At 64.1% G+C, this 56196-nt stretch carries 42 protein-coding genes and 1 pseudogene (1 of these 43 only partly in view); 28 read left to right on the forward strand and 15 right to left on the reverse strand.

Annotated features, from left to right (window positions below):
* From AC3A4T_RS15855 to AC3A4T_RS15885, 7 genes are all read left to right on the forward strand, one after another.
* On the forward strand, positions 1-806 hold the 3' portion of the coding sequence (locus AC3A4T_RS15855) for an ABC transporter ATP-binding protein (protein WP_487676231.1). It extends 31 nt beyond the left edge of the window; the window shows 806 of its 837 coding nt (coding positions 32-837); its start codon lies off the left edge, out of view; the stop codon is at positions 804-806.
* Positions 787-1563, forward strand: a complete 777-nt coding sequence (locus AC3A4T_RS15860; protein WP_487676232.1) for an ABC transporter permease — start codon at positions 787-789, stop codon at positions 1561-1563. The genes AC3A4T_RS15855 and AC3A4T_RS15860 overlap by 20 nt, the downstream gene beginning before the upstream one ends.
* Positions 1564-1696: 133 nt before the next feature.
* The gene (locus AC3A4T_RS15865) at positions 1697-3130 is read left to right on the forward strand and encodes an OprO/OprP family phosphate-selective porin (RefSeq protein WP_487676233.1); all 1434 of its coding nucleotides are present in this window, start codon (positions 1697-1699) and stop codon (positions 3128-3130) included.
* Between the two features lie 101 nt (positions 3131-3231).
* The gene (locus AC3A4T_RS15870) at positions 3232-3456 is read left to right on the forward strand and encodes an AbrB/MazE/SpoVT family DNA-binding domain-containing protein (protein WP_487676234.1); all 225 of its coding nucleotides are present in this window, start codon (positions 3232-3234) and stop codon (positions 3454-3456) included.
* A gap of 4 nt (positions 3457-3460) precedes the next feature.
* Positions 3461-3859, forward strand: coding sequence for a type II toxin-antitoxin system VapC family toxin (locus AC3A4T_RS15875; protein WP_215498712.1), 399 nt, complete (start codon positions 3461-3463; stop codon positions 3857-3859).
* A gap of 158 nt (positions 3860-4017) precedes the next feature.
* Entirely contained in the window at positions 4018-6618 is a 2601-nt protein-coding gene (acnB, locus tag AC3A4T_RS15880; RefSeq protein ID WP_487676235.1) for a bifunctional aconitate hydratase 2/2-methylisocitrate dehydratase, read from the forward strand.
* Between the two features lie 306 nt (positions 6619-6924).
* Positions 6925-7479, forward strand: coding sequence for a hypothetical protein (locus tag AC3A4T_RS15885; protein ID WP_487676236.1), 555 nt, complete (start codon positions 6925-6927; stop codon positions 7477-7479).
* Positions 7480-8044: 565 nt separating this feature from the next.
* On the opposite strand, the gene hflD is transcribed toward AC3A4T_RS15885, so the two are convergent.
* From hflD to AC3A4T_RS15905, 4 genes are read right to left on the reverse strand one after another with little or no spacing between them, the layout of a single operon-like run.
* Positions 8045-8653, reverse strand: a complete 609-nt coding sequence (gene hflD / locus AC3A4T_RS15890; protein WP_056114782.1) for a high frequency lysogenization protein HflD — start codon at positions 8651-8653, stop codon at positions 8045-8047.
* Positions 8653-9795 carry a tRNA 2-thiouridine(34) synthase MnmA gene (mnmA, locus tag AC3A4T_RS15895; RefSeq protein WP_487676237.1) on the reverse strand — a complete coding sequence of 381 codons (1143 nt, stop codon included), beginning with the start codon at positions 9793-9795 and terminating at the stop codon, positions 8653-8655. The genes hflD and mnmA overlap by 1 nt, the downstream gene beginning before the upstream one ends.
* A 5-nt stretch (positions 9796-9800) precedes the next feature.
* On the reverse strand, positions 9801-10295 hold the full coding sequence (locus tag AC3A4T_RS15900; RefSeq protein ID WP_487676238.1) for an NUDIX hydrolase: 495 nt from the start codon (positions 10293-10295) through the stop codon (positions 9801-9803).
* Position 10296: 1 nt separating this feature from the next.
* Entirely contained in the window at positions 10297-10899 is a 603-nt protein-coding gene (locus AC3A4T_RS15905; RefSeq protein ID WP_487676239.1) for a YbjN domain-containing protein, read from the reverse strand.
* A 179-nt stretch (positions 10900-11078) separates the two neighbouring features.
* Between AC3A4T_RS15905 and clpS the strand changes: the two genes are divergently transcribed.
* The 4 genes from clpS to AC3A4T_RS15925 all read left to right on the forward strand — a co-directional run bounded on the left by clpS (position 11079) and on the right by AC3A4T_RS15925 (position 14649).
* Positions 11079-11399, forward strand: a complete 321-nt coding sequence (gene clpS / locus AC3A4T_RS15910; RefSeq protein ID WP_036102919.1) for an ATP-dependent Clp protease adapter ClpS — start codon at positions 11079-11081, stop codon at positions 11397-11399.
* Between the two features lie 89 nt (positions 11400-11488).
* Positions 11489-13768, forward strand: coding sequence for an ATP-dependent Clp protease ATP-binding subunit ClpA (gene clpA, locus AC3A4T_RS15915; RefSeq protein ID WP_487676240.1), 2280 nt, complete (start codon positions 11489-11491; stop codon positions 13766-13768).
* Positions 13769-14185: 417 nt separating this feature from the next.
* Complete coding sequence (locus tag AC3A4T_RS15920) at positions 14186-14380, forward strand: hypothetical protein (RefSeq protein WP_487676241.1); 195 nt, start codon at positions 14186-14188, stop codon at positions 14378-14380.
* A 59-nt stretch (positions 14381-14439) separates the two neighbouring features.
* A complete protein-coding gene (locus AC3A4T_RS15925) occupies positions 14440-14649 on the forward strand; it encodes a hypothetical protein (RefSeq protein ID WP_487676242.1) in 210 nt (69 codons plus the stop codon).
* Positions 14650-14816: 167 nt separating this feature from the next.
* Here the strand turns inward: AC3A4T_RS15925 and AC3A4T_RS15930 are convergent, their stop codons facing one another.
* Together AC3A4T_RS15930 and AC3A4T_RS15935 are read right to left on the reverse strand one after the other, a co-directional pair.
* A complete protein-coding gene (locus AC3A4T_RS15930; RefSeq protein WP_036102916.1) occupies positions 14817-15167 on the reverse strand; it encodes a hypothetical protein in 351 nt (116 codons plus the stop codon).
* A gap of 99 nt (positions 15168-15266) precedes the next feature.
* The gene (locus AC3A4T_RS15935) at positions 15267-15884 is read right to left on the reverse strand and encodes a hypothetical protein (RefSeq protein WP_487676243.1); all 618 of its coding nucleotides are present in this window, start codon (positions 15882-15884) and stop codon (positions 15267-15269) included.
* Positions 15885-15959: 75 nt separating this feature from the next.
* Here AC3A4T_RS15935 and AC3A4T_RS15940 point away from each other — a divergent pair, with 75 nt between their 5' ends.
* Positions 15960-16169 (forward strand): hypothetical protein, encoded by a 210-nt coding sequence (locus AC3A4T_RS15940; RefSeq protein WP_046656529.1) that lies wholly within the window; start codon positions 15960-15962, stop codon positions 16167-16169.
* Positions 16170-16632: 463 nt separating this feature from the next.
* Here the strand turns inward: AC3A4T_RS15940 and infA are convergent, their stop codons facing one another.
* The 5 genes from infA to trxB all read right to left on the reverse strand — a co-directional run bounded on the left by infA (position 16633) and on the right by trxB (position 20493).
* Entirely contained in the window at positions 16633-16851 is a 219-nt protein-coding gene (gene infA, locus AC3A4T_RS15945; protein ID WP_031372296.1) for a translation initiation factor IF-1, read from the reverse strand.
* Between the two features lie 167 nt (positions 16852-17018).
* Positions 17019-17789 (reverse strand): leucyl/phenylalanyl-tRNA--protein transferase, encoded by a 771-nt coding sequence (gene aat, locus AC3A4T_RS15950; protein WP_487676244.1) that lies wholly within the window; start codon positions 17787-17789, stop codon positions 17019-17021.
* A 114-nt stretch (positions 17790-17903) separates the two neighbouring features.
* Positions 17904-19079, reverse strand: coding sequence for a GNAT family N-acetyltransferase (locus AC3A4T_RS15955; protein WP_487676245.1), 1176 nt, complete (start codon positions 19077-19079; stop codon positions 17904-17906).
* Positions 19076-19540, reverse strand: a complete 465-nt coding sequence (locus tag AC3A4T_RS15960) for a GNAT family N-acetyltransferase (RefSeq protein ID WP_487676246.1) — start codon at positions 19538-19540, stop codon at positions 19076-19078. Before AC3A4T_RS15960 ends, AC3A4T_RS15955 begins: the two co-directional genes overlap by 4 nt.
* Positions 19540-20493, reverse strand: coding sequence for a thioredoxin-disulfide reductase (gene trxB / locus AC3A4T_RS15965; protein ID WP_056114741.1), 954 nt, complete (start codon positions 20491-20493; stop codon positions 19540-19542). Before trxB ends, AC3A4T_RS15960 begins: the two co-directional genes overlap by 1 nt.
* 474 nt (positions 20494-20967) lie before the next feature.
* Here trxB and AC3A4T_RS15970 point away from each other — a divergent pair, with 474 nt between their 5' ends.
* The 3 genes from AC3A4T_RS15970 (at position 20968) to lolA (ending at position 25502) form a co-directional block, all read left to right on the forward strand.
* Positions 20968-22038: an alanine dehydrogenase gene (locus AC3A4T_RS15970; RefSeq protein ID WP_056114740.1), complete on the forward strand. Its 1071-nt coding sequence runs from the start codon at positions 20968-20970 to the stop codon at positions 22036-22038.
* 309 nt (positions 22039-22347) lie between these two features.
* Positions 22348-24660 (forward strand): DNA translocase FtsK, encoded by a 2313-nt coding sequence (locus AC3A4T_RS15975; protein WP_487676285.1) that lies wholly within the window; start codon positions 22348-22350, stop codon positions 24658-24660.
* 206 nt (positions 24661-24866) lie between these two features.
* On the forward strand, positions 24867-25502 hold the full coding sequence (lolA, locus tag AC3A4T_RS15980) for an outer membrane lipoprotein periplasmic chaperone LolA (protein WP_487676247.1): 636 nt from the start codon (positions 24867-24869) through the stop codon (positions 25500-25502).
* 110 nt (positions 25503-25612) lie between these two features.
* On the opposite strand, the gene AC3A4T_RS15985 is transcribed toward lolA, so the two are convergent.
* A complete protein-coding gene (locus AC3A4T_RS15985) occupies positions 25613-26089 on the reverse strand; it encodes an N-acetyltransferase family protein (RefSeq protein WP_487676248.1) in 477 nt (158 codons plus the stop codon).
* A 278-nt stretch (positions 26090-26367) separates the two neighbouring features.
* Between AC3A4T_RS15985 and AC3A4T_RS15990 the strand changes: the two genes are divergently transcribed.
* From AC3A4T_RS15990 to AC3A4T_RS16030, 9 genes are all read left to right on the forward strand, one after another.
* On the forward strand, positions 26368-40746 hold the full coding sequence (locus tag AC3A4T_RS15990) for a hypothetical protein (protein ID WP_487676249.1): 14379 nt from the start codon (positions 26368-26370) through the stop codon (positions 40744-40746).
* Complete coding sequence (locus AC3A4T_RS15995; RefSeq protein ID WP_487676250.1) at positions 40743-41141, forward strand: DUF6960 family protein; 399 nt, start codon at positions 40743-40745, stop codon at positions 41139-41141. The genes AC3A4T_RS15990 and AC3A4T_RS15995 overlap by 4 nt, the downstream gene beginning before the upstream one ends.
* A gap of 18 nt (positions 41142-41159) precedes the next feature.
* Positions 41160-43823: a cysteine peptidase family C39 domain-containing protein gene (locus tag AC3A4T_RS16000; protein WP_487676251.1), complete on the forward strand. Its 2664-nt coding sequence runs from the start codon at positions 41160-41162 to the stop codon at positions 43821-43823.
* Between the two features lie 349 nt (positions 43824-44172).
* Complete coding sequence (locus tag AC3A4T_RS16005; RefSeq protein ID WP_487676252.1) at positions 44173-44688, forward strand: hypothetical protein; 516 nt, start codon at positions 44173-44175, stop codon at positions 44686-44688.
* 408 nt (positions 44689-45096) lie between these two features.
* Entirely contained in the window at positions 45097-45555 is a 459-nt protein-coding gene (locus AC3A4T_RS16010) for an Imm30 family immunity protein (RefSeq protein WP_487676253.1), read from the forward strand.
* 165 nt (positions 45556-45720) lie between these two features.
* Positions 45721-47721: a hypothetical protein gene (locus AC3A4T_RS16015; RefSeq protein WP_487676254.1), complete on the forward strand. Its 2001-nt coding sequence runs from the start codon at positions 45721-45723 to the stop codon at positions 47719-47721.
* Between the two features lie 20 nt (positions 47722-47741).
* Positions 47742-48179 carry a hypothetical protein gene (locus tag AC3A4T_RS16020; RefSeq protein ID WP_487676255.1) on the forward strand — a complete coding sequence of 146 codons (438 nt, stop codon included), beginning with the start codon at positions 47742-47744 and terminating at the stop codon, positions 48177-48179.
* 238 nt (positions 48180-48417) lie between these two features.
* Complete coding sequence (locus tag AC3A4T_RS16025; protein WP_487676256.1) at positions 48418-48720, forward strand: hypothetical protein; 303 nt, start codon at positions 48418-48420, stop codon at positions 48718-48720.
* Positions 48721-48950: 230 nt separating this feature from the next.
* Positions 48951-49538 (forward strand): hypothetical protein, encoded by a 588-nt coding sequence (locus AC3A4T_RS16030; RefSeq protein ID WP_487676257.1) that lies wholly within the window; start codon positions 48951-48953, stop codon positions 49536-49538.
* Between the two features lie 7 nt (positions 49539-49545).
* Here the strand turns inward: AC3A4T_RS16030 and AC3A4T_RS16035 are convergent, their stop codons facing one another.
* Entirely contained in the window at positions 49546-50514 is a 969-nt protein-coding gene (locus AC3A4T_RS16035) for a LysR family transcriptional regulator (protein WP_487676258.1), read from the reverse strand.
* A gap of 155 nt (positions 50515-50669) precedes the next feature.
* Between AC3A4T_RS16035 and pcaD the strand changes: the two genes are divergently transcribed.
* On the forward strand, positions 50670-51467 hold the full coding sequence (gene pcaD, locus AC3A4T_RS16040; RefSeq protein ID WP_487676259.1) for a 3-oxoadipate enol-lactonase: 798 nt from the start codon (positions 50670-50672) through the stop codon (positions 51465-51467).
* A gap of 273 nt (positions 51468-51740) precedes the next feature.
* Here pcaD and AC3A4T_RS16045 read toward each other — a convergent pair.
* Positions 51741-52253 (reverse strand): annotated as a pseudogene (locus AC3A4T_RS16045) (glycoside hydrolase family 108 protein); the annotation flags it as partial.
* Between the two features lie 375 nt (positions 52254-52628).
* Between AC3A4T_RS16045 and AC3A4T_RS16050 the strand changes: the two are divergent.
* Positions 52629-53996 carry a replication-associated recombination protein A gene (locus AC3A4T_RS16050; protein WP_487676260.1) on the forward strand — a complete coding sequence of 456 codons (1368 nt, stop codon included), beginning with the start codon at positions 52629-52631 and terminating at the stop codon, positions 53994-53996.
* 244 nt (positions 53997-54240) lie between these two features.
* The gene (locus AC3A4T_RS16055; protein WP_487676261.1) at positions 54241-54639 is read left to right on the forward strand and encodes a fluoride efflux transporter FluC; all 399 of its coding nucleotides are present in this window, start codon (positions 54241-54243) and stop codon (positions 54637-54639) included.
* 11 nt (positions 54640-54650) lie between these two features.
* Here the strand turns inward: AC3A4T_RS16055 and AC3A4T_RS16060 are convergent, their stop codons facing one another.
* Entirely contained in the window at positions 54651-54863 is a 213-nt protein-coding gene (locus AC3A4T_RS16060; protein ID WP_487676262.1) for a hypothetical protein, read from the reverse strand.
* A gap of 372 nt (positions 54864-55235) precedes the next feature.
* Here AC3A4T_RS16060 and AC3A4T_RS16065 point away from each other — a divergent pair, with 372 nt between their 5' ends.
* Positions 55236-56000 (forward strand): SapC family protein, encoded by a 765-nt coding sequence (locus tag AC3A4T_RS16065; protein WP_487676263.1) that lies wholly within the window; start codon positions 55236-55238, stop codon positions 55998-56000.
* The last annotated feature ends 196 nt before the right edge of the window (positions 56001-56196 follow it).

A 56196-nucleotide genomic window follows, 5' to 3' on the forward strand; every position in this document is an offset into this window, starting at 1 on the left:
ACCAAGACCCGGCCGGCGCGAACGCCGCCACCCTGGTCGCGATCGAAGGCATCACCATGTCGTTCGGCGACTTCACCGCGGTGCGCGACGTCGACATCGGCGTCGCCGACGGCGAATTCCTCGCGATCGTCGGCCCGACCGGCTGCGGCAAGAGCACCATCCTCAACGCCGTGGCTGGGCTGCTGACGCCGGCCCAGGGCCGCATCGCGATCGACGGCAAGCCGGTGAAGGGCGTGCAGGAAAGCGTGGGCTACCTGTTCCAGCAGGACGCGTTGCTGCCGTGGAAGACCGCGTTGCAGAACGTCGAACTCGGCCTGCGCTTTCGCGGCGTGGCGGCGGCCGAGCGCGAGGCGAGGGCGCGCGCATGGCTGGCGAAGGTGGGGCTCACCGGGTTCGAGGCGCGCTATCCGCACCAACTGTCGGGCGGCCAGCGCAAACGCGTGCAGATGGCGCAAGCCCTGATCGTGGAGCCCAAGGTGATCTTGATGGACGAGCCGTTCTCGGCCCTGGACATCCACACCCGGCACTTGATGCAGAACGAACTGCTGCGCTTGTGGCAGGAACAGCGCCGCTCGGTGATGTTGATCACCCACGACCTGGAAGAGGCGATCGCCCTGGGCGACCGGGTGGTGGTGCTGTCGGCCGGCCCGTCCAGCCGCGTGGTCGAGAGTTTCCACGTTCCGCTCGACCGTCCGCGCGACGTCGCGGAAATCAAGCTCGACCCGCGTTTCATCGACCTGTACCGCGACATCTGGGCCTGCCTGCGTGGCGAAGTGGAGAAGACCTATGCGCAACAACGTGACTGACCGCATCGTGCAACTGCTGCTGGTCGTGGTGCTGTTCGGCGGCTGGCAGGCCGGCGTATCGGCGCAGATGATCGACCCGTTCTTCTTCCCGGCGCCGATAGCGATCGCGCAGCAGGCCTGGGAGTGGCTGTCGGACCCGGGGTTCTACCAGCATGTCGGGATCACCCTGGCCGAGACCGGGCTGGGCTATGTGATCGGCACGACCCTGGGCGTCGCCGGCGGCGTATGGCTGGGCCTGAGCCGGCGTTCGGCGCGGATTCTCGATCCCTTCATCAAGGGCTTCAACGCGATTCCGCGCGTCGTGCTGGCGCCGATCTTCGTGCTGTGGCTGGGCCTGGGCCTGTGGTCGAAGGTGGCGCTGGCGGTGACGCTGGTGTTCTTCACCACCTTCTTCAATGCGATGCAGGGCGTACGCGAGGTCAATCCGACGGTGCTGGCCAACGCGCGCATTCTCGGCGCCGGCCGCAGCGATCTGCTGCGCCACGTGTATTTCCCGGCCGCGGCGAGCTGGATCCTGTCCTCGCTGCGCACCTCGGTCGGCTTCGCCGTGGTCGGCGCGATCATCGGCGAATACCTCGGCGCATCGGCGGGACTGGGCTATCTGATCGCCCAGGCCGAGGGCAACTTCAACGCCGTCGGCGTCTTCGCCGGCATCGCGATCCTGGCCGTGTTCGTGCTGATCATCGACGCCTTCCTCGATATCGCCGAGAACCGCCTGATCGCATGGCGTCCGAACGCGGCGCGCGAAAGCGCCTGAGCCCGGCCCGCGCGCCGGCCCCGTCGCGGCGTCGCGCCGCGGCGGACATTTACATCCCTTAGCCGCGGATCTGTGTTGCGACACGAATCCTGGCGCGCAGCGCCAGCGGCGCCTTGTTGCCTGGAGAAAGCTCGTGACGAATCGTTTTGGCTTGCATCCGATCGCGTTGGCGCTGTGCGTCGCTGCCGCGAGCGGCAGCGGCGAAGTCGCCGCGCAGACCCGCGGGGAGACGCCCGACGCCGCCGAACTGCTGCAACTGGTGCAGGCGCAGGCGGCCCGGATCGAACGGCTGGAGCGGCGTCTGGCCGCGGTCGAAGGCGTGGCCGCCGCGACCGATGCGCCGGCACCCGCGTCGGCACCCGAAGCCGCCGCCCAGGCCGCGCGCCTGGACAAGCTCGAACAGGCCCAAGGCAAGCAGCCGACCGTGAGTTGGGCCAAAGGCGCTCCGCAATTCGCCAGCGCCGACGGCCGCACCGTGTTCCGGCCGCGCGGCCGCATGTTCCTGGATGCCTCCAGCACCGGCGGCTCCGGTTTTGCCGACCGCAACCTCAGCGGCACCGAAGTGCGTTCGCTGCGCCTGGGCGCCGAGGGCGCGTACGGCGGCATCGGCTGGGTCCTGGAAGGCGACTTCGCCGACAACGGCGTGAGCTGGAAGTCCGCCTACGCGACCTTCGCCCACCGCGTGTTCGGCCATAAGGCGGAATTGAGCGTCGGCAATCGGCTCAACGATCGCGGCATCGACGGTTCCAGCAGCACGTCCAACACGCCGTTCCAGGAGCGCAACGTGGTCGGGGCGCTGGTGCTGCCGCAGCGCGGCCTGTTCGGCGTCGGGCTGACCGAACGCGTCTTCGGCCGCGGCTGGCACGCCAGCGTGTCGGTGGCGGGCAACGATCTGGACAACGCCGGCGACGGCAACGACAGCCTGACCTGGGCGGCGCGCGCGCACTGGAATCCGCTCAAGCGCGAGCGCGCGGTCGTGCACCTGGGGGCCTGGGCGTTTCACGAGGACATCGCCGCGGGATCGGCCGGCGTGGTGCGCGCCGCGGCGATCGGCGGCCACTTCAACGACGAGGTCAAGATCGCGCCGGGCAGCGTGGCGGGCGCCGAGCGCGGACGCGGCCACGGCCTGGAACTGGCGACGGTGGCCGGCCCGTTCTGGAGTTCGGGCGAATGGGGCCGGCGCCGGATCGAAGGACTGGACCGCCGTGGTGCCTACACGGCCGGCTACGACGCTTACGCCGTCTCGGCCGGCTGGTTTGTGAGCGGTGGCGCGCCGGCCTACGTGGCCGAGAGCGGCACCTGGGGCCGGGTCAAGGTCGAACGCCCGGTCACGGCCGGCGGACACGGCGCCTGGGAGCTGAAGGCGCGTTACGAAAACGCGGATTTCCGCGACCTGCCCGGCGGCGGCGCCGGCCGTGCCTGGACCATCGGCGCCAACTGGTACCTGAACGACTACAGCCGGCTGATGCTGGATCTGGTGCGCTGGCAGACCGACAACCGCAGCGGCAAGTATCTCGTCGCCGATGAGGGATACACGCTAAATACCCGTCTGCAATTGGTTTTTTGACGGCCGGGGCCGCCGCTCGCAAGCCCGCGGAACGGCTGGGGCAGCCGCCGGTATGCCGGCTCAGGTATGTATAATGCGTACATACCTGCTGGAGCCTGCCCATGGAAGCGACCGTCGCCGAACGAGGCCAGATCACCCTTCCCAAATCGGTGCGCGATGCCCTCGGCCTGACCAAGGGCACGCTGCTGAAGGTCGAGCTGGACGGCAGTCGCATCATCCTGCGCAAGAGCGTGGACGACGCGATCTCCAAGGCGCGCGGCAAGTTCGCCCTGGACGGCTTCGACTCCAGCGAAGGCGCCGCGCGCGCGGTGCGCGAGGAGGAGTGAGCCGGTGATCGCGGTCGACTCGCCGGTCCTGATCGAATTGCTGAGCGACGGCCCGCAGGCGGACGCGGTCGAGTCCTGCCTGCGCCAGAGCCTGGTCGGCGGCCGCGTGGTGGTGTGCGACATCAGCCTGGCGCAGATCTGCGCGGCGCTGCGCGGCGGCGCCGAAGTGCAGGAGGCGCTGGAAGAAATGGGCATCCATTTCAGCGCGCTGGAGGCCAAGTCGGCGTTGCGCGCGGGCGAGATGCATCGCCGTCACCGCCAACGCGGCGGCGGACCGCGCGGCCTCGGCGATTTCCTGACCGGCGCCCACGCCTTGCTGCAGTGCGACGGCCTGATCACTTGGAACGACACGTTTTACCGCGACTACTTCAAGGGCCTGAAGCTGATCGTGCCGCAAGCCTGAGCCATGTGACACCGGTCGATTCAATCGCTTCTGCTCCGACCAAGCCTGTGACCCAACCCGTTGCGCTCCACCCGTCTACCGAACCCGTTTACCGAACCCGTTTCATCCAGCTCGTTTACTCAGATTTTTTCCACCCAGATTCACGCGGAGATTTGTTCATGTTGGAAGCCTATCGCCACCACATCGCCGAGCGCGCCGCGCTGGGCATTCCGCCGCTGCCCCTGACCGCCCAGCAGACTGCCGATGTCATCGAGCTGCTGAAGGCGCCGCCGGCCGGCGAGGAACAGTTCCTGCTCGACCTGATCACCTACCGCGTTCCGGCCGGCGTCGACGACGCGGCCAAGGTCAAGGCCTCGTACCTGGCCGCGCTCGCGCTGGGCAGCGAAAAGAACGCGCTGATCAGCCGCGAACGCGCGACCGAGCTGCTCGGCACCATGCTCGGCGGTTACAACATCCTGCCGCTGGTCGATCTGCTCGACGATGCGCAGGTCGCGCCGATCGCCGCCGAAGCCTTGAAGAAGACCCTGCTGGTGTTCGACGCCTTCCACGACGTGCAGGAAAAGGCCGAGAACGGCAACGCCCACGCCAAGAGCGTGCTGCAAAGCTGGGCCGACGCGGAATGGTTCACCAGCCGCCCGCAAGTGCCCGAAAGCCTGACCGTCACCGTGTTCAAGGTGACCGGCGAGACCAATACCGACGACCTGTCGCCGGCGCCTGACGCGACCACCCGTCCGGACATCCCGCTGCACGCGCTGGCGATGCTCAAGAACAAGCGCGACGGCATCGAGCCGGAAGAAGACGGCAAGCGCGGCCCGATCGCCTTCATCGAATCGCTCAAGGACAAGGGCCACCTCGTGGCTTACGTCGGCGACGTGGTCGGCACCGGTTCCAGCCGCAAGTCGGCGACCAACTCGGTGCTGTGGTTCACCGGCGAAGACATCCCCTTCATCCCGAACAAGCGCTTCGGCGGCGTATGCCTGGGTTCGAAGATCGCGCCGATCTTCTACAACACCATGGAAGACGCCGGCGCGCTGCCGATCGAACTCGACGTGTCGCAGATGAACATGGGCGACGTGATCGAACTGCGTCCCTACGACGGCAAGGCGTTCAAGAACGGCGAAGTGATCGCGCAGTTCGCGCTGAAGTCCGACGTGCTGCTGGACGAAGTCCGCGCCGGCGGCCGCATCCCGCTGATCGTCGGCCGCGGCCTGACCGCGAAGGCGCGCGAAGCGCTCGGCCTGCCGACCTCGACCCTGTTTCGCCTGCCGACCAACCCGGCCGACACCGGCAAGGGTTACTCGCTGGCGCAGAAGATGGTCGGCCGCGCCTGCGGCGTGCCGGAAGTCGACGGCAAGCAGCCGGGCATCCGTCCGGGCACCTACTGCGAGCCGAAGATGACCTCGGTGGGTTCGCAGGACACCACCGGTCCGATGACCCGCGACGAGTTGAAGGACTTGGCTTGCCTGGGCTTCTCGGCCGACCTCGTCATGCAGTCGTTCTGCCACACCGCGGCCTACCCGAAGCCGGTCGACGTCAAGACCCATCACGATCTGCCGGCCTTCATCAGCAACCGCGGCGGCATCTCGCTGCGTCCGGGCGACGGCGTGATCCACTCGTGGCTCAACCGCATGCTGATGCCCGACACCGTCGGCACCGGCGGCGATTCGCACACGCGTTTCCCGGTCGGCATCTCGTTCCCGGCCGGCTCCGGCCTGGTTGCGTTCGCCGCGGCCACCGGCGTGATGCCGCTGGACATGCCCGAGTCGGTGCTGGTGCGTTTCTCCGGCGAAATGCAGCCCGGCGTGACCCTGCGCGACCTGGTCAACGCGATCCCGCTGGCCGCGATCAACAGCGGTCTGCTGACCGTCGCCAAGCAGGGCAAGAAGAACATCTTCTCCGGCCGCATCCTGGAGATCGAAGGTCTGCCGCAGCTCAAGGTCGAGCAGGCGTTCGAACTGTCCGACGCCTCGGCCGAACGTTCCGCCGCAGGCTGCACCGTGAAGCTGGATAAGGAACCGATCATCGAGTACCTGACCAGCAACATCACCCTGCTCAAGTGGATGATCGCCGAGGGCTACGCCGACCCGCGTTCGCTGGCGCGCCGGATCAAGGCGATGGAAGGCTGGCTGGCCAACCCGCAGTTGCTGGAAGGCGACGCCGATGCCGAGTACGCCGCGGTCATCGACATCGACCTCAACCAGATCGTCGAGCCGATCGTCGCCTGCCCGAACGATCCCGACGACGTGAAGACCCTGTCGGCGGTGTCCGGCGCGGTCATCGACGAAGTGTTCATCGGTTCGTGCATGACCAACATCGGCCACTTCCGCGCCGCGGCGAAGTTGCTGGAAGGCAAGCGCGATATCCCGACCCGCCTGTGGGTCGCGCCGCCGACCAAGATGGACGCGTCCGAACTCACGAAGGAAGGCCACTACGGGACCTTCGGCACGGCTGGCGCGCGCATGGAAATGCCGGGCTGCTCGCTGTGCATGGGCAACCAGGCGCAGGCGCGCGAGGGCGCGACCGTGTTTTCCACCAGCACCCGCAACTTCCCGAACCGTCTGGGCCGCAACACCAACGTGTATCTGGGTTCGGCCGAACTGGCCGCGATCTGCTCGCGTCTGGGCCGCATCCCGACCCGCGAGGAGTACATGGCGGACGTCGGCGTGCTCAAGGCCGACGGCGACAAGATCTACCGCTACATGAACTTCGATCAGATCGAAGACTACAAGTCGGTTGCCGACACCGTCGCCGCGGCCTGAGTTGGCTATAGGCTGGCGACGCGGCGTGCGCGAACAAACCCCGGCCAAGGCCGGGGTTTTTGTTTGCCGATACGATGCGCCGACGGCTTCGCCGTTGTTTGAATGCAGGCGACAGCGGCTTCGCTCGTCACTCCCGCGAAAGCGGGCTCGGCTTTACTTCGGCGTAGCCGAATATCCAGGGCTTCATCCCGTCATGAGGTTGAAGTGTCCGGACATGTCGGCCTGAATCGCGCCGATCAAGGCGGGCGAGTGGGGGATTTCGCCCCATCCGCTCGTCATCAACCTACCCCCGATAAGGATTTCGCAATGAACCGATGCTCGCTCCGTTTCGTATCCGCCGCCGCGTTGGCGACGGTCTTCGCCCTGCCTCTGGCGGCGACCGCCGAAGACGAAAACTACCGCGACGCCGCCGAAGTGCAGGCCGCACTGGTCAAAGTGCTGACCTGCCAGGCCGATCGCGCCGAATACGAACGACTGGGCAGCGCGCTGACGCCGATTTATTACGAAAAGCCGGCGCAACCGGCGCTGGCGGGTTGGAGCCTGGTCAAGGACGAAAATTCCTTCGTCGCGGTGATGAACCTGCCCAAGCCGGTGACCGTCCACGGCCACGCGACCAAGCAAGTGATGATGGCGGGGCAGGGGCTGCTGGCGGTGCTGGACGGCGATCACGTCGATGCCCTGTCGACCGAGTTGAAACTCAGCCCGAGTACTGAACCGCTGGCCCAACACATCCGCACGCGCACCGTGAAGGTGCAGCCGATCGGCGACGGCATCGAGGCGACGATCGTGCAAACCGTGAGCACGATCACCACCCACCCCGGCAAGACCATGGTGGGCTGCGAATACCGGATGAATTACTGACCCGGCCAACGCGTCGCTCGTCCCGGTCGTGACGCACCCCGACAGCCCCTGTAGGAGCGGCGCAAGCCGCGACAGCGAACCACGCCATCCGGCGTCAGTTCCATGGAGTTTGTTCCGGCCTCAAGCGGCGACCATGTCGCCACGACAAGCCAGCGCAATCAGCGAAGTGTCGCGGTCGCGGCTTATGCCGCTCCTACAGTCGCTCCACCCAATCGCGGCGTGGCTGGACAGCTCCCTGTAGGAGCTGCGTAAGCTGCGACCGCGAATCACGCCACCCGGCGACAGCTGCATGGAGTTTGTTCCGGTAGCGATGCGCGACCACGTCGCCACGACAAGCCAGCGCAATCAGCGAAGTGTCGCGGTCGCGGCTCGCGCCGCTCCTACAGTCGCTCCGTCCAAATCGCGATGCGGTCGGACAGCGCCCTGTAGGAGCTGCGTAAGCTGCGACCGCGAATCACGCCATACGGCGTCAGCTACACGGAGGTTGTTCTGCTCGCACGCTGCGACTCAAGGTCACGCTGCCAAGCGTCAACCCGGACGCCAGCATCGCCGCCACCCCAAGCCCTCAACCCAACCGCTCCTCGATCGAATCCACCATCGCCCGCCGCCGCAGCAAAATGTCCCAATAGCTGCCGCCCAACTGCCGCCACAGCACCGCCGAGCGCACCGACGCCAGCAGCACGGCGCGCACTTCGGCGACCACGCCGGGCTGGCCGAGGTAATGCGGGTTGCCCTGCACCAGCACGCGCGGGCGCAGGTGGCTCAGGGTGTCGGCGTAGAGCGTGCCGAGGGCGGCGATAACGTCGGGATGGCTGCTGCCGAGGCGATGCGCGGCGGTGGCCTGGTCGTGGATGCTGCGCAGGACCTTGTCGGTCATCGCCTGATCGCGCACGAAGCGGCGCTCCAGTTGCAGCACCGCCATCGCCAGGCGCGGCAGGTGTTCGTCGCTGACCCGGTTGACCAGATAGTCCTGCAGCAAGGTCAGCCCCGGGCGCAGGTTGGCGGCGCCGCCGTAGACCGCGGCGGTCGAGGACGCATCGATACGGAACACCGAGTCCAGGCAGGTGCCGAGCACGGCCGCGTTGGCCTGGCCGGTATCGGCGATGCGCCGCACCTGGGCCAGGGCCTGGGCGAGGCCGGCGAGGGCGAGAACGCGTTCGGAAAGATCGGCCATTACGAGCTCGCGGTAAGAATAGAGGGGGATGAAAGCGGACGGTCGCAGGCCGGCGCGTCGGTCGTGGCGATCACCGCGCCGCCGAGGCAGACCTCGCCGGCGTACAGCACCAGCGACTGGCCCGGAGTAACCGCGCGCTGCGGTTCGCGGAACACGACGTCCACGCTGCCGTCGTCGAGTACCGTGACCTCGCAGTCCTGATCGGCCTGGCGATAGCGGGTCTGCGCGGTGCAGGCGAAACGCGCCGCGGGCGGGGCGCCGGCGATCCAGTGCGCGGTTTCCGAGCGCAGCCGCTGCGAATGCAGCCACGGGCTGTCGCTGCCCTGGTCGACGTAGAGCACGTTGCTGGCCACGTTCTTGCCGATCACGTACCACGGCGCCGGTTCGAACCCGCGCACGCCGCCGATGTTGAGGCCTTCGCGCTGGCCAAGAGTGAAGTAGAACACGCCAGCATGCGTACCGACCACGCGCCCGTCCGGGGTGCGGATCTCGCCTTGCTTCGCCGGCAGATAGCGCGACAGGAACTCGCGGAAATCGCGTTCGCCGATGAAGCAGATGCCGGTGGAATCCTTCTTCGCCGCGGTCGGCAATGCGGCCATGCGCGCCATCTCGCGCACGTCGCGCTTGAGCAGTTCGCCGAGCGGGAACTTGGTCGCCGACAGCTGCGTCTGGCCCAGCTGGTGCAGGAAATAACTCTGGTCCTTGCTACGGTCGAGCGCGCGCAGCAGGCGGAAGCGGCCGTCGGGCCCCTGATCGACCCGCGCGTAATGACCGGTCGCGATGTAGCGCGCGCCCAGTTGCTGCGCGGCGTCGAGGAAATACTTGAACTTGATTTCGCGGTTGCACAGCACGTCCGGGTTCGGCGTGCGGCCGGCGGCGTATTCGGCGACGAAATGCTCGAACACCCCGGCCCAGTATTCGCCGGAGAAATCGCGGAAGTGGATCGGCAGGCCGAGTCGGCCGGATACCGCGACCGCGTCGCGGCGGTCGTCCTCGGCGCGGCAATCGCCCGACCCGTCGTCGGCCCAGTTCTGCATGAACAATCCCGACAGCGCCTCGCCGCTGTCGCGCAGCAACAGCGCGGCGACCGAGGAATCGACCCCGCCCGACATGCCCACGATGGTGTCCGCCGACCCTGCCATGACGGTCACAGCGGTTCGGGCGAGACCATGTGCTGCACCAGGTCCAGCGAATGGCGGCGTCCGCCCAGGTAATCGGCCACGACCTGCCACACCAGCGGGCCGCGGTGCTGCGGCGCGCGCGCCTGCAGTTCGGCCGGGGTCATCCACAGCGCCTGCACGATGCCTTCGTCGAGCGCGCGCTCGGCGTGGTGCCGGACCGGTTCGGCGGCGAAGGCGAAGCGCAGGTAATGACGGCCACCGGAGCCGTCGGGCTGCAACGGTGCTTTCCACTGATAGGCGCCGATGAAGGCGGTCAGGCGCACGTCCCAGCCGGTTTCCTCCAGGGTCTCGCGCCGCGCCGCGTCGAGCAGGCTCTCGTCGGGTTCCAGGTGCCCGGCAGGCTGGTTGATCACCAATTGCCCGCCGACGGTCTCTTCGACCATCAACAGGCGGCCGCCCTCGACCACGATCGTGGCGACGGTGACGTCGGGTTGCCAGAAACGGCCTTCGCGGTAGCTCACGTCAGAATTCGTCCTTGCCCGGCGTGAGCAGGGCTTCCATCTGGTCGGCGGCGCGGACCACGTAGTCGATGGCGTCGTCCAGATCGTCCTGGGCCGCGCCGGCATCGAGCTTGACCACGAACACCGCGACCCCGTCCTGCTTGACCCAGCCGCCCATCTTGCTCAGATGGCTGTCCTCGAGCAGGCGGTTGGCGACATCGGCCGGGAAGTCCTGGTCGGCGGCGCGATACCCCGGCGACCACACCTCGCGCACCTGCAACTTGCCGTAGCTCTGGGTGCTCGACAGCACATAGGCCATCTGGCTGCGGTCGCCGTCCAGGCCGAAGGTCAGGACGAAATCGCCGTCCTCGTCGACCTGGTACTTGTAGCCCAGGGCGTCGAGCTGCTGGCGGATGCGCGCATCGCCGGCCTTGGAGGCATTGGCGTCGGGCTCGGCCCGGGCCGCGTCGCCGCGATCGGTCCTGGCTTCTACCTGTTTGCCCTCTACCTGCTTGGCCTGCGTTTGCTTGGGCGCCGTCTTGGCGGCCGGCTCGGCGGCGGCGAATGCGGCCACCGGCGACAGCGCGAGCAGGGCGACGGGCAGCAGACAACGGGGCAGGCGCATGAGGGTCCTTGAATTCAACGGCGGCGGCGCAAATAAGTCCGACGGCTCCGACACAGATGGCGGCGCTGCGGCATTTTGCAATGCGGCCGTGCGGTGCGTCCATGTCGTCACGCGGCCGCCACGCGTCCGCGCCATCTCCACCCCACGCCCGGATCGGGGCAGCGGTCTATAATCTTCCGATGGCAAAACAGACCGAACACGAACACAGTCACGGCGTGCTGGTGGAAACCGGCAAGCCCGAAGTCGCCCGTCCGCCGCTGTATTCCGTACTGCTGCTTAACGACGATTACACCCCGATGGACTTCGTTGTCGAGGTCCTGACCCGCTTTTTCCCGATGAATGTCGAAAAAGCGACCCAGATCATGCTCCATGTGCATACCCGCGGCCGCGGCGTATGCGGGGTTTTCACCCGCGAAGTGGCCGAGTCCAAGGTCGCCCAGGTGAACGAATTTTCAAGACTGCATCAGCACCCCTTGCTGTGCACGATGGAAAGGGCCTAAAAGGGAGCTGTCGCACCCGTTGGGGCGGGGCATGGAAAAGCCGGCGAGCGCCCCCACGTAGCGTGCATACGTTCTGGAGGCTACGCCCCATGTTCAGCAAGGATCTCGAATACAGCATCGGCCAGTGCTACAAGCGCGCCCGCGAAGCGCGCCATGAGTACATGACGGTCGAACACCTGCTGCTCGCACTACTCGACAACCCCTCGGCCGAAGCCGTGCTCAAGGCGACCGGAGCCGACTTCCTGCGCCTGCGCAGCGATCTCGAGCAGGCCATCGCGACCTCGGTCCAGGTCCTGCCCGACGATGTCGACCGCGACACCCAGCCCACGCTCGGGTTCCAGCGGGTGCTGCAGCGCGCGGTCTACCACGTCCAGTCCTCGGGCAAGAAGGAGGTCACCGGCGCCAACGTGCTGGTAGCGATCTTCGGCGAGAAGGATTCGCACGCGGTCTACTTCCTCAACCAGCAGGACGTGGCCCGGCTCGACGTGGTCAATTACCTGTCGCACGGCATCGTCAAGCACAGCGCCGAAGACGGGCAGGGCCACCACGAGGAAGAGGCCAAGCCGCCGGAAGGGCCGGACAGCGAAGGCAAGTCCGACGCCCTGGCCGAGTTCGCCAGCAACCTCAACCAGCTCGCCCGCGAGGGCAAGATCGACCCGCTGGTCGGACGCGGCGATGAAGTCGAGCGCACCATCCAGGTGCTGTGCCGCCGGCGGAAGAACAACCCGCTCTACGTCGGCGAAGCCGGCGTGGGCAAGACCGCGATCGCCGAGGGCCTGGCCAAGCGCATCGTCGACGGCGAAGTGCCCGAGGTGCTGCGCAACGCGACCATCTTCGCCCTCGACCTGGGCGCGCTGGTCGCCGGCACCAAGTACCGCGGCGATTTCGAAAAGCGCCTCAAGGCCGTGCTCGCGCAGCTCAAGAAGCAGCCCGAGGCGATCTTGTTCGTCGATGAGATCCACACCATCATCGGCGCCGGCTCCGCCAGCGGCGGCACCATGGACGCGAGCAACCTGATCAAGCCGGCGCTGTCCTCGGGCGAGCTGCGCTGCATCGGTTCGACCACGTTCCAGGAATACCGCGGCATCTTCGAAAAAGACCGCGCGCTGGCGCGGCGCTTCCAGAAGATCGACATCGTCGAGCCGACCGTGGGCGAAACCTACGAAATCCTGCAGGGCCTCAAGCCCAAGTACGAATCGCACCACGGCGTGACCTACGCCGACGAGGCGTTGCAGGCCGCGGTCGACCTGTCGGTCAAGCACATCGGCGACCGGTTGCTGCCGGACAAGGCGATCGACGTGATCGACGAGGCCGGCGCGCGTCAGCGTCTGCTGCCCGAGTCGGCGCGCAAGGCGGTGATCGACATCGAGGAAGTCGAGATGATCGTGGCCAAGATGGCGCGCATCCCGACCAAGCAGGTCTCGGCCAACGACAAGGACGTGCTGCGCAATCTCGAGCGCAACCTCAAGATGGTGATCTTCGGCCAGGATCCGGCGATCGAGACGCTCGCTTCGGCGATCAAGCTCGCGCGCTCGGGCCTGGGCAATCCGGACAAGCCGATCGGCAACTTCCTGTTCTCCGGCCCGACCGGCGTGGGCAAGACCGAGGTGACCAAGCAGCTCGCGCTGCAACTGGGCATCGAACTGGTCCGCTTCGACATGTCCGAGTACATGGAGCCGCATTCGGTCAGCCGTCTGATCGGCGCGCCTCCGGGCTATGTCGGTTTCGACCAGGGCGGCCTGCTGACCGAGAAGATCGTCAAGACCCCGCACTGCGTGCTGCTGCTCGACGAGGTCGAGAAGGCGCATCCGGACATCTTCAACATCCTGTTGCAGGTCATGGACCGCGGCACCTTGACCGACACCAACGGTCGCGAAGCCAACTTCAAGAACGTGATCGTGGTGATGACGACCAATGCCGGCGCGGCCCAGGCCTCGCGGCGTTCGATCGGCTTCACCAAGCAGGACCATTCCACCGACGCGATGGAAACGATCCGCAAGGCCTTCACCCCGGAATTCCGCAACCGCCTCGACGCGGTGGTGCAGTTCCAAGCGCTGGGCTTCGAGCACATCCTGCGGGTGGTCGACAAGTTCCTGATCGAGCTGGAAAGCCAGTTGCACGACAAGAACGTGACCCTGACCGCCACGCCGACCGCGCGCGACTGGCTGGCTCAGCACGGCTTTGATCCGCTCATGGGCGCGCGTCCGATGGCTCGCGTGATCCAGGACAAGATCAAGCGTCCGCTGGCCGACGAACTGCTGTTCGGCAAGCTGATCGACGGCGGCCGGGTCACCATCGACGTCGCCAACGACGAACTGGTGGTCGAGGCGCATGCCGAGCCGGAGAAGCTGTTGCCGGCCACGGTGTGATCGGATGGCCGCTGCTTGCGGCGGCATGAGAGAGAGGCGGCCTTCGGGCCGCTTTTTTCGTTTGCGGGGGTGCTCGCGTGGTCTTGCTTGGTGCGGTGCGCGGTTAGCGCGGGTTTCGCACCGCAGTTGGCGCGACGGTTTCGACGAGGTTCGTTACCGCGCGACACTCGGCATTCACTGCGCGCCGGATCGCATCGAACCGTTATCGCCGCGTGCTGCACCGCGCCACATCGCAACGCGATCGAACGCGCGAAACGCGTTACGCGTCGCAACTGCGGCGTCCATCCGCGCATGCGACCTGTCGGTTCTGCCAGGGCTAGTCAGCGCGAGGCGATGCCGGTGCTAGCGTCCAGTCGCCCGCGGAGTGCGGGCGGCGGCTCGGTTGGCCGCTTTCACTGGAAACAGGAGTCCGATTCGATGAACAAGCGCTCTCTCGCGGCCTTGGCCGCGTTCGTGTTCGGCTGCACGGTGGTCACCACCGCGATGGCCGCCGACGCCTGCGATACCTGCTGGGTGCGTTACAACAAGTGCGTCAACTCCGGCGTGGAGAACTGCGAGTACCAACTCTCGCAGTGCCTGAGCCGCTACGGCTGCCCGAATCCGCCGTGGTGAACCGCGGCTTTGGATAACGCGCGTACGTATCGCTCAGGATGCATGGATAAGGAGGTTGCATGAAGTCGCGCAAGACCCTGTTCGCGGCATTGGCCGCATTCGCGTTCTCCGCTTCGGTGGTCGCGGCGGTTCCGCCGCCGTTGAACCCCTGCAAGCAATGCCGCACGCAGTATCAGCTTTGCATGAACAACGGCGGCCTCGACGGCAGCCTCGATTGCGAAACACCTTTCAGCCAGTGCCTGATCTCGGCGGGTTGCCCGCTGGAGTAAGGGTCGCGCGGGTCCGGCACGGGCCCGCGCGTTTCGCGCCGCCTCGCCATTGGCCGGCGGCGGCAGCCGCTTATCTCGACGGCGGATACGAAAAAGGCGACCTTTCGGCCGCCTTTTCCGCGAACACCGGCCGCGCGCGGCGCATGCGGAACGCGCGTGGCGCAGGCTCAGCGCTGACGACGGTAACGGTCGTAGGCGGCCTCGTCGATCTTGTCGACCTTGCCGACATCGCAGGTGGCGCGCGCGGTCTTGACCACGCTGCCGTTCGGGCACAGGCGGTTGGCCTGCTGCTCGCTGGAGATTTCCATCTTGTTGGTGGTGGTCAGATCCGAACAGGTCTGACGGAAGCCGACGCGATAGAACTCGCTGTCGTGCTTGACCACGATGAACTGCGCGCCGGCGCGCGAGATCTGCGAGCTGTCGCCCAGATCGACGCAGGAATCGAGCGTGGCCGCGGACGCTGCGGTCGCGGACAAGCTCAGCAGACAGGTAAGGGTGACGGTACGTAGCAGCGACATTGGGGGCGTCCTTGATGGGGCTGGCTCGGATTGAGCTTGCCGCGAAATCTAGACGCATCGCGCGCGGATGGAATCTGAAAGAAGTCGCTATGACCTTCGTCACTGTATGCGATCGGCTGTAAACCATCGGCCCGTTGCATGCATCGTGCATTGTTGCGAGCAAGATGCGAGTGGCCGGATTTTCGCATCGATGAATGCGCGGAGTTTGCCGAAACGGTCGAGTCGCGCCGCGTTCGCGTGGATTGCGTCGTCGTCGCGGTTGCGTGGTGCGACGGCGGACGACAACGCCTCGTGATCGAGTCGTCGGTTCGATGCGCGCGCTCGCGTTTTTTTCTCGCGCCGGACATCGTCGCGACGATCGAGCGCATCGGCATGCCGCAGTGCAACTCGATTCGCCTGCCGCGGCGGTGTTAGCGTGCGACCGGCCCGCAAGGCGCGGGCGGCCGTCCTGAGCGATGGCCGGAACGATCCGGAGACGATCATCATGAACTGTCCAAGTCCGCGCTGGCGGCGCTCGCCGCCTTCGTGTTCGGTTGCAGCGCGTTCACCGCCGCGAGTTCGGCGGTCAGTCCGTGTCAGATCTGTTACGACCTGTACAACCGATGCATGCAGCTGGGTCAGCTCGATTGCGACTACCAGCGCGACGACTGCCTGCGCCGTAAGAACTGCCCCCTGCAGTAACCGTCCCGTTCGCTCGCACGCATCGGGATTCGCCACTGCGACCGCGTTCGCGGCGCAGTCACCCTGGCCGGGGCCGCGGTCCCGCGCCGATCCATGGAAAAGGAGCACCACATGAACTTGCGCAAGCTCACCCTGACCGCCGTCGCCGCCTTCGTCTTCGCTGGCTCGGCCGTCGCCGCCCATCCGCCGCTCAATCCCTGTCGCGAATGCCGTATCGCCTACAACGTGTGCATGAGCGAAAGCGGCGGCCCGGAGGACGATATGGTGTGCGAAGGCGACTTCAGCACCTGCCTGATCTCGGCCGGCTGTCCGCTGGAGTAGCGCCTTGATCGGCCGGTGAGGCCGAACCGGGACCGTGTGCGGTCCGCTGGGGGTTGACCAAGCGGGCGCCGGATCACGGGTCCGCCGGATGATCCGGCCTGGGCTCGCCGGTCCGCGGACGATCGTTACGCACCGGCGGCCGCCGCACGCTCGCCGTGGCAATCAAGCGGCAGGGAGGTTCAGCCTGATCTTGAGCATCTGTCGCTGAGCGCATTGGCCGGGTTCGTGTTCGCCCGTTCGCTGACCGCCGGCATGGGCGCCGCGCCAGTCGATGCCTGTACGGCCTGCGGGCAGGCCGGCGATCGGCGCGACCTGACGACCGCGAGCGATTGCGAGACCAGACCGCTCGCCTGCCAGCGTCGCGGCCACAGCCCCTGCAAAGGCGGCCGCCGCGCCCGGCCCAGGCCATGGCGCAGGCATGAAAAAGGCGGCCAATGGCCGCCTTTTTCGATAGTTACCGCGATTACTTCATGCGGTAGGTGATGCGGCCCTTGGTGAGGTCGTAGGGCGTCATCTCCACCTTGACCTTGTCGCCGGTCAGGATGCGGATGTAGTTCTTGCGCATGCGACCCGAGATGTGGGCGATGATTTCGTGCCCGTTTTCGAGACGCACACGGAACATGGTGTTCGGAAGAGTTTCCGCCACCGTGCCCTCGAATTCGATCACGTCGTCTTTTGCCATGTGGTTCTCAAGGAGGAGTCGCGATGTCGCGAGGATGGGCGTCGCGCGCCCGCGAAGCCGCACATTCTGCCACGGCAGTGGCCCAGGCGCAAAAAAACCGTTAACCGGCCCCGAAGCCCGCCGGTCGCCGACTGCGTGGTGGGGCGCAACGGCAGGCTGCGCGGTGCTCAGGCGTCTGCGCGCGGCTCGTCGTCGACCGCCGGATCGGCCAGCGCGCGGGCGGGGTAGTCGCCGAACTGCGCGGTCCACGGCCCCGGCGCGAACCCCGGCAGGGCGGTCAAGCGTTGGACTTCGGCCAGGAACTGCGTCCGCGGCATCGACACCGCGCCCAGGCTCAGCAGGTGCGGATTCTCGACCTGGCCGTCGAGCAACGGCCAGCCCAAGGCATGCAGATGCCGCGCCAGCGCCGCGATCGCCACCTTGGAGCCGCCCGGGCGGGCGCTGAACATGCTCTCGCCGAAGAACATCCGGCCGATCGCGATGCCGTACAGGCCGCCGGCCAGCTGCGCGCCGTCGTAGACCTCGACCGAATGCGCATGCCCGAGCCGGTGCATGGCGACATAGGCCTCGCGCAGCTCGTCGTTGATCCAGGTGCCGTCCTGGCCCGGCCGCGGCGCCTGCGCGCACGCGGCGATGACCTGTTCGAACGCGGTATCGGCGCGCACCACCCAGTCGCTGCGGCGCAGCGCGCGGCGGAACTTCGACGCCAGCCGCAGCGCGTCGGTGCGGAACACGGTGCGCGGGTCGGGGCACCACCACAGCAGCGGATAGCCGTCCGACGGCCACGGGAAGATGCCGTGGCGATAAGCGTTGAGCAGGCGCTCGGGGCGGAAATCGCCGCCGACCGCGAGCAACCCGTCGGGCTCGCGCAGCGCCTGTTCGCCCGGCGGGAACGGCGCGGCGGGGTCGGGGGGCAGCAGGAAGGGGAGGCGGCGCATGGGGGCGGGGATTGGGGATTTGGGATTCGGGATTGGTAAAAGCGCGATCGGCGAGGAAGAGGCAGGCGTAGCAGAAGGTAGTGCGTTTCTCGCCGAATCCCCAATCTCGAATCCCTAATCCCCTCGCTTGAACGGCGAATGCGCCCCCAACGTCTGCGCATAGCGCCGGACCGAGGCCGCCTCGTCGCGGCACCACGGCCGCAGGGCGTCGCGGAAGCCGGGGTGGGCGATCCAGTGGCGGCTGTGCACGAAGTTCGGCAGGAAGCCGCGCGCGAGTTTGTGCTCGCCCTGGGCGCCGGGTTCGAAGCGGGCGAGGCCTTCGCGCAGGCAATAGTCGATGCCCTGGTAGTAGCAGGTCTCGAAGTGCAGTCCGGGCAGGGTGACCTCGCTGCCCCAGTAGCGGCCATACAAAGTGTCGCCGCCGCGCAGGCACAGGGCGCCGGCGATCGCTTCGCCGTCGCGCTCGGCCAGGAAGATCACCAGCGACCGCGGCATCTCGCGCGCGAGGTGCTGGAGGAAATCCAGGGTCAGCGCGGCGTGGTTGCCGTACTCGGCGAAGGTGGTCAGGTAGAAGCGGTGCATCGTCGCCAGATCGTCGGCGCTCGCATCGCGGCCCTCGACGACGCGGAACGTCACCCCGGCGCGCGCGACCTTGGCCCGTTCCTGGCGGATGTTCTTGCGGTGCTTGTGATCGAACGCGGCCAGGAACTGCTCGAAGTCGTTCCAGCGCAGACCCTGCGCGTCGCGCGGGTTCTGCCAGTGGTATTGCACGTCGATGCGTGGCAGCCAGTCGCCGTCGGCGCGGCCGTCGTCGAACAACAAATCCTCATCGCTCGTATGAAAGTTCACATGCGCCGACGACAGCTTCTGCCGCGCGCACAACTGCGCCATCGCCGCGATCAGCACCCGCCGGTGTTCGGCGCTGCGCGCCAGCAGGCGCGGGCCGGTGACGGGCGAGTAGGGCACCGCCGCGAGCCATTTGGGGAAATAGTCCAGGCCATGCTGCGCATAGGCGTGGGCCCAGGCGTGATCGAACACGAATTCGCCGTGCGAATTCTGCTTCAGATACGCCGGCATCGCCGCGATCAGCGAATCGCCGTCCCATACGGTCAGATGATGCGGCGCCCAGCCCCAGTCTTCGCGCAGGCAGCCGTGAATTTCCATGCCGTGCAGGAAGGCGTGGGCGACGAAGGGGTTGCTGCCGTCGTGCAGGGCGTCCCATTGCGTCGCGTCGATTTCGTCGAGCGAACCGATCAGGCGGATCGATAAAGCGTCGTCGCGCTTGCTCACGGCGATGAGTCGAGCTGCACGAGTCCGCGGCGGTAGACCTCAGGATCGTGCCGCTGCATATGCTGGTCGGGTTGGCTCAATGAGCTGAAACCGAGCCCGGCATACAAACCCTGCATATCGCGGGTGACCAAGTGCCAGCGCCGCAAACCCTGCAGACGCGGATCGGCCATGAGCGCGGCGACGAGCGCGCGCGCATGGCCATGGCCGCGATGCGCCGGCAGCACGAACACGTCGGCCAGATAGGCGAACGTCGCCTGATCGGTGGCCGCGCGCGCGAACGCGACCATCTGCCCGTGCAGATGGCCGCTGTAGCAAATCGAGTTATCCAGCGCGCGTCGCAGGGTCGGCGCCGGGATGCCCGCGGCCCAGTAGGACTCGCGGGCGAGGAAGTCGTGGATCACGGCGAAATCGAGATCGCCGGGCTCGCCGCTGATGCGCAGCGATTCACGACCGTCGGCCATCAGGCGTCCTTGTCGAGAAACTTCTCGGCGTCCAGCGCGGCCATGCAGCCGAACCCGGCCGAGGTGATGGCCTGGCGGTAGACCTGATCGGCGACGTCGCCGGCGGCGAACACGCCTTCGACCGAGGTTCGGGTGGCGTTGCCGTCCAGGCCGGTCTCGATGGTCAGGTAGCCGTTCTTCATCGCCAGTTGGCCTTCGAACAGGCTTGTGTTCGGGGTGTGGCCGATGGCGACGAACAGGCCGTGCACGGCGAGGTCGCGGCTGGAACCGTCCTGCACCGACTTGACCCGCACGCCGGTCACGCCGGCGTCGTTGCCGAGCACTTCGTCGACGGTGTGATGCCACACCGGCTCGATCTTGCCGGCCTGGATCTTGGCCTGCAGCTTGTCCTGCATGATCTTCTCCGCGCGCAGGGTGTCGCGGCGATGGATCAGGTAGACCTTGCGGGCGATGTTCGACAGGTACAGCGCTTCCTCGACCGCGGTGTTGCCGCCGCCGATCACCGCCACGTCCTGGTCCTTGTAGAAGAAGCCGTCGCAGGTGGCGCAGGCGGACACGCCGCGGCCCTTGAACTCTTCTTCCGACGGCAGCCCGAGGTACTTGGCGGTGGCGCCGGTGGCGATGATCAGCGCATCGGCGGTGTAGTCGCCGCTGTCGCCCTTGAGCCGGAACGGGCGCTTGGACAGATCGGCGGTGTGGATGTGGTCGAACACGACTTCGGTATCGAAGCGTTCAGCATGCGCCTGCATGCGGGTCATCAGATCCGGACCCATCAGGCCGTGCGCGTCGCCGGGCCAGTTGTCGACTTCGGTGGTGGTCATCAGCTGGCCGCCTTGCTGCAGGCCCGTGATCACCAGCGGCTTGAGGTTGGCGCGAGCGGCGTAGACGGCGGCAGTCCAGCCGGCCGGGCCGGAACCGAGGATGACGACACGGGAGTGCTTCGAAGGGGTCATGTATATAATCGCGGGCAGTTGGGAATGCGCTGAGCGCAGAAAGAATCCTCAGCTTCGGCCATACGCCGGCGTGTAGAAGATTCCGGAACAGGGCATAGCTTGGAGGCGCGGTCCCGGCAACACAAGGCGTATCGCGCGGATGCAACGGTGCGTGCCACGGCACGAGGCCGGCGTTATCGGCGAACCGCCAAAGCGCACGCTGGCGTATTGCCGGGCGATGGTCGTACAAAGGCCGCCGAGTCGGCCCGCACTTCGAGGCACCGATTCGACAAACGGCGTTCGCTGCGACGACTCGCCGGTCACACGCTTCCGACGCGACTTCCATCAGACACAGCGGCCAAGCTCAGCGATTCCAAGTCAGATTCGAATCCAGACCCAAAGTCAGACGCGACACTTCCCCCACACGACACTCAAGACAACATGGCCAGGGGCGCCGCGCATGCGGCGTTTTTGCAGGCCGCACCGGAGATTGCAATGCGTATCGGCGTACCGAAGGAAACCAAGACTCTCGAAGGGCGCGTCGCGCTCGTTCCGGCCGCGGCCGGCGATCTGGTCAATCGTGGCCACGAGGTCTGGCTGGAGCAGGACGCGGGCATCAAGAGCGGCTTCAAGGACGCCGAATACACCCGCCTGGGCGTGAAGATCGCGCCCGACGCGGCGGCGCTGTACGAAAAGGGCGAGTTGATCGTCAAGGTCAAGGAGCCGATCGCCGGCGACCTGCAGCACCTGCGCAAGGATCACCTGCTGTTCTGCTACCTGCACCTGGCGGCCGAGCCGACCCTGACCAAGCAGTTGCTCGACATCGGCCTGACCGGCGTCGCCTTCGAGACCGTCGAGCTGCCCAACGGCGACCTGCCGCTGCTGGCGCCGATGTCGATCATCGCCGGCAAGATCGGCGTGCAGGTCGGCACCCACCTGCTGCACCAGCCCATGAGCGGCAAGGGCAAGCTGCTGGGCGGCCTGCCGTCGACCGAGCGCGGCAAGGTGGTGGTGTTCGGCGCGGGCCAGGCCGGCGGCGCGTCGGCGGCGCTGGCCGCGGCCGGCGGCTCCAATGTGACCGTGTTCGAAATGCGCCAGGACCGCATGGAGCAGATGATGCGCCTGGGCAACAACGTCACCACGCTGTTCCCGTACGTCGACGTGGTCGCGCGCGAAGTGGCCTCGGCCGACCTGGTGATCGGCGCGGTGCTGGTGACCGGCGCGCGCGCGCCGCACGTGCTGACCCGCGAAATGCTCAAGGGCATGGAAGACGGCAGCGTGGTGGTCGACATCTCGATCGACCAGGGCGGCTGCTTCGAGACCTCGCGCCCGACCACCTGGAAAGAGCCGACCTATGTGGAAGAGGGCGTGACCCACTTCTGCGTGACCAACATGCCCGGCGCGGTGCCGCAGACCTCCTCGCAGGCAATCTGCGCGGCGATCCTGCCGTGGGTCAACAAGTTGGCGGCCGGCAACGAATGGCGCAACAACCCGGCGCTGGTGCGCGGCATCAATGTCGAAGGCGGCAAGCTGATCCATCCGGCGTTGCAGGGCATGAAGCTGTAACGGCCGGGATTCGGGATTGGTGATTCGGGATTCGGGATTCGGTCAAAGCCGGTCCCGATCTGACGCAGGGCGGCGGTGGACGGGGCTTGATGCTACCGTTCGCTGGCCGCCCTTCGTTTTTGTGCCGAGGGCGAGGCGGACGGCGCCGCGGGACGGGCAGGCGGCAGACCCGGCCGGCCCATGGCGCCGACACGCCGATTGCAGCCCTTTCCTGTATATTCAACGACTAACGAAACCATCCTAAGGCAGCACATCACGGTGGCGTCCGCTCCCACAGCCAGTCGCAAGAAGGCCAAGCCACCCGAAGCGGTGAAAAACGCGCCGTCCCCGAAGCGCCAGCGCCTCATGCGCGACATCGCGCTGATCGTGATCGCGCCGCTGCTGCTGTACCTGCTGGCCAGCCTGGTCACCTTCTCGCCGACCGATCCGGGCTGGTCGCATTCGGGTTCGATCACCGCGCCGCTGCACAACCTCGGCGGCCGGGTCGGCGCCTGGATCGCCGACGTGCTGCTGTACCTGTGCGGCTATGTCGCGTTCCTGCTGCCGGTCATGCTCGGCGCGATCGCCTGGATCGCCCTGTTCGGCATGGACACCGACGGCGACGGCGAGGCCGATCTCGGACCGGCGCTGCGCTTGATCGGCATCGTCGGATTCCTGGTCTCCGCGACCGGCCTGCTGCAACTGCGCTTCGGCCCGGCCGAGGATTTTTCCGCCGGCAGCGGCGGCATCCTCGGCCAACTGGTCGGGCGTTCGCTGTACTCGGGTTTCGGCCCGGTCGGCGGCAATCTGTTCCTGCTCGCGTTGTTGCTGATCTCGGTGACCCTGGCCACCGGCATCTCGTGGTTCGCGGTGATGGACAAGCTGGGGCAGTGGACCCTGGCGCTCGGCCCGGTGCTGAGCAAGCTGTTCCGCCGCGGCAGCCAGCAGGCGACCGAATGGCGCCAGACCCAGGTCATGCGCGAGGAGCGCGAGGAAGCGCGCAAGGTCGACACCGAACTGCGCTCCAAGCGCGAGAAGGTCAAGATCGAACCGCCGCCGGCGCCGGTGGTGGAAAAGAGCGAACGCGCCAAGCGCGAGACCCAGATCCCGCTGTTCAACACCGGCGACGGCAGCGGCCTGCCGCCGCTGGCGCTGCTCGACGATCCCAAGCCGCAGCCCAAGGGCTACAGCGAAGAAACCCTGGAAACGCTGTCGCGGCAGATCGAATTCAAGCTCAAGGACTTCCGCATCGACGCGCAGGTGATGGGCGCCTATCCCGGCCCGGTCATCACCCGTTTCGAAGTGCAGCCGGCGCCGGGCGTCAAGGTCAGCCAGATCAGTTCGCTCGACAAGGACATCGCGCGCGGCCTGTCGGTCAAGTCGGTGCGCGTGGTCGACGTGATCCCGGGCAAGTCGGTGATCGGCCTGGAAACGCCGAACACCACCCGCGAGATGATCTTCCTGTCCGAGCTGCTGCGCTCGAAGGAATACGACAAATCCGGCAGCCCGTTGACGCTGGCGCTGGGCAAGGACATCGCCGGCCGTCCGACCGTCGCCGATCTGGCGCGCATGCCGCATCTGCTCGTCGCCGGCACCACCGGCTCGGGCAAGTCGGTCGCGGTCAACGCGATGGTGCTGAGCCTGCTGTACAAGGCGTCGGCGAAAGAATTGCGGATGCTGATGATCGATCCGAAGATGCTGGAGCTGTCGGTCTACGAGGGCATTCCGCATCTGCTCGCGCCGGTCGTCACCGACATGAAGGAAGCCGCCAACGGCCTGCGCTGGTGCGTGGCCGAGATGGAGCGGCGCTACAAGCTGATGTCGATGGTCGGCGTGCGCAATCTGGCCGGTTTCAACAAGAAGGTCCGCGACGCCGAGGAAGCGGGCCAGCCGATGATGGACCCGCTGTTCAAGCCCAATCCGGACCTGGACGAAGCGCCGCGTCAGCTCGAGACCTTGCCGTTCATCGTCATCTTCATCGACGAATTCGCCGACATGATGATGATCGTCGGCAAGAAGGTCGAAGAACTCATTGCCCGTTTGGCGCAGAAGGCGCGCGCGGCCGGCATTCACTTGATCCTGGCGACCCAGCGTCCGTCGGTCGACGTCATCACCGGCCTGATCAAGGCCAACATCCCGACCCGCATCGCGTTCCAGGTGTCGAGCAAGATCGACTCGCGCACGATCCTCGATCAGTCCGGCGCCGAGACCCTGCTGGGCCACGGCGACATGCTGTACCTGCCGCCGGGCACGGCGATGCCCGAGCGCGTGCACGGCGCCTTCGTGTCGGATGAAGAAGTGCATCGCGTGGTCGAACACCTCAAGGCGATCGGCGGCCGCCCGGATTACATCGAAGGCGTGCTCGACGAAGTGCAGACGATGGGCGACGGCACCGTGGTCGGCGCGACCGGCCTGCCGGAAACCGCGAGCAGTGGCGGCGACGAATCCGACCCGCTGTACGACGAAGCGGTACGCATCGTTACCGAGACCCGCCGCGCCTCGATCTCCGGCGTGCAGCGGCGCCTGAAGATCGGCTACAACCGCGCCGCGCGCCTGATCGAGGCGATGGAAGCGGCCGGCATCGTGACCCCGCCCGAGCACAACGGCGACCGCAGCGTGCTGGCGCCGCCGCCGCCGAAGTAACAGCAGCGGTGTACGCAAGTGCGCCTTCCGCAGGAGGCGCCCTGCAAGCGTTGAAGGTTGGAGCTTGAGATACGTCGGTTATGGATCGTCGGCCGGCAATCGCCCCTCAGCCCGCCAGACCGCCCGCTGACCGGCCCCATCCCACGTCGATACCGCGTTCAGGATTGCCTGCGCACACTGCCGCCATCGTTTTAGAGGAGCTTCCCGTGAACCGTCTCGTCCGCCACGCCGCCATCGCGCTCTCGCTGTCCACGGCCTTGTTCGCCGGTGCCGCCACGGCCGGCGCGCGCGAGGACCTGGGCAGCTTCACCCGCGGCCTCAAGGGGCTCGACGGCCAGTTCGCCCAGCAGGTGTTCGACACCAACGGCAAGCTCAAGGAATCCTCGAGCGGCCAGGTCGCGTTGTCGGCGCCGCGCTTGTTCCGTTGGGAATACACCAAGCCGTACCCGCAGCTGATCGTCGCCGACGGCAAGAAGGTCTGGGTCTACGAGCCCGACCTGCAGCAGGTCAGCGTGCGCCCGCAGGGCGTCGAGGAACAGAACAGCCCGCTCGCCGCATTGATCGACCCGAGCAAGCTCGACGCGATGTTCGTGGTCAAGGACAACGGCAGCCGCGGCGGCTTGAACTGGCTGGCGCTGGAGCCCAAGACCCCCGGCGATGCCAGCTTCCGCAACGCCAAGCTCGGCTTCAACGACAGCGGCCTGGCCAAGATGGAAATCGTTGACGCGCTGGGCCAGAAGACCGAGATCAGCTTCAGCGGCTGGAAGCGCAATCCCAGCTTTCCGGCGACCACCTTCAAGTACGCGCCGGCCAAGGGCGTGGATGTGATCGGCGAGGGCTGAGGCGCGGCGCATCGCGTAGCGAACGAAAAACGCGGGCTTCGGCCCGCGTTTTTTATTGCCTGGCGTCCGCGATGGATGCCGCGTGGACGAAACGAGCGTGCACACCTGCCTCAGGGCGCCAGCGATTTCTCGTAGCGGATCGTGGTCAGGCCGCTGTTCCATTCCTCATCGGGATAGCGCGCCACCTCGCGGTAACCCAGCGCGAGATACAGCCCTTGGCTGCCCTCGTTGAAGGTGTCGGTCTCCAACGCCGCCAGCGCGATACCGTCGGCGCGCATCGCCGCTTCGACCGCGTCCATCAGCAGCCGACCGACCCCGCGCCGGCGCGCCCGCGGCAACACGTGCAGTGCATCGATGAAGCCGCCGTCGCGATGAGCGAAACCCGCCACCCAGCCGTCGATCTGGGCGACGAAGAACGCAGGCCCGTGTTCGGCGACGAAGCGCTCGGCCACGCGGTCGTTGCGGTAGGCGGCAATGGCCGCATCGGTCAGCTGCGGTCGCCAGGTGTCTTCGAAGGTGTGCTCGAGGATGGCGAGAAGCTGGGGCTGATCCAGCGGTGTCGCCGGGCGGACGAAAGGGATGGCCATGGAAGCAGGTTGATTGATGAAGAAGCGCTGTTCGATCAGAGAGCGATGGGTCGTGGCAGTGGCTTTGCGCGCGTGGCTTGGTCGCGAGTAGCGTCGGCCTCACCGTAATGCGCAATTGCAGTGAAGTTTACGCTTCAAGTTTCCGCTCCCGGACACCGAAAGGGTGGGGCGGTAAAAAAATCACAACATTTGCCCATTAATCGATAGGCGAAAGTCGGGATTAACCCTATGCGGACCATCAAGCGGATGGCCCAAGCAGCGCATACGGGGAGCGGCAGATGTCGGCAGTGATTTCGGGTAACGGCCTGGGCCTGTTCAACGGCTCGGCGAGTCAGATCGGCACGGGGCTGGGCGGTGGCGCGCGGTTGGGCCAGGGTCGCGACAACCAGTACGTCAATATCGCCACCGGCAATCTGCTGCTGCAAAGCCAGGACGAGCAGTTGCTGTTCCGCGGCATGAGCATCGCCGCGCAGCGCACCTACAACAGCCGCGGCCTGCTTGCGGACGTCGGCGCCGATGCCTGGATCACTGGCTTCGAGCGTCGGGTCGAACTGCTGTCGGGCACGCTCAACGCCGCCGGCAGCGTGATGCGCCGCTACACCGGCGATGGCTCGCACCAGGACTTCGCGTTCGTCAGCGCCGACCTGTATCGCTCGACCACCGGCGACGGCGCGCACGACACGCTCAGCCGCGACGCCGCCACCAGCACCTGGACCTGGGTCGAAGGCAGTACCCGACGCGAGGAGCAGTACGCCAACCACGCCGACGCCACGCTCAAGGGCCGGCTGACGCGGATTCGTGACCTCAAATCCGATGGCGTGTCCAAGGCCACGTGGAACGTCGTGTACGACGCCAGCAACCGCGTCAGCGAAGTGCAGGCGGTCGAAGGCGGGCCGCAGGAGGCGCTGATCTTCGGTTACGACGCCAATGGTCGGCTGATTACGTTGTCGACCCGTATCAATGGCGTGGTCAACGAGCAGGTGACCTACGGCTACGACGGTTCGGGCCGGTTGAGCTCGGTGCTGGTCGACCTGACCCCGGCCGATGCCGCGGGCGATCGCGATGTCTGGGACACCAGCAACTTCGCCAACAACGACGGCTACCGTCTCCACACGGTCTATACCTATGTCGACGCCACCAGCCTGCAGCTGAGCCAGATGCGGCAGAGCGACGGCACCCTGGTCAGCTACACCTACGACGCGCAAGGCCGGGTGCGCACGCTGACCCGCGGCGACACCAACACCGACGACAGCGACGGCGCCGGTCAGACCCTGACCTTCACCTACGACACGGCCAATCGCAGCACCGAAGTCGCCGACTCGACCGGGCGCTCGTGGGGCTATGTCTACGACGCCGCGGGGCAGTTGATCGAAGTGCGCTCGCCGGCGGTGTCGGGCGTGCGCGACCTGACCCAGTACAGCTACGACGCCGGCGGCAACGTCACCCGGGTCAAGGCCGTGCGCGGCAGCGTCACCTTGAGCGAAACCGTGTATCAGTACGACGCCAACGGCAATGTGCTGTGGCAGTGGGACACGGTCAATCCGGCCTCCGGCGCCGCGGCGACCGCGGTGCAGCGCACGTACACCGCGACCAATCAACTGGCCAGCGAAACCGTCTACACCGTTTTGGATGCGGACCGCGAACTGACGGTGCAGGCGCCGAGCGGCGGCCTGACCACTTCATACGTCTACGACGCCCATGACCGCGTGCGCTTCGTGATCGATCCTAGCGGCGCGGTGCGTGAGTTCGAGTACGAAACCGTCGGCGCCGGCGCGGGCCAGGTTTCGAAATCGCGCCAGTACCTGGGCGCGGCGTACAGCGGCGCGATGACCCTGGCCGGCTTGACCGCCTGGGCGACCACCGCGCAACGCGCGCAGAGCACGCTGGTCGAATCGACCTACAACCACAAGGGCCGCCTGTCGGGAACGAAAACCTACGACGCGGTCGATGCCTCCGGCAACGGCGTGGAGAACGATGCCACCGAGATCGTGCAGTACCTGTACGACGCGCACGGCCTGCTGACACAGCGCCGGCTGATGCGCAGTTCGACCACGGCCGTCAACGACGGCCGCGACGTCAGCCACACCACGACCTACCTCTACGACGGCCTGGGCCGTGTGCTGTCGGAAGTGGTGACCGAGAAGGTCGGCGCCGGCAGCGATCAACTGCGGCGCATCGTCAGCCAATGGACCTACCAGGACTCCGGCGCAAGCGTGCGCATGCTGATCGAAGGCGGCACGGTCAACGACGGCGTGACCAGCAACGACCTGCTGCGGGTCGAGGTGCGCGACAGGGCCGGGCAGCTGATCAGCGTCACCGATTCGGCATTCAGCGGCGGCGCAACGCGGACGGTGTCGAAGAATTACTACGACGGCGCCGGGCGCTTGCGCGCCAGCGAAGACGCGGGCGGCGCGCGCAACTATTTCTTCTACGACGAAGAAGGTCAGCTGGCCGCGCAGGTCGACGAAACCGGCGCGGTGGTCGAATTCGTGCGCGATGACCTGGGCCGGGTGATCCAGACCAAGTCCTACGCGACGCGCGTCGATGCGAGCGCATGGTTGGTCGGCGGCAAGGTCGTGCCCGCGACGATCGCCGCGATCCGACCGGCCACGACCGCCGACGACCGAGTGAGCACTAGCACCTACGACGCGCTGGGTCGACTGCTCACCCAGCAGGCCGGCAGCGACGGCGCGATCACCACTTACAGCCACGACGGCGCAGGCCGCTTGGTGCAGACGACCGCGCAGGACGGCTCCGGCAACAGCCGCACGATCCGCTATTTCTACGACGCCAACGGCCGCCAGACCGGCCTGCTCGACGCCGAAGGCTATTTGACCGAGCACAGTTACGACCTCGCCGGCCGCCGCATCGCCAGCAAGGCCTACGCGACGGTAACCGCGAGCGCGCAGCGCGCCGCCGGGACCCTGGCGCAACTGCGCCCGGCCAACGCCTCCGCCGACCAGCTCACCCGTTGGTTTTACGACGGCCGCGGCAACGTCGTCGGCGAATTGAACGCCGAAGGCTATCTGACCGAATACGTATTCGACGAAGCGCGCAACGAGCGCGCGGTGCTGGCCTACGCCAAGCAGCTGAGCGGCCTGAGCGGAAGCGAAACCCTGGCGACCCTGCACGCATCGGCGATCACCGGCGCGCTGCGCGAAACCCGCCGCAGTTACGACGTGGCCGGACGCTTGAGCACCGAGCGCAACGCCGAAGGCACGGTGACCCGCTACACCTACGACGCGCAGGGCCGCCTGCTGCGCACCGAGACCGCCGCCGACACCAGCGAAGTGCGCGAAGGCCGCTTCCGCTACAACGTGTTCGGCGAACTGATCGGCGAGCTCGACGGCGAAGGTTCGACCCGGGTCACCGCCGGGATGAGCGAGGCGCAGCTCGATGCGGTGTATGCGCAGTACGGCGTACGCCACAGTTACAACAACCTCGGCCAGCGCATCGAGAGCATCGACGCGGCCGGCAACAAGACCTGGTATTTCTACGATCGCCGCTCACGTCTGACCCACACCATGCGCGGCGTCGCGAACGCGGCCGGCGTTCTGAACGCCGAGGGCGAACTGCGCAAGAACGTGTACGACGCGTTCGGCGGCACCATGGGGGTTTACGATTTTCAACAACGCCTGACCCTGGCCACGGCGGGCAGTCGGACCGCCGCGGAAACCGCGATCAACGGGCTGGATATGGCGACCGCGCTCTACAGCCTGCAGACCATCCGTTACACCAATCGCGGACAGGTCGCGCGGGTTATCGATACCGCCGGAGTGACGAATCGGTACACCTACAACGCGTTCGGAGATCGCATCAAGGAAGAGCTGGCGGTCGATACCGCGGCCGCATCGACCACCGAGTTCCAGTACGACAAGCGCGGCCTGTTGACCACCCGCATCGATGCCGTCGGCAAAACCGAACAACGCAGCGTCGGTTCGGCCTATGACGCATTTGGTCGAATCACCAGCGCCACCGATGGTCGTGGCATCGCCACCACGTACACCTATGACCGACTTGGTCGGCAGATCACACGCAGCGGTCGCTCGACCTACAACCATTTGGTGACCTGGTCCACAAGCTACGACGCCTATGGACGCAGCCTGACCACCGCGGACCCCAGCGGCGCGCTGACGACGTACAGCTACGACGACGCCAATCGCAGTCTCACCATTGTCACACCCGGTGGCAGCCGGATCGTCACCGTGCACAATCGTCATGGCCAGTCGGTGTCGGTTACCGAGAGCGTCACCGCCACCAAGACCATCACCCGCACCTGGATTTACGACCGCGACGGGCAACTGGTCGAATCGCGCGACGGCTTGAACAACATCGTTCGCAACGAATACGACACCCGCGGTCTGCTCAGCGCGACGATCGATGCCAGCGGCCGACGGGTCGAGTTGCGCTACGACGCTGTGGGACGCGTGCTCAAGCGCATCGAAGACCCCGCCGGCCTGGCCCTTACCACGACCTACACTTATGACGCGCAAGGTCGGCAACTCAGCGTCGTCGACGCCAGCGGCCGGGTCAGCCAGCAGCGCTACGATCGCAACGGGCGTCTGATTGAAGTGGCCAGCGATCCGTGGGGTCTGAACCTGCGCACGACCTACGGCTACGATGCGCAAGGCCGCCAGGTCAGCGTCACCGATCCTAGCGGGCAGGTCGTGCGGTACGACTACGACGCTCTGGGCCGCCGCGTCGCCGAACACGTCGATCCAGCCGGCCTGAACCTGACCACGAGCTACGTCTACGACAAGAACGACAACCTCATCCGTCGTACCGATGCGGTCGGCGGCGTCACCCGTTATGTCTACGACGAAGGCAACCAGTTGATCTACACCACCGACCCGGTGGGTGCGATCACGCGCCAATGGTTCGATGCCAATGGTCGCCTGGTATCGGTACGAACCTTCGTCGCGGTAACCAACGCCGCAACGCTGACCGACGGCATGACGGTCGGGCAGATGGACACAAAATTGGTCTGGCGTAACAACGATACCCACACGTTCAGCATCTACGAAAAAAATAATCAAGTACGTTTCGTGCTCGAAAATGTCGATAGCACCGCCTACAGCGTGACCGAGATGATCTACGACCAAACCAATCGTTTGGTCGGTACGCGCCGCTACGCTACACGGATCAGCACAACCAACGATATTCGGCAAGAACTCTACGCAGGACGCATGACGTCCGAGGCGTTGCTTGCGCTGGCCGCGATGCCCGCCCGCAACGATGCACTGGATCAAACCGAATACCGCATCCACGACGACGCAGGCCGGATCCGCCTGGTCATGAACGGCCTGGGCGCGGTGATCGCCTACGGCTACGACGCCGATGGTCGCGTGGTCGAGGAAAAGCGCTACGCCAACCCGGTCGCCGGCGCGAACCTGGCCACCGCCAAAGCCGCGATCCTGGCCAACACGGCCAACCTCGCCACGATCCTCTCCTATATTCCCGCGGGCCAGGATCCGGTGACTTATCGGATCTACGACGGCGCCGGCCGCGTCCGTTTCACCATCGATGCGATCGGGGCGGTGCAAGAACTTTTCCTCGATGGGGCTGGTCGCACCGTCGGCACCCGCGCTTACGCCCATGCCGTGAATATTCCAGCGCCGCTATTGGAAAAAATCCGCGGCGGCGACACGGGCGCGCAGTCTGATCTGATCGCTCAGATCGCGACGGTGCAGTTGGCCGACGAAGCGCGCGATATACAGGAGTACGCGATCTTCGATTCGGCTGGGCGGAAACGTTATGCAGTCGACGCGGCGGGGTATGTCACCAGATATAGCTATGATGCCGCCGGACGCGTGAACCTAGTCGAGTCCGGCATCGCGTTAGTCCCGCCGGGGGGAACCTATAACTACTCTTGGTTCGCCAGGAGTAGCGGGCTTACCGGGTTTGAGCCTGGGCTCAAGGCCCGCATCCTGGCCGGCACCGTGACCCTGGCCGAATTCGACACCGCCGGGCCGGCCGATTCCATTTGGGATGAGCAGACGCAGACCAGCATACCCACAAATTCATGGGTGAACGCGTGGTGGGGGCGAAGGCAGAGCAACGTCTATGATGCCGCCGGCCGGTTGCGTTACCAAACCTGGGGTGAGCAAGTAGTCGAGCGTCGCTACGACGGAAATGGCCGCGTTGTTGAAGAAATCGCGTATAGCGCCGCTTATTTCAATCCGGCCGACAGGACCGAGGCGGACTACGCCGAGGCGATACGTTCTGCCGGCGGCGAGGAGCCGGAAAATCAACGGCATACCCGGTATGTGTATGACGGGACCGGCCACCTGCGTTTCACCGTCAATCCACTGGGCTCGGTGACGGAACAGCGTTACGACGGCGTAGGACGGGTGGTGCAAGCGCGCAGCTACGGCGCTGCGATTGCCATGGACATTGCGATGTCCGAATCGGGGGTGGCGGCTGCGATCGCAAACCAGTTGGATGTCCGCATTACCTCCACCGCTTACGACGGTGCCGGTCATGCAGTCACTATCACCGATGCGCTGGGACATGCGGAGCGATTCACTTACGACGCATTAGGGCAGCTAAGAAGCTACGTCAACAGGAACGATTCGGCCTGGAGCTACACCTATGATCGCGCGGGCCGTCGTGTCGCCGAGACCGGTCCGCAAGTTCAGATCGCTACAACGGATGCGCAAGGCAACGTATCGGTTTCGACCCGATCGATCATTACCCGTACCGCTTACGACGCGCTAGGTAACGTCGTCTCACGGATCCAGGATGCCGATAGCGCCGAGGCGCGGATTACCCAATACGAGTACGACAGTCGCGGCCATCAGGTCCGCACGATCTTTCCCGATGCCGGTCAAATCGACCCGGCGACCGGAGAGATTAACGCTGCCGGCGTCATATCGACGATCGAAGTCACTTATGACGCGCTGGGTCGCGCGGTGATGCAGAAAGATGTGCGTGGCCATTACAGTTACAAAGCCTATGGGCGCAATGGACTGGTGTCATGGGAGATCGATCAGGAGGGGTATGTTACCGAATATGCCTACAACGGCCTGGGCGAGCAAACTCATTTGAGGCGGTATGCGGGGCGCTTGGGTCTGGCCGCTGGTCAGCCTGTGTCGTCCGAGCAGATCGGCGCGATGATCGGGGACATTTCGGTGTTTGGCATGGATCGGATGCTGGAGACAGTTTACGACTCCTCAGGCCGCATCACCGATACCTACGAGTACGTGGTGATCGGAAACGATGAAGATCGGTTGGCCGTACGGTATGGAGCGAACTCAAAACGATACAACTACTTTGGTGATCTGATCCGGGAGAGCAGGCATCTGCGTTCGCCCGCGGATTATCTGGCGAGTTCGGGAGAGGCTTATCGCAATGGCATCTACACAAACCACGGGGTAATCGATCACTTCTACGACGGCGCCGGGCGTCGGATACTGACCGTCGATCCGGAAAGCTACGCGACCCAGTGGGAGTACAACGCCAGGGGCGAGGTGGTCGCGCAGACCGAATATGCGAGAAGGGTAGAGTGGCCTACGCAAGATGGGCCGCCGGAGCTGAGCAGCGCGGATGCCGACAGTGGCTACGATCGGCGTACCGAGTACGGTTACGACGCGCTGGGCCGGCGGATCATGGAGACCAAACAGGTTCACTACCAAAATATTGATGGCACTGTTGGCGTGCGCGCGCTCGTGGTCGCAAACGGCTACGACAACGAAGGTCACGTGGTGTCGGTTAACGCCGACGGCCAGGTGACCGAGACCGCTTACGACGCGCTTGGACGCGTGATCTCCGTCAAGGAGCCCGTGCGGGCGGTGCTGAAGGCAGACGCTCTCGCGCAACTGGCCTCGGCCTCGGCCAATCTGGCCGACGCGAGCTTGTACGAGCAGGCCTCGCCCTACAGCACGATGGCCTACGACGCCTTCGGCAATGTCGTGCAGTTGCGGCGCTATGCCAATGGCCTTCGCAATGGCGAAGCGGAGGCGCAAGCCTCTTCGCGCGACGTTCTGCATACCACGCGCTACGACCGTCAAGGTCGGGGCGTGTGGGAGAAGGACGCGGCGGGCACGGTGTACACCAAGCAGTACGACGCCGCGGACAACGTGGTTCTCACCTGTTCGTGGCTGGATGGCAGCGACGGTCGGGCGGCCCGGATCGTGACCGAGGCGGCCTACGACCGCAACGGACGCCAGGTTACCAGCAAGGTCTCACGAGAGCTGTTCCACAATGGCGTATCGCTGCAGCAGACCATGGTCGATACCAGCGAACAGGTTCGTTACAACGCCTTCGGAGAAATCATCGCCAAGGACAATCGGCTTGATACGGCGCTGGCTACTTCCGAGTTTGCCGCGCAGTTCACCTACGACATGAAAGGCAATCTGATCTCCAGCAACGCCGATGGCGGCGTCGTGCATACGTACCAATATGATCGGGGCGGCAGGCGAATAAAGGATAGCTACGACAATTTTACCAGGGACTGGCGCGACGCGCCGGCGGTCTGGTCTGTCGACCGTTGGACATATTACGACCAGCTTGGCCGTGTGGAGTTCATGGACGATGATACTTTTCGAGGGGGTATTGTCCATGATCGTTGGAACAACGTTATTGAAACAATCGGAAACGACTCAATAACTCGCAGTCGCTACAACGAAGCCAATCAGCTTATCTGGCGCAGCGCACCCGAGGTCTCCGTCGTGCATGCCGATGGCACCGAAACGATTGAGCGACCGGAAGAGAGCTGGTACTACGATGCGCAAGGCCGCTTGATCGCCAGTCGCGATGCCAACGGTAACCTTCGTCAACAGGCCTACGACGCAGCCGGCCAGTTGATCGCCAGTACCGATGGCGTGGGAAATACCACACGTCATGCCTACGACGCGCTGGGCCGGCAACTGCTCAGCCAGGATGCGCTGGGCTATCTGACGTTCCGTGAGTTCGATGCGGCAGGCCGCATCGTCGGGCAGGGCGATTATCTGATCGATTCGAGCGGCACGGCCAGAAGCCGGCAGCTGCGCGAAAGCTATCGCCTCAACCAGCGCGGCGATCGCCTGACGGTTACCGACGTAACGGGACAGTCGGCCAGTTACGACTACGACAGTCGCGGCTTGCTCTTACGCAGCCGCACCGCGGCCGGCGTGACCGTCAGCTACGGCTACGATACCCAGGGCAAGAAAATCCGCGAAACCAACGCGCTGTCGGATTCGGCCCTGATTGGCGGCGACGCTGCGCGACGCAGCCGCGTTGATGAGGACGGCGAGATCGTATTCCTCGACGAGCAGACCTGGAAATACGACTACCTCGGACGGTTGATCGATCACAACGATCTCAGCGGCGCGGACTACGACTACGAATATCACGAGCAGACCGGCCAGCTGATCGCGTTGCACAGCCATTGGACGCCGCAGAACCGGCAGGTGAGCACGCCGATCGTCGACAGCGGGTCCGACGGCGTGCCGTGGCGCGAGTGGCGCGACAACGGCGAGCTGAGTGGCGGCGAGATGCCGTCGACGAATGCAGGCAATGGGTCGAGGTACTTCGAGTACGACGGGGAAGGGCGCCTTTCGGTGGTGCGTGAAGGCGACGACTGGTTCCGCTATACCTACAACCAGCGCGGCAATCGCACGAGCGAAGAGTCATATACCCGCGACGGCGCTGGTCGGCGCGTGCATATGATCACGCAGGTGAGTTACGACTCACACGATCGCATCGTCGGCGTCACCCAGGACGAGCTAGGTGAGTTGTCGAGCGGCGGGGCGCCACAGAACGCGGGATTCGAGGGCGGAGACAATGCTTGGCTCAAGGACGACGGCTGGGCGATCGAACAATCGTCGAGCGGCATCGAGGTCTATAGTGGCAATTGGGCTGCGCAATACACAGGAGGCGGCAGCGCCGGGCTGGTCAGCGCGCAACGCGTGCCGGTCCAACAGAACCAGTCCATCAGCGCCAGCGTCAAGATCCGATCGGGAGCAGGCATATCCGGTGGGCAGATAATGGTCTTGTGGTACGACGCCGATGGATTGCCTTTGCCTGGCGGCGCGGGGCACGGTTGGGTCGGCGGAAACGTGGTCGGAAGCAATTCTGGTAATGGCTGGCAGGCCTCGACGGTCCAAGCGAGGGCTCCGCAAGGAGCCGCATTCATGGCGATCGGTGTGGGTGTTTATGCGATGTCCGCCTCCGATCCGGTGACGGTCGACGAATTCACATGGAATTACGTCGACGTGACGAACCCGAATGCCGAGCCGCCAGGTCGCCGGCTGCTTGATGTGAGTTACAGCTACGATGCCGTCGGCAATCGTCGCAAGGTCGAAGCGCGCACGGATTACACCGATCCGGGCATCGAGCAGTCGGATCGTTCCGGGTTGTATAACGGCGGCTTTGAGCACGACGACGTTGGCTGGGAGCAGGAAAATGGTTGGAGCATCGTCGCCAACGCCCCAGGCACCGGTTACAAAGGCAGCAAGTTCAGCGCCCAGTTCAATCTGACCGGCGAAGGCGGGCGCATCACCTATAAGGCTCCTGTCCCGGTGCGTCCCGGCGAGCGCGTCACCCTCAGCGCAGCGGTGCAGCAGGGTGCATCGAGCTCGGGCGAAGCCGGGGCCGGCGTGTTTTTGTACTGGCTCGACGCCAACGGCAACCCGATCCCAGACAGCGTCGTGCGCGGCAACATGGTTACCGATGGTTCCGGTGGCGCCTGGCATCTGTCTTCGTTAAGCGCGGTGGCGCCGCCGAATGCGGCCTATATGAAGATTGGCGGCGTGGCGTATCGCAGCGGCGGCAACGATCCGTTGTGGATGGACGATTTCGCTTGGTCGTTTTCGGTGCCCAACGGCGATTTCGTCGATGGTGACACCGGCTGGAGCGTGAGAGAGGACGGCTGGCGTATCGTGCCCAACGGCCCTCCGAATCCCGACTTCAGCGCGGCCTTCTTCGGTCCGACCGCCGGCCGCATCTACAGTGATGAGCGCCCGGTGCTGCGGCCCGGCCAATGGATCAGCGCCAGCGCGATGGTCCAGCGCAACAGCAGCAACTCCGGCGGCGGCGTGTTCATCCACTTCCTCGATGCCAACGACAACGTCGTCAGCGTTGCGCGCGGAACGATGATCGAAAGCGGCTCGGGTTGGAAGGAATCGCGGCTCGGCCCGGTGCGCGTGCCGCCCGGCGCGGTGACGATGGTGATCGGCGGCGTGGCCTATACCAACGGCAGTTCGGCGATCGTGATGGATCAATTCACCTGGCAATATCCACGTGACGACGAGATGCCCGGCGCGCCGGGCCAGGGCGGCGTGCCTTACAACGATCCTGATGCGAGCAAAACCTACTGGTACGACTACGATGCCGAGAACCGGGTCACTGTCGCTCATGGCAAGTTGATCAACGGCCAGATCGTACTTGGCAATCCCGATGTGAGTTACGGTCTGGCCTACGACGGCGCCGGTCGCGCCGTGTATCGCCGTTTCCTGCAAGGCCAGCAGGTGATGCAGGAGCTGACCCAGTACGACCAGCGCGGCCAGCGTCAATACGTGTTCATGGCCCAGCCGCTCGGCGGCAACACGCCGGTGGCGCTGAAAGAACAGTATGTCTACGACGATCTGGGGCGCGTCAGCGAGCGGCGCGAATACTTCGACGCGGACGATCAGCGTCGCGATATTCCGATACCCGGTTGGATCAAACACGCCGAGACCTACGAATACGACGCCGATGGCCGCTTGTTGCGTCAGAACAGTTATGGCCGGCCGCTGCAGTGGACACCGGATCTCAACAGCCCGGCCGAATCGCGGATCGATCGCTCCGCGCTCAGCCTGATCTCGCAAGTCGACTACACCCGTTACGGCTACGACGCCGCCGGCCGTTCGCGCGGCTACGCTTTCGTCAGTCACGCGCTGGAAGACCTCACAGGCGCCCTGCCCAATGACCCGGTCGGTTATACGCAGTACTACACCTACGAGTACGAAGCGCGGGAAAGCTATCTGGAGGCGGCGGTCCACGGGACCAGCAGCAACGCGAACTTCCGCCCGACCACGACGTATAGCCAATACGACAGTTGGGGGCGGCGGATAGCGGTTCGCGAACACACGCCCAGGCAATCGAACACGCCGCAGGTCGACGACAAGCTGCGTTATTTCGCTTACGACCACGACGGCAATATCCTCAGGCGCAGCGAAGGCCACCTCGATGGCAGTGTGTTCGCGCAGAGCGCGCTCGAGTCCGGACGTACTCAGACTTACGCTTACATCAACGGTCAGCACATTGCTTCCGGCACGTTCAGTGGTCAGGTCGACCTGCTCGGTCGCTTGACCGCTTACCAGAGCAACGACGCCGGCGACATTCGAGTACAGGCGCAGGCCGGCGACACCCTGCGCAGCATCGCTCAGCGGGTCTATGGCAATGCCAGCCTGTGGTACGTGCTGGCCGCGGCCAATGCGCTGGAAGGCGCCGATACGGCGTTGACCGCCGGCATCACGATCAGCGTGCCCGACGTGAAGGTCACGGCGAACGATGCCAATACCTTCAAGCCGTTCAATCCTAACGAAGCGATCGGCAGCACCACGCCGAATCTGCCGTATATCGAGCCTCCGCCGAAAGCGCATTGCAATGCACTGGCGATGGTGATCCGCATCGTTGCGGTCGTGGTGTCAATGTACCTCGGGCCGGGCGTCTATGCCGCGGCGGTCGGGATGGTTGGAGAGGCCGGCGCGCAGACGGCGGAAATTCATGGTGGTCAGCGCGAGGGTTACAGCGCAGGCGCGATCGCCGTGGCGGGCCTGACGGCGTATGGCGGCGGGTACTACTCGACCGGCGGGCGAATCACCGACGCGGTCATTCGGGCGGGCACCAATTATCTGGCCAGTTATGCCGTCAACAAGGCTTTTGGCGTAGAAGATCACTTCAGCTGGCGAGGAATTGCGGCCAGCGCGGTCGCAGCGGGGGTAACCGCGGGTGTCCTTGGCGATAGCCGTACCGGACAGGCGGTCGGTTTGTCAGCTCAGCACGCCATGACGCAAGGCGGAGAATCATTCAATTGGATTGAGGCAGCCAAGCAAGCCAGCATGGCATTCGGAAAGTCCGTTATCGCGCAAGGCATCAGCTACGGCGCGCATAAGGCGATCACCGGCGAGGCGAGCTGGAACTGGCGCGATGTGAGCGCCAACGCGTTTTCAGATAGCGCCATCGTAGCCGGCGTTTCGTTAGTGACCGCGCACCGCATGGCGGCGCACCAACGAGAGCCCGCCGCGCAAGGCGGTCCCGATCACATTTCGGCGGCGATGACCTATCAAGGCCTGGGACGCATGCGCGGCCCGCTGATGGACGAAGACTATCGCGGCGGTGCCGGCGTGCCCACGCACGATTTCGACACGCTGCACGTCTACGCCGACGACGAAAGAGCCACATGGCGCGACTTCGCGAACGCCGAGTATTACGACAACTGGCGCTACTACGCCGCCGCCAACGCGCGGCCGTCCTTCCCGCGCACCGCAAGCGCGGCGCGGCAGGCCACGTTCCATCGGCAGGAGCGAGATTGGTACAACGGCGCGATAGGGGCTTCGAGCGTCATGGGGCCTGCGACCGTGACGAGAGAATCGCCATCGAACATGGCCGATGAGCCCGTCACTGGTATCGCGATGGGGCCGGATTGGGTGGCTGGCCAGAGGCTACTTAATGGATGGTCGATACCTGGCTTCTTGAAGCTTGATTTCATGGGCGCGCTCAACAGCGAACAAGCTCCGGAAGCTCCTGCGTCGATTGAAGAAGCCATGCGATCCCTGACGCCAGGAGGCGTAGGTAAAGCGCCAGGCGCGTATCCAATATTCGACAAGGAGTTACTGCAACTGACGCCGCGGGAAATGCAGGATCGAGCTTATGCCCTAAGTTACGCCAAAGGCTCAGTCAGCAAGGCTGATCTCGACCAGGGAATCTTTGACGTGCGCATGTACCGCTACCACATGCGCGCTCAGTTGGATCATATGGAGCAAATCCAGCTCCGCGATGCAGCCTTGGACTTGTACAGGCGAGGTGTAACGGGTCGACCGGGTCATCCGGAAGAGGTGTATTACAAGCCTGAATTGACGAGCGAGTTGTTGTCTGCGGGCTTTGGTGCAATGGGCAGCAGTGATCCACGGATAGGGCGTGGCGTTGGCACCGGGCCTAACGGGATGACGAGGAACTCCGGCACCGGGCCTAACGGGATGACGAGGAACTCCGTTCATGCTGCAGTGGACCCGATAAGATCTATAAAGGTTGAGCCGTCGATGTTTGCTAGGGACGTTGAGGCGGGTATCGTAATCAACGGCTCATACATGCGTAATCCGCTCACTTTCAACGTAAAAGACCGTGTCGGCTCTAATGGGCAAATTTTAGAGATTGGTAGCAAAAAGGGGGTTCATGGAGAGAGGATGTTTGTGATAGACAAGGATGGGCAAATATTTATTGGGAAAAGAGATCCTTCTGGAAATGTTCGAATGCCCCATCCGACTTTAATTGGAGGTAGAAATCCGGAGGTTATATCGGCTGGGATGATTATGTTCAGTAAGGGCCGAATTTTGTTCATGGATAATGCGTCAGGCCACTACAAGCCACGAGCCCATGCCTTAGGAGATGCTGAAAGAATTTTTAGAAAGTCTCTGCCAGGCAGTTCGTTTAGTTCACAATACCGAAGACCCATTCCGGTGGATGGAAGTTTATGAATAAGAATTTTGTTGGCAAATGTGGTCGATACATCTGGGCGGAACATTGTGGGCTGAATGACTGGATATTTTCTGAGGACTATGAGTCGTTTGTTGCTCAGCACAATGTTGGCGTTATTTATCATTGTGTAAATTCCGGGGATTATTTTTTGGAAATAATGTCCAGTAGGGAGCGGGGATATCGAGTCAATCCGGATGGATTTGAGTTGGTTCCATATACGCCTTTTTATAAGGGGGACGTGGTGTGCGTATTAAATGGTTCGCGCGCCGGGCAGTTAGCCTTAATTGGGAGTATTGGATGGCACATGGAAAAAAAGGAAATAATCTACTCGCTAATTGTCGATGGAAAGAAAAGTTCTCGCTGGTATTTTGGGAGTGATATTGCGTTGCCCTGAATTAAATTTTTTTATCAATTGCTCAGTGGTATAGTAGCCCCGCAGGTCGACGACAAGCTGCGTTATTTCGCTTACGACCACGACGGCAATATCCTCAGGCGCAGCGAGGGCCACCTTGACGGCAGCGTGTTCGCGCAGAGCGCGCCCGAGTCCGGACGCACTCAGACGTACGCTTACATCAACGGCCAGCACATTGCTTCCGGCACGTTCAGCGGCCAGGTCGACCTGCTTGGTCGCTTGACCGCTTACCAGAGCAACGGCGCCGGCGACATTCGAGTACAGGCTCAGGCCGGCGACACCCTGCGCAGCATCGCCCAGCGGGTCTATGGCAATGCCAGCCTGTGGTACGTGCTGGCCGCGGCGAATGCGCTGGAAGGCGCCGATAGGGCGTTGACCGCCGGCATCACGATCAGCGTGCCCGACGTGAAGGTGACGGCGAACGACGCGAATACCTTCAAGCCGTTCAATCCTAACGAGGCGATCGGCAGCACTACGCCGAATCTGCCGTACATCGAGCCGCCGCCGAAGAATCATTGCAATGCGGTGGCAGCCGTTCTTGCCGTCGTGATCGTCGCGGTGGCTTACGTGTTCGCGCCCTATATCGGCCAGGTTGTCCAAAGTGTGCTGGGCACCGGTGCCCTGGCCACGGGCGTGACCGCAGGTGCGGCCACCGTTGCAGCCAGTACCGTGGTTCGAGGCGCCGCCAGCGCCATCGGCGTAGCGAGCTTCAGCTGGCGAGATGTGGCGGTCGACGGCATCACCGCGGGCGTGACCGCGGGCGCGGGTGCCTACTTGGCCAGGACCGCCACGTTCGGCAAGGTCGCGGCCGACGGATCGCGCGCGCTAAGCACCGCAGGCCGCGTGGCCCAAGGGGTGGCCAGCTACGGCGGCTCCGTCGTCGCCAACGCGACGGTCGGCAGGGATACCTATTTCAGCTGGAAGGGTTTAGCCGCGACGGCGGCGGGCGCCTATCTGGGCGCCAAGCTTAATCCTTCGGGTTCCCTGCCGATCACCGATGGTTCCAGCGGCTTTGAACGCTTCGCGAACGACTTTGCAGGCAGCGCTCTTGACGGCGCGATCAACGCGACCGCACGTCGTTTGATGGGATTGGGTAAGCAGAACTGGGGGCAGATTGCGGTTGATGCGTTTGGTAATACATTAGCCAACGTGATGCGTGGCCAAATCGATGATTGGAGAGCTGATCGGCGCGTTGGGCCGGTGGAGCGGACACGCATCGACATGCCAAACACAAACATTGCAGTCAATGACATTGCAACTGAAATTGGCCCATTGTCATTGCGCTTGAATGCAGGTGCTTCCGATGCAGCCCAACCTAGTGGCGTTCGAGCATCCGAGCAGATGACGACCTCGGAGGTGGCCGGTGTCAGTACCGCGGAGCAGCTGCAGTACGTCGCCGCGATGAACGACTACCTTCGTAGCCGGAACATGACTCCATTGCCCGTTGGAACCACCTATGTGGAAGCAAAAAATCGTTACGACGAGCTGACCGGCGGTGCGGTGCCCCACACTCTTGCTGATCGAGTCACAGTGACGGCCAAAGGGGCTTATGACCCAGCGACGGATGCGAACTGGCCAAGTCTGTACCGCACGATGCAGGCGGGCGGTGGCGCTGGTGTGCTTCAACCGAAAATCCACAACGCCTATCTGCAACGAACCGGGCAAATGCCATTCTATCGTCCGACGCAAAGCCAAGCCTGGATGGGAACCGGCTCGCGCGCGGCATGGCATGCCGAAATGGCGCGGCAAAGCAACGAGTACCTGGGGGTTGTCGCGGCACCGATCGGACTCCTTGGCGGTGCGGCCAAGTCGGTCTATGACGTTGCTGCGTTTTCGCTCAAGGCGGGCAAGACCCTATTGGGAACCTCAGCGTATTTGCACACTCTGGGGGCCATTGGTGGCGAGGATTTCGCGGCGACATCAAATCTCCTCAAAGGCGCGGGCGACTTCGCATGGAACAGTGCGGGCAATTACGTGTACACGCTCTCCGGCGGAGCACTGGCGCAGCAGGAACATGCGGCATACATGGGGTATGTTGGTGCAGTAGCGGGAGCCGCCTACAATCTTTGGGACGGAACATATGGAGCATGGAGTCGTGGCGACTACTTGTCGGCAGGCGAGACTGTGGGCGGCGTTGTCGGCATTCCGTTGCCCTTGGCTAAAGTGGGGTACTTCGGTAAGTTCCGTGCTTTGGATAACGTAGTTGCAAACAGCGAAGTTCTTGGCGGTGCAGGTGGAAAGTGGCGAGTAATAGATGAAGTGGCAGATGGATCAGTGGTACAGCAGGCCACGCCTACATCGTGTGGACAGGCATGTGCGCAGATGCTGCTAACTGATCGCGGAGTAATCGTTGATCAAGTCAAGCTCGGTGGCGAACTGACATCGGCCCAGAGCCTTGCCGCAAAAATGAACAAGCTTGATAGCGGATGGGTAGGCGCGGGTGTCGACTCGTCCAGTTTCGGAGCATTAAATGAAACAGGCTCTTGGTCGGCCATGATGTGGGAACGAGGTAATGGTTACGGCCATTGGGTTGTCGTTGACGGTCTGAACGATAGCGGGAGAGTGCTGCTGCGTGACCCATTCAACGCAACCCGCTATTCAATGAATCCGCTCGACTTCGATAACGCATGGAGTGGTTACAGTGTCTTCAAGCCAAAGCCATAATCTCGTGCTCAGCTCAATTTCCTACGACGCTAACAGTCGCAACGTTGTCTATAGCGCTATTGTCGATGGCGAAGAGATTGCGTTGAGTGGTGGCGTCTCAGATGTCGCCGGCATTCGATCGGTGGTTATGTCGGACGAACTGGAATCTTTTCTGCGGCCATTTTGTGCAAATGATCCTGGCGTTGTGAAAAGGTTCGTGAGGGCGACATGGCGAGTCGTCGATGGCGAATCCTTGGGGTATCCAATTCAGATTTGAAAACAGGGGTCAGAGTAGAGCGGGCTTTACTTAGAAAGTGCACTCTGTCTCCTGTTTTCGTTCGCTGCAACGGATGCGGCTGAGATCGAAGTCGTGCGTCCCGCCGCCGATGCGACTGCCGCTTTCACTATCGGTTTAGCCGCTTCGTTGGTCGGGATTGGCGCGTCGATGGGCAAGGATATGATCATCAACAGCGCTCGCAACGCTAAGGCATATTTGGAGGTTGCGAAGAACAAGTTGGAGGTTGTGGTTCGTGATCGGCTGAGCGCAGTTAGAGAGAAAGAACTGTTCGTGGGGAGCCGCTCTGGGCCGGCGATTGCGCGACAGTCGCAGCGGGGGTCTATTGATCTTTCTAGGCTTAAGGGCGACAGTGTTGCACACAATGGTTCAACGCCTAGTTCAGTTGCGTATTTAGGAAAGCGCAGTCCTAAATCTATTAAGCCTACAACGAGCCATGCGCTGCTGCCGAACGAGCTCAACAGAGGCACGTATGGGAGCCTAATTGATGAAGGGACAATCGGCGACAATATTACGCCGCATCACATGCCTGGCGCAGCCTTCATGCAAAGGAAGTTTGGTATTCCCGAGCGTGATTCACATGTGCACTGACCAGGACCAAGTGCATCACTCTTCACCTGATGACTCGCTTTTTCCCTGGACGTTGGCGAATCAGCAATTGCTGCCTGGTCAAGGACTTACTCAGGCCCAGAGCGGGTTTACCAAGAAGAGGGTCTAAGCCCTTGATCCGCTTACGTGATGCACTTGTACCTTGAGAGTGCAATGCCTTGAATATGGAGCAGCCACAAAAAGGCGGAAGACACCGTAGAACGGAGTCGTACGGTCGAAGAGTCTTCGATGATGAGTCGTCGCGAGATGCGCTGGCTCGTGATGTAATGGATGCTCGACGAATTTATATGCAAGATGGTCTATACGGCTCCGAAGTTCATTCCTCTCTTCGGGGCTATATTCAGGACTATAAGGCCGCGTACCCAGGGATTTTTGGCAAGGAGTAATTGCATGACCCGCTTTTCAGCTGAAATAGCTGCGGACCTTCGAAGCTTCGGTGAAGTTGTCGAGGGTAAGGTTGAACAGTTTGAAGATCTAGTGACCGAAGCTTCAGATGCCATGGATTCGTCCTTGATTGTTCTGTTATTGTTTGTCTTGGATGATTCATGCGAGTTTGATGAGGTTATGTTTGGCGTGGTTCATGCCTTGGAGAGATTTCCTTGGAGCGAGTACTTCGCCGCTCTCGTTAAAAATCTTCCGGCTATTTATGCGAAGGCGCCGCGATGGTGCTCTATTCTGCATACAAGAATTATTAACTTAGATTCTGCTTATGCAGAATTTATTAATATTTTTTCCACTGCGGATAATGAAATAATAGCTATTGAGAAAGAGATTCTTAGGAAAATTTCCGAGAAGGATAAATTTAAGTCTCGTTGCATGGCCGGGATGGCAGAGTTGGAATCAATTTAATTTAAACCTATTCCTACTCCTGCGACACACATAGATGCTGCCGCGGTGGCATTGTTCTCGGTAAACAGGGGCCAGAGTGCACTTTCCGATCCACTATCTGAGACCGGTCGAGCCTTTCGCGGCCGTCCGATCTTGGCCACGGGCGTGACCGCAGGTGTGGCCACCGTGTCAGCCAGTACCGTGGTTCGAGGCGCCGCCAGCGCCATCGGCGTAGCGAGCTTCAGCTGGCGAGATGTGGCGGTCGACGGCATCGCCGCGGGCGTGACCGCGGGCGCGGGTGCCTACTTGGCCGGGACCGCCACGTTCGGCAAGGTCGCGGCCGACGGATCGCGCGCGCTAAGCACCGCAGGCCGCGTGGCCCAAGGGGTGGCCAGCTACGGCGGCTCCGTCGTCGCCAACGCGACGGTCGGCAGGGATACCTATTTCAGCTGGAAGGGTTTAGCCGCGACGGCGGCGGGCGCCTATCTGGGCGCCAATCTTAATCCTTCGGGTTCCCTGCCGATCACCGATGGTTCCAGCGGCTTTGAACGCTTCGCGAACGACTTCGCAGGCAGCGCTCTTGACGGCGCGATCAACGCGACTGTACGTCGTTCGATGGGGTTGGGTGAACAGAACTGGGGGCAGATTGCGGTTGATGCGTTTGGGAATGCGCTAGCTAGCGCGGTGAAAGGCGGTCTGTCCGACCGGCGGGCCAGTCGCAACGCGCATGCGCTCATGGATCAGCAGCTGTACGACGCCGTTTGGGCGGATGGCAACCCATTTGCCAATCCCTACGACATGACGGCCGCGCAACGCGATAGCTTTAAAGCGATGCTCGATGGAGCCGTGGCGGGCCCCGGCGGTGGCGCGCCATCCCCTTTGACCCGGGCTAGGCGCGACTATGCGGTGCCGTTCGACAGTGGTTTGAAGAAGCTGGGGCTGGGCAAACCAACGGTGCTCTACTCAGAGACCATCTCCACCTTGCTGCGTCTGGCCCAAGACGGTGGCGGTTACGTGGGACTGCAACTCAATAGTGATGCAGGACGAAAGACCTCTTTATCCGTGGAGGAAGTCAAGGCGATGGCGGCATACATCCGGGCCGCTGGAGTTGAAGGCGCTTATACCGACGTGGCGCCCGACGCGATGGTCATGCTAGTTCCAGTCGAGGCGACCAAAAAGCAATTGGTCAGCGAATTGAGAGAGCATGCCGGCAATCTGCTGGTGGATGGCGACATCTCCAATTTGATAGGCAGCATGGAATTCGATGTGGTCACTGGAAGATCCGAAACCAGCGCATCCTTCAATTTGATGCCGCTGAGGCGGGAGTTGATATCCCGATTCGACGAGCGGCTGCTCGCCAATGAGAACGTGGTGGAAGCAGCCATTGCGGTGAGATATGCAAGCGCCGAGAACGTGGACGCCACCTCGATGACATTGTTCTCGGCTCCCACCGAAAAGGAGATCGCGCTTCAGAACCTCGATGATGTGATCAGGCAGGAAAGAGACAATATGATTGGCGCGGGCTTTATGCCGGCCAAGGACGGTAACAGTGAGCTGATCGGCAATGTGTATAAAGAGATCGCGAATGCCGGCATCGATTTTCTTTCCAGCAGACTCGGGGGCAGAATGAGGGTGGGCGGTTCGCTTGCGATCGGGCAGCTGAGGGACGCGGCGGTCGATCGGGCGGCCGATGTCGTCAAGGCGCGCGTCGAAAAGGAGCTTGATAACAGCATTCGTACCGAGTTGGGCGTTCCCTACGCAAGGTCGGCCGATCCGACGAGTTGGGTGCAAGAGTACGATGTCTACGGAAATGAAATATTTTACCGGGCCATGAGTCCCCGTCATTTGCGCAGGCTAATGCTCAGCCGATCGAAGTACGAGATCGTTCCCACTGGCGAAACAGGAATTTCCTCGCTCGATGCATATTCGAAGGAATTCGAGGGGGCTGTAGTCAGATTCGCGGCGAGGCCCGGAACCGCCGAAGCGCTATATAAGATTGGTCTGGCTGCCGACGGCAGCGAAGCGCACTATCCGGAATTGAGGTCCGTCCATCATGTGGACTGGCAGCAGAAATATGTGCAGTTCAAAAATGAGGGGGTGTGCCAAATATATTGCTGGGCAAGGGCGCGGGAATCGAGATCTTCAGATCCAACATCGTCGGATATACAGTTGTCAGGCAAGGGCTAGATAAGTAAAGGAAGCGATCGATGACAGGTTTAAAGAGAGTCTTTACCTTTCAGGAGGAGCTGAAGGCCGATCCGGCATTCCTGGCAGCCATTCAAGAGGCGACCTTGGATCCGGAGGAAAAGGTGTTCGGTTTGAAAGGCACGCACGGACTTCTAGGCACCGAGGAGTGGTGGAGTAATGTCAGGAGCGGCGTCATCCGTTCGTTTGTGAAGGAGGGCGTCGTGGTCAAGTTGATTAATGCCGATTCGGCCGAGGACGAGCCCAGCTTCAAGATGGATGTCGACGGCGGTCAGTATGAATATCACCAGTGTTTCGTGAACGATCGGGCGGACTTGGCGCTGTACAGACCCGGTGCGAGAGTCAAGATGATCGTCGCGTTGGATGAGGGCAAGTCCTTGGACGAACATGGCAAGACCCGGTACTTGGATCTGGTGTTGGAAGTGTTTGTGTCGACCTGAGTACAGAAGCGTCGGGCAGCTTTAGGGAAGCTCTGTGCGAAGAAGGGGTCAGAGTGGACTTTTCTATCCACTTTCCGAGACCGGTCGAACCTTAGACGGACGCTCAATCTTTGCAGTACCTGCCCGCCGCGGTGATTGGGCTTCGATCATTGGCGGAGATGTGAAAACAGGGGGGGCGAGCGGGCTTTACTTAGAAAATACACTCTGTCTCCTGTTTTCGTGTAAAGGGGATTGATCCATGGGTGTGGTGCTTTGTGGGTGTGGGGAAACGTTCATCGATGGGGAAATCCCATGTCCGCATCAGTTCAATTTGATTGCTGATGTCGATCTGGATGAAATCTCGGATGCCATGGTGTTGGCTTTGAACGAAGTGGACGACGGCTATGTAAAAATGCAGGTAACGATGATGGCGGGAGGCAGTGTTACCTACCGTTGTCCACGCTGCCATGGTCTTCTCGTCTTTTGGGATGGATTGGATCGGGCGCCTAAGTACTACCGGTTAGCGGATTGGGGTAAGTTGGATGAGAGTGCTGGTGCTTGATCGAAGATCGAGCTTGCCGAGCGTGCATTGAGATAATTCCAGCCTGTAACGGCCTTGAGTTCTCCCCATCCACCGGTGCTGCACGTAGGATCAGGGGCTAAGAAACTTACACTGTGCTCCCTGTTTCCGATGCGAGGCGTTCGAACCACTGCATCGTCGCCGCGGCCCAGGCATTGCGGCGCTGCTTATGATGAGATTTCGGACCCAGCAATCGACAGGGACTCAGCGCGATGAACCTCGCCGTGTTTTCATGGAAGATCCGCGAACGCTCCGACGCATGGCTGACGGCGATGCATTGGACGCGCGACGAATTGCTGGTGCTCACGGTGGACTTCGACGACTGGGACCAAGGGTTTCTTCGGCGCCGGGTCGAATTGCATTGCCAGTCGCCGACCCAGGTGCATTGCCAGCTCGGCGGGGTCCGCGAGATCGCGTGCGATTCCAATCATCCCTTGCTGCTCAGTCACCAGGGGGCGCGGTCGCAGTTGTTCTTTTCCGGCGTGGCCGCTTCGGCGGGCGAGGTCTATCTGGCCGCGCATGCGGCGATCGCCTCGGTATCGCAAGGCTGGTATGACCCGGCCGACGTGGTGTGCTATCCGGTGGAGCGTTTCGAGCGCTTGCTGGCCAGCGGCAACGGCATGTTGGCGCAAGGGCCGGACGTGGTGATCCAGGCGCTGGCGCGTGCGTTGGGCGGCTTGTTGCGGGTCAATGTGGTGCCGGCGGGTCCGTTGACGGGAAACGAGCAGAAGGTGGTCTTGACCCTGGACAAGCGCTGGGTCGTCTGCGATTCGGTGGAGGCGATCGAACGGGAGGACTGAAGCAGGTTCAGGCCCGCGTGCCGCGTCGCTTAGCGGTGCCGGCACGCTTGCGTACCAGTGATGCGGCCGGCTCGAGTTCGGCCCGCAACCGTGGCGCCCGCTCGCGGATGTAATCCCACAACCGATTCGCCACCGGCCCCTGCGGCCGGTCGCCGCGGCGCGCTGCGACCAGTTCCTCGCTGCCGCCGGGCAGGTGACGGCCGGTGATGGACAGCAACCGGCCGTCGCGGAGTTCTTGTTCGATCAGGAACCGGGGCAGGTGGCCCCAGCCCATGCCGTGCAGGATCACTTCCTTCTTCATGAGTTGATCGGCGACCACGCACTGGTGCGCGCCTTCGATCATGAAGTAGTTGATGTCGGGCGAATGGCGCGCGGTGTCGCGCATGACGCATTGGGTGAAATCGCGCATCTGCGCCGGGGTGATCGCGCGGGTGATCGGAAACGGCAGCAGGCCCGGGGCGACCACCGGCAGCAGCGGGACCTTGCACAGGTCGATCCATTCCAGGCGCGGGTCGGTCTTGTCGATGCGATGCACGATCAGGTCGGCGTCGCCGTCGAACAAGCGCTCCCACGGGCCGGTCACCGCTTCGAAATGCAGGTGCAGGCGGGTGCCGGGGCAGTGGCTGAAGAAGCCGCTGAGCAGAGCGAGCATCTGCGGGCGCGGGCACAGGTCGCCGATCACCACCCGCAGTTCGCTTTCCTCGCCCATGGCCAGTTGCGCGGCGTGGGAGCGCAGTTGTTCGGCTTCGCGCAACAGGGCTTGAGCACGGCGATGCAGCGAGCGGCCGGCGTCGGTCGGCTGCACGCGATAGCCGCTGCGATCGAGCAGGCTCAGGCCCAGCTGGGTTTCCAGCCTGGCGACCGCGGCGAACACCGCCGGGTGCGAGCGGTGCAGCACGGCGGCGGCGGCCTGGAAGCCGCCGGCGCGGATCACCGCATCGAAGCATTGCAGGTCGTGCAGGGTGAAAGCGCTCATGTCCGATTTTCTTACAAGGTGTGTGCGATCTTTGTAATATCAGTTCGGTTCGGCCGCAATCACGCTATGGGCCACGGCAACCGCCGTTGCAGAGGCGATCGGGCCGGCGACATCCGGCGCGGCGCTTCCAAGCACCGTATCGAGAAGCGCCGATCATGAACGAGTTGTCCTTTGTTACCGCCGGCGACGGCACCCGTATCGCCTATCGCATCGACGGCGCCAGCGACCGGCCGGTGCTGATGCTGTCGAATTCGATCGGCACCGACTTGCGCATGTGGGATGGCGAGATCGAGGCGCTGTCGCGGCATTTCCGCGTGCTGCGCTACGACACCCGCGGCCACGGCGCATCCGGTGTCCCGCTCGGTGCCTATTCGCTGGACCGTCTGGGCCGCGACGCGATCGAACTGCTCGACGCGCTGAATATCGAACGCGTGCATTTCCTGGGTCTGTCGCTGGGCGGCTTTATCGGCCAGTGGCTCGGGGTGCATGCGCCGGAGCGGGTCGACCGGCTGATCCTCAGCAACACCTCGTCCTATCTCGGCCCGGCCGGGCAATGGGACGAACGCATCGCTTCGGTGCTGAGCGCGGCGGATATGCGCGAGACCGCGCAGATGTTCCTCGGCAATTGGTTTCCCAAGGCCATGCTCGACGCCGCCTCGCCCATTGTCGAAACCTTCCGCGCCATGCTGCTCGCGACCGATCGCCAGGGGCTGGCCGGTTCCTACGCCGCGGTGCGCGACGCCGACCTGCGCCGCACGATCGCGCTGATCGAGCGGCCGACCCTGGTGATTGCCGGTCAGTACGACACCGTGACCGCGGCCAGTCACAGCGATACCATCGCGGCGACGGTGCCGGGCGCGAAACTGTTGGTGCTGCCGGCGGTGCATCTGAGCAATGTCGAATTTCCGCGGGAATTCGTGGCCGCGGTGCTCGAGTTCCTGGGCGCGGCTTGAGCGCGGCATCTGCGGTCTGCCGCGTCGTCAGGTGCGATGCATGCGGCGGCGATGAAGAACGCTCGTATGGAGCAAGCTGGTAATGCCGCCGGGCTTGATCGCGAAACTCGACGAGTGGCTGCGTTACACCGTAATCGACGACGGCGAACCGGACCGCGATCACGTCGTCGTCCGGCTTCCGCTCACCGCGTCGAAAATCGAGGTCGCGGCCCGTAGTCCAGCGCCGCCGTTCGCCTGGCCCGGTGTTGCCGCGACATTGCCCGGCGCCTGCGGCGGAAACCACTGCGCCCGAGCCAGCCATCCGTTGAGGAAGCGGCTCAGCACCGGATGTGCGCCGGCAAGGTTGCGGTAATAGTCGATCCGCCCCTGGCGATAGCGCGCGTACAGCGCGGCCTGATCGGCGCGTTGCAGCGCGCCGAGGGTCTGCGGACCGAAGCGGCCGTCGGCGGTCAGCGGCGGGCCCAGCAACTGCTGCAGCAGCGCGATCGCGTGGAAACCTGCGTTGACGTAGAAGTCGAACACGATCTCGGCCAGGAACTGCAGTTGAATCGCGTCGCCGTCGATCGGGTCCCAGTAAATCTTTCGGTAGATCGCCCCGGCCTGCGCGGCGTCGAGCGCGCGCAGGTTGGCCAGGGTCGGCGCCAGGCCGAGCAGGGGATGCGCGTAGTGTTGGAAGGTGCTCAGGGTGATGCCGAGATTGGTCGCGCCGCCGGGATCGGCCGGGTCGTCGACCCAGCCGCCCTCGAACTTGAGCAACTGCGGGAGATACAGGTCGAAATTCGCCATCCGTCGGGCTCCGTTCGGCAAGGGATGTGACGGCCGCGGCGGGCCGGGGATTCGCCGCCGCCGATGCGCGGCGCGCATACGGCTATCAACGTGGTTGCCGCGGCCATGTGAGTTCGAATGTCGATCCCGACCGAGCGGCGCAGGTCGGCCAAGAGGCCGGTCATGTCGATGCCGGCAGGCGATACGGCCCGGGGCAGGGCGTCGCCATGGCTCCGGGCTGCGATCGCCAGCCGCGGCGGATCGCGTCCCGCGCCAACCCGGACCGCCGCCGCGCGAGCGCGCCGGCCGCATCCGGCAAACCCCGTTCGCATCCGGCCACGGCCGATCTTGTTATCGTGTCCGCCCCCGCGAACTTGCACAGGATCCCTTCCCGCAGTGGCCCGCCGTACCACCCCGAGCGCCGCCGACGCCCCCGACCTGCTCAGCGTCGATCGCGACGGCCTGCGTCCGCTGGCCGAGCGCATGCGCCCGCGCAGCCTGGACGAAATGGTCGGCCAGCGCCGGCTGCTCGCGCCGGGCTCGGCCTTGCGCCGCGCGGTCGAGTCCGGACGCGTGCATTCGATGATCCTGTGGGGCCCGCCGGGCTGCGGCAAGACCACCCTGGCGCTGCTGCTGGCGCATTACGCCGACGCCGAGTTCAAGGCGATTTCGGCGGTGCTGTCGGGCCTGCCGGAGGTGCGTCAGGTGCTGGCCGAGGCCGCGCACCGGTTCGCCGACGGCCGCCGCACGGTGCTGTTCGTCGACGAGGTCCACCGCTTCAACAAGACCCAGCAGGACGCGTTCCTGCCGCATATCGAACGCGGCACGATCATCTTCGTCGGCGCGACCACCGAGAACCCGTCGTTCGAACTCAACTCGGCGTTGCTGTCGCGCTGCCGCGTGCACGTGATGGAAGCGGTGTCGCCCGACGACATCGCCCAGACCTTGCGGCGCGCGCTGCAAGACGAAACGCGCGGCCTGGGCGAGCAGACGATCCGGGTCGAGGACGACCTGCTGATGCAGATCGCCACCGCCGCCGACGGCGATGTGCGGCGCGCGCTGACTTTGCTGGAAATCGCCGCCGAACTGGCCGCCGATGAGGACGGCGCGATCACCGCCGGCACCCTGGCGCAGGTGCTGGCCGACCGCACCCGCCGCTTCGACAAGGGCGGCGAGCAGTTCTACGACCAGATCTCGGCGCTGCACAAATCGGTGCGCAGTTCCAATCCCGACGCCGCGCTGTACTGGTTCGCGCGCATGCTCGACGGCGGCTGCGACCCGCATTACCTGGCGCGGCGCCTGACCCGGATGGCGGTCGAGGACATCGGCCTGGCCGATCCGCGCGCCTTGCAGATGTCGGTGGACGCCTGGGACACCTACGACCGGCTCGGTAGCCCGGAGGGCGATCTGGCCCTGGCCCAGGTAGTGATCTATTTGGCGAGCACGGCCAAGTCCAACGCCGCCTATGCCGCGTTCAACGCGGCCAAGCGCGACGTGGTCGAGCACGGCACCCAGGACGTCCCGCTGCACCTGCGCAATGCGCCGACCAAGCTGATGAAGCAGTTGGGGTATTCGAAAGGGTATCAGTACGACCACGATGCCGACGGCGGCATCGCCCTGGACCAGACCGGTTTTCCCGATGCGATGGGCGAGCGGGTGTATTACCAGCCGGTCGAGCGCGGGCTGGAGATCAAGCTGCGCGAGAAGCTGACCCGCTTGCGCGCGCAGCGCGAGCAGGCGCGGGGCGAGGGCGATGCGGAGTGAGCCGGAGCAATGAACTCGTTGCTGCGTGGCTGTGAGGTTTTTGTGGGTGGGGCTTCAGCCCCGATGCTTTTCGCTCAGAATGGGTGAATCCGGGCAACTTGAGCGAAAAGCGTCGGGGCTCAAGCCCCTCCCGCAAAAGACTTCGGACTTGCGGCGCTGCTTGTATTGACGTTGCATCGTCGATGTTGTTGCTTGCACCACCGCCTGCACCAGCGCCATTTGAGCCACTCAGGGAGCCACCGGGATGACCCGCACCGCTTTACTGCAATTGCTAGCCGTCGGCCTGGGCGGCGCATTCGGCGCGATGCTGCGCCACGGCGCCAATCTGCTGCTGCCGCGCGCGTCGCCGCCGTGGCCGGCGTTGTCGACCCTGTGCGTCAACGTGCTCGGTTGCCTGTGCGCGGGCCTGCTGCTGGTCTGGCTGGGCCAGCGCGACGATGCGGATTTCTGGCGCGCGCTGCTGCTGACCGGCGTGCTCGGCGGCCTGACCACGTTCTCGGCGTTCGGCGTCGACCTGCTCGCGTTGCTGCGCGCGGCGCGTTACGACTGGCTGGCGCTGACGATCGCGGCGCATGTCGGCCTGGGCCTGCTGGCGATCGTGATCGGCTGGCGGCTCGGGCAGTCGTTGTGGTTCAAGCCGTGATTCGAGATCGGCTACTCGAACGGCGGATTGACCGGCAGCCGGGTCATCCGCAGCACGTCGTCGCTGGGCGCCTGCGACTTGTTGGCCAGCACCTGCTGCAGCGATTCGACCTCGGCCCAGACCATATGCTGCAGGGCCTGCAACAAGGTGGTGCCGGCGTCCGACAACGCCAGCCGGCCGTCGTGGCTCAGGGCCAGCCCGTCCTCGATCAACGCATGTTTCATATGACTGGTCTCCGGCTGCACCCCGCGCTGCAACCCCACCAGCACGCTCAACAGAGCGTGTTCCCGCAATGACACCTTGAACAAAGCCGCTTCCCCTCTCGCATAAAGGCGCACAGGTCTTTTGTGTGCCGATAATCACGATATGGGAGCCGATGTGATGACACCTTTGACAGGCATGAATGCACGCCAAAATGGCGTTTTGTAAGGGCGGACGGCACGCTGGCAGGGGGATGCGGCCGCCGCTCCGGTGCCGCCGGATCGGGGCCGCATGCCTTCCCGGCGTTGTAACTGTCACCTTGATCGCGCATCTTCGCCGCACCCGCCCCGATGGCGGGACCTCGCCCCGGCTTAGCCACCAGGAACTGGAACACCATGCTGATCTACGACCGCGTCGTACCGTTGAACCGCAACACCCATCGCCGCCTGCGCCTGCGCACGGCCACGCACAATGCCCGTTTCGCCGCCCAGCTCAATTCGGTGCCGCTGACCACGGTCGAATTCCCGCACGCCGCGTCCGAATACACGATCGTGTTCGCGCGCCTGGAGAACGGCGACTTCCTGCCGGCGGTGGTGGTCGGCCTGCGCAACCAGCACAATCTTTACGTCGACGAAAATTCGCGCTGGAAGCGCGGCTACGTGCCGGCGTTCCTGCGCCAATACCCGTTCATGCTGGCCGAGGACCGCGACAGCGGCACCCTGACGGTCTGCGTCGACATGGCCTACGACGGCCTGTCGGAGGAGGACGGCGACCTGCTGTTCAAGGAAGACGGCGAAGACAGCGAGAATCTGGCGCGGGCGATGGGCTTTCTGTCCGACTTCCACAACGAGTTCAAGCGCACCGCGGCGTTCACCGCGCGCTTGAAGGAGCTGGATCTGCTGGAACAGCGGGTGATCCGTTTCGGCGGCGAAGGCGAGCAGCGCGAGCTCGGCGGCGTGTATGTGGTGTCCGAAGAGCGCCTGCTCAAGTTGGACGACGCGGTGATCCCGGACCTGCTGCGCTCCGGTGCGCTCGGCTTGATCTATACGCACCTGGTGTCGATGCAGAATCTCGAGCGGTTGTCGGCGCTGGAGCAGGAAGATACGGCGAAGGCCGCGGCTGCGCCGAGCGCTGCGACCGCGAACGGTTCCGCGGGTTGAGCAGTTGAGCGAGTCGAGCGGACGAGCGAATTGAGCGCGCCGGCGAGTTGAACGGCCGAGCGAGTCAAATCGCAACCGCTTTTGCCGTTGCAGTTCCCCCCTTTGCAAAAGGGGGCAGGGGGGATTCGCTTTGGGGCTGTCCTAGATAAGGATTCGATCTAGGATGAGAAATGACTCTAAGTCGTTGTCGGATAAG

It is taken from the genome of Lysobacter sp. Soil_N_51, from assembly GCF_057655755.1.

What these genes read in the sequence shown, in the direction of transcription:
- AC3A4T_RS16065 (WP_487676263.1), top strand. Translation starts at nt 55,236, where the DNA reads ATGCTGATCTACGACCGCGTCGTACCGTTGAACCGCAACACCCATCGC.
- AC3A4T_RS16055 (WP_487676261.1), top strand. Translation starts at nt 54,241, where the DNA reads ATGACCCGCACCGCTTTACTGCAATTGCTAGCCGTCGGCCTGGGCGGC.
- trxB (WP_056114741.1), bottom strand. Translation starts at nt 20,493, where the DNA reads ATGACCCCTTCGAAGCACTCCCGTGTCGTCATCCTCGGTTCCGGCCCG.
- AC3A4T_RS15970 (WP_056114740.1), top strand. Translation starts at nt 20,968, where the DNA reads ATGCGTATCGGCGTACCGAAGGAAACCAAGACTCTCGAAGGGCGCGTC.
- clpA (WP_487676240.1), top strand. Translation starts at nt 11,489, where the DNA reads ATGTTCAGCAAGGATCTCGAATACAGCATCGGCCAGTGCTACAAGCGC.
- infA (WP_031372296.1), bottom strand. Translation starts at nt 16,851, where the DNA reads ATGGCAAAAGACGACGTGATCGAATTCGAGGGCACGGTGGCGGAAACT.
- AC3A4T_RS15885 (WP_487676236.1), top strand. Translation starts at nt 6,925, where the DNA reads ATGAACCGATGCTCGCTCCGTTTCGTATCCGCCGCCGCGTTGGCGACG.
- AC3A4T_RS15870 (WP_487676234.1), top strand. Translation starts at nt 3,232, where the DNA reads ATGGAAGCGACCGTCGCCGAACGAGGCCAGATCACCCTTCCCAAATCG.
- AC3A4T_RS16025 (WP_487676256.1), top strand. Translation starts at nt 48,418, where the DNA reads ATGGGTGTGGTGCTTTGTGGGTGTGGGGAAACGTTCATCGATGGGGAA.
- AC3A4T_RS15905 (WP_487676239.1), bottom strand. Translation starts at nt 10,899, where the DNA reads ATGCGCCTGCCCCGTTGTCTGCTGCCCGTCGCCCTGCTCGCGCTGTCG.
- AC3A4T_RS16020 (WP_487676255.1), top strand. Translation starts at nt 47,742, where the DNA reads ATGACAGGTTTAAAGAGAGTCTTTACCTTTCAGGAGGAGCTGAAGGCC.
- AC3A4T_RS15995 (WP_487676250.1), top strand. Translation starts at nt 40,743, where the DNA reads ATGAATAAGAATTTTGTTGGCAAATGTGGTCGATACATCTGGGCGGAA.
- AC3A4T_RS15940 (WP_046656529.1), top strand. Translation starts at nt 15,960, where the DNA reads ATGAACTTGCGCAAGCTCACCCTGACCGCCGTCGCCGCCTTCGTCTTC.
- AC3A4T_RS16060 (WP_487676262.1), bottom strand. Translation starts at nt 54,863, where the DNA reads ATGAAACATGCGTTGATCGAGGACGGGCTGGCCCTGAGCCACGACGGC.
- AC3A4T_RS15860 (WP_487676232.1), top strand. Translation starts at nt 787, where the DNA reads ATGCGCAACAACGTGACTGACCGCATCGTGCAACTGCTGCTGGTCGTG.
- aat (WP_487676244.1), bottom strand. Translation starts at nt 17,789, where the DNA reads ATGCGCCGCCTCCCCTTCCTGCTGCCCCCCGACCCCGCCGCGCCGTTC.
- AC3A4T_RS15960 (WP_487676246.1), bottom strand. Translation starts at nt 19,540, where the DNA reads ATGGCCGACGGTCGTGAATCGCTGCGCATCAGCGGCGAGCCCGGCGAT.
- hflD (WP_056114782.1), bottom strand. Translation starts at nt 8,653, where the DNA reads ATGGCCGATCTTTCCGAACGCGTTCTCGCCCTCGCCGGCCTCGCCCAG.
- acnB (WP_487676235.1), top strand. Translation starts at nt 4,018, where the DNA reads ATGTTGGAAGCCTATCGCCACCACATCGCCGAGCGCGCCGCGCTGGGC.
- AC3A4T_RS16010 (WP_487676253.1), top strand. Translation starts at nt 45,097, where the DNA reads ATGACCCGCTTTTCAGCTGAAATAGCTGCGGACCTTCGAAGCTTCGGT.
- AC3A4T_RS15930 (WP_036102916.1), bottom strand. Translation starts at nt 15,167, where the DNA reads ATGTCGCTGCTACGTACCGTCACCCTTACCTGTCTGCTGAGCTTGTCC.
- clpS (WP_036102919.1), top strand. Translation starts at nt 11,079, where the DNA reads ATGGCAAAACAGACCGAACACGAACACAGTCACGGCGTGCTGGTGGAA.
- pcaD (WP_487676259.1), top strand. Translation starts at nt 50,670, where the DNA reads ATGAACGAGTTGTCCTTTGTTACCGCCGGCGACGGCACCCGTATCGCC.
- AC3A4T_RS15920 (WP_487676241.1), top strand. Translation starts at nt 14,186, where the DNA reads ATGAACAAGCGCTCTCTCGCGGCCTTGGCCGCGTTCGTGTTCGGCTGC.
- AC3A4T_RS15985 (WP_487676248.1), bottom strand. Translation starts at nt 26,089, where the DNA reads ATGGCCATCCCTTTCGTCCGCCCGGCGACACCGCTGGATCAGCCCCAG.
- AC3A4T_RS16030 (WP_487676257.1), top strand. Translation starts at nt 48,951, where the DNA reads ATGAACCTCGCCGTGTTTTCATGGAAGATCCGCGAACGCTCCGACGCA.
- AC3A4T_RS16035 (WP_487676258.1), bottom strand. Translation starts at nt 50,514, where the DNA reads ATGAGCGCTTTCACCCTGCACGACCTGCAATGCTTCGATGCGGTGATC.
- mnmA (WP_487676237.1), bottom strand. Translation starts at nt 9,795, where the DNA reads ATGGCAGGGTCGGCGGACACCATCGTGGGCATGTCGGGCGGGGTCGAT.
- AC3A4T_RS15990 (WP_487676249.1), top strand. Translation starts at nt 26,368, where the DNA reads ATGTCGGCAGTGATTTCGGGTAACGGCCTGGGCCTGTTCAACGGCTCG.
- AC3A4T_RS15925 (WP_487676242.1), top strand. Translation starts at nt 14,440, where the DNA reads ATGAAGTCGCGCAAGACCCTGTTCGCGGCATTGGCCGCATTCGCGTTC.